Source organism: Paraburkholderia bengalensis, assembly GCF_037126505.1.
GTDB classification, from domain to species: domain Bacteria; phylum Pseudomonadota; class Gammaproteobacteria; order Burkholderiales; family Burkholderiaceae; genus Paraburkholderia; species Paraburkholderia bengalensis.
Genome location: NZ_JACFYJ010000040.1, coordinates 1 through 55,027, shown reverse-complemented (window position 1 = coordinate 55,027; position 55,027 = coordinate 1). Strand labels below are relative to the sequence as shown.

The 55,027-nt window shown below is 64.9% G+C and carries 54 protein-coding genes and 3 pseudogenes; 23 read left to right on the top strand and 34 right to left on the bottom strand.

The genetic code is table 11. From position 1 onward, the window contains the following. Positions 1–86: 86 nt before the first annotated feature. Together H3V53_RS22795 and H3V53_RS22790 are read right to left on the bottom strand one after the other, a co-directional pair. A complete protein-coding gene (locus H3V53_RS22795) occupies positions 87–482 on the bottom strand; it encodes a DUF2471 family protein (RefSeq protein WP_336599884.1) in 396 nt (131 codons plus the stop codon). A gap of 95 nt (positions 483–577) precedes the next feature. Continuing rightward, positions 578–1,192: a helix-turn-helix domain-containing protein gene (locus tag H3V53_RS22790; protein WP_054923815.1), complete on the bottom strand. Its 615-nt coding sequence runs from the start codon at positions 1,190–1,192 to the stop codon at positions 578–580. Positions 1,193–1,336: 144 nt separating this feature from the next. On the opposite strand from H3V53_RS22790, the gene H3V53_RS22785 reads away from it, so the two are divergent. Together H3V53_RS22785 and tdh are read left to right on the top strand one after the other, a co-directional pair. After that, positions 1,337–2,536: a glycine C-acetyltransferase gene (locus H3V53_RS22785; protein WP_336599883.1), complete on the top strand. Its 1,200-nt coding sequence runs from the start codon at positions 1,337–1,339 to the stop codon at positions 2,534–2,536. Positions 2,537–2,554: 18 nt separating this feature from the next. Continuing rightward, on the top strand, positions 2,555–3,583 hold the full coding sequence (gene tdh / locus H3V53_RS22780) for an L-threonine 3-dehydrogenase (protein ID WP_054923813.1): 1,029 nt from the start codon (positions 2,555–2,557) through the stop codon (positions 3,581–3,583). Positions 3,584–3,611: 28 nt separating this feature from the next. On the opposite strand, the gene H3V53_RS22775 is transcribed toward tdh, so the two are convergent. Next, entirely contained in the window at positions 3,612–4,247 is a 636-nt protein-coding gene (locus H3V53_RS22775) for a YceI family protein (protein WP_336599882.1), read from the bottom strand. Between the two features lie 115 nt (positions 4,248–4,362). Between H3V53_RS22775 and H3V53_RS22770 the strand changes: the two genes are divergently transcribed. The 4 genes from H3V53_RS22770 (at position 4,363) to H3V53_RS22755 (ending at position 7,491) form a co-directional block, all read left to right on the top strand. Continuing rightward, entirely contained in the window at positions 4,363–4,995 is a 633-nt protein-coding gene (locus H3V53_RS22770; protein WP_336599881.1) for a TetR/AcrR family transcriptional regulator, read from the top strand. Between the two features lie 21 nt (positions 4,996–5,016). After that, positions 5,017–5,493, top strand: coding sequence for a nuclear transport factor 2 family protein (locus H3V53_RS22765; protein WP_336599880.1), 477 nt, complete (start codon positions 5,017–5,019; stop codon positions 5,491–5,493). Positions 5,494–5,708: 215 nt separating this feature from the next. Continuing rightward, complete coding sequence (locus H3V53_RS22760) at positions 5,709–6,236, top strand: hypothetical protein (RefSeq protein WP_336599879.1); 528 nt, start codon at positions 5,709–5,711, stop codon at positions 6,234–6,236. 385 nt (positions 6,237–6,621) lie between these two features. Then, complete coding sequence (locus tag H3V53_RS22755; RefSeq protein WP_336599878.1) at positions 6,622–7,491, top strand: LysR family transcriptional regulator; 870 nt, start codon at positions 6,622–6,624, stop codon at positions 7,489–7,491. Between the two features lie 12 nt (positions 7,492–7,503). Here H3V53_RS22755 and H3V53_RS22750 read toward each other — a convergent pair whose 3' ends face one another. Both H3V53_RS22750 and H3V53_RS22745 read right to left on the bottom strand, forming a co-directional pair. Further along, positions 7,504–8,490, bottom strand: coding sequence for a zinc-dependent alcohol dehydrogenase family protein (locus H3V53_RS22750; protein ID WP_336599877.1), 987 nt, complete (start codon positions 8,488–8,490; stop codon positions 7,504–7,506). A gap of 395 nt (positions 8,491–8,885) precedes the next feature. After that, positions 8,886–10,655, bottom strand: a complete 1,770-nt coding sequence (locus H3V53_RS22745; RefSeq protein WP_336599876.1) for a hybrid sensor histidine kinase/response regulator — start codon at positions 10,653–10,655, stop codon at positions 8,886–8,888. Between the two features lie 169 nt (positions 10,656–10,824). Here H3V53_RS22745 and H3V53_RS22740 point away from each other — a divergent pair, with 169 nt between their 5' ends. Further along, positions 10,825–11,226 (top strand): GFA family protein, encoded by a 402-nt coding sequence (locus H3V53_RS22740; protein WP_336599875.1) that lies wholly within the window; start codon positions 10,825–10,827, stop codon positions 11,224–11,226. Positions 11,227–11,463: 237 nt separating this feature from the next. Here the strand turns inward: H3V53_RS22740 and H3V53_RS22735 are convergent, their stop codons facing one another. After that, the gene (locus tag H3V53_RS22735) at positions 11,464–11,616 is read right to left on the bottom strand and encodes a DUF6496 domain-containing protein (protein WP_336599874.1); all 153 of its coding nucleotides are present in this window, start codon (positions 11,614–11,616) and stop codon (positions 11,464–11,466) included. 227 nt (positions 11,617–11,843) lie between these two features. On the opposite strand from H3V53_RS22735, the gene H3V53_RS22730 reads away from it, so the two are divergent. The 3 genes from H3V53_RS22730 to H3V53_RS22720 all read left to right on the top strand — a co-directional run bounded on the left by H3V53_RS22730 (position 11,844) and on the right by H3V53_RS22720 (position 13,552). Continuing rightward, on the top strand, positions 11,844–12,164 hold the full coding sequence (locus H3V53_RS22730; protein ID WP_336599873.1) for a hypothetical protein: 321 nt from the start codon (positions 11,844–11,846) through the stop codon (positions 12,162–12,164). Positions 12,165–12,411: 247 nt separating this feature from the next. Then, positions 12,412–12,693 (top strand): DUF6723 family protein, encoded by a 282-nt coding sequence (locus tag H3V53_RS22725; protein ID WP_336599872.1) that lies wholly within the window; start codon positions 12,412–12,414, stop codon positions 12,691–12,693. A gap of 118 nt (positions 12,694–12,811) precedes the next feature. Beyond that, positions 12,812–13,552 carry an SDR family NAD(P)-dependent oxidoreductase gene (locus H3V53_RS22720; RefSeq protein ID WP_336599871.1) on the top strand — a complete coding sequence of 247 codons (741 nt, stop codon included), beginning with the start codon at positions 12,812–12,814 and terminating at the stop codon, positions 13,550–13,552. Positions 13,553–13,608: 56 nt separating this feature from the next. Here H3V53_RS22720 and hpnR read toward each other — a convergent pair whose 3' ends face one another. Further along, complete coding sequence (hpnR, locus tag H3V53_RS22715; RefSeq protein WP_336599870.1) at positions 13,609–15,150, bottom strand: hopanoid C-3 methylase HpnR; 1,542 nt, start codon at positions 15,148–15,150, stop codon at positions 13,609–13,611. Positions 15,151–15,469: 319 nt separating this feature from the next. Further along, positions 15,470–16,801: a sugar efflux transporter gene (locus H3V53_RS22710; protein ID WP_336599869.1), complete on the bottom strand. Its 1,332-nt coding sequence runs from the start codon at positions 16,799–16,801 to the stop codon at positions 15,470–15,472. Positions 16,802–17,031: 230 nt separating this feature from the next. On the opposite strand from H3V53_RS22710, the gene H3V53_RS22705 reads away from it, so the two are divergent. After that, complete coding sequence (locus H3V53_RS22705; RefSeq protein WP_336599868.1) at positions 17,032–17,565, top strand: hypothetical protein; 534 nt, start codon at positions 17,032–17,034, stop codon at positions 17,563–17,565. Here the strand turns inward: H3V53_RS22705 and H3V53_RS22700 are convergent. From H3V53_RS22700 to H3V53_RS22680, 5 genes are all read right to left on the bottom strand, one after another. After that, a complete protein-coding gene (locus H3V53_RS22700) occupies positions 17,562–18,428 on the bottom strand; it encodes a S66 peptidase family protein (RefSeq protein WP_336599867.1) in 867 nt (288 codons plus the stop codon). The genes H3V53_RS22705 and H3V53_RS22700 overlap by 4 nt on opposite strands. Continuing rightward, the gene (locus H3V53_RS22695; protein ID WP_336599866.1) at positions 18,425–18,952 is read right to left on the bottom strand and encodes an ankyrin repeat domain-containing protein; all 528 of its coding nucleotides are present in this window, start codon (positions 18,950–18,952) and stop codon (positions 18,425–18,427) included. The genes H3V53_RS22700 and H3V53_RS22695 overlap by 4 nt, the downstream gene beginning before the upstream one ends. A gap of 183 nt (positions 18,953–19,135) precedes the next feature. Then, entirely contained in the window at positions 19,136–19,600 is a 465-nt protein-coding gene (locus H3V53_RS22690; protein ID WP_336599865.1) for a hypothetical protein, read from the bottom strand. A gap of 134 nt (positions 19,601–19,734) precedes the next feature. Next, on the bottom strand, positions 19,735–20,262 hold the full coding sequence (locus H3V53_RS22685) for a GNAT family N-acetyltransferase (protein ID WP_336599864.1): 528 nt from the start codon (positions 20,260–20,262) through the stop codon (positions 19,735–19,737). Then, entirely contained in the window at positions 20,259–20,849 is a 591-nt protein-coding gene (locus H3V53_RS22680; RefSeq protein WP_336599863.1) for a helix-turn-helix domain-containing protein, read from the bottom strand. The genes H3V53_RS22685 and H3V53_RS22680 overlap by 4 nt, the downstream gene beginning before the upstream one ends. 128 nt (positions 20,850–20,977) lie before the next feature. On the opposite strand from H3V53_RS22680, the pseudogene H3V53_RS22675 reads away from it, so the two are divergent. Both H3V53_RS22675 and H3V53_RS22670 read left to right on the top strand, forming a co-directional pair. Next, positions 20,978–23,481 (top strand): annotated as a pseudogene (locus H3V53_RS22675) (penicillin acylase family protein). Between the two features lie 33 nt (positions 23,482–23,514). Continuing rightward, positions 23,515–23,883, top strand: coding sequence for a MazG-like family protein (locus H3V53_RS22670; RefSeq protein WP_054923741.1), 369 nt, complete (start codon positions 23,515–23,517; stop codon positions 23,881–23,883). A gap of 111 nt (positions 23,884–23,994) precedes the next feature. Here the strand turns inward: H3V53_RS22670 and H3V53_RS22665 are convergent, their stop codons facing one another. From H3V53_RS22665 to H3V53_RS22630, 8 genes are all read right to left on the bottom strand, one after another. Then, entirely contained in the window at positions 23,995–24,573 is a 579-nt protein-coding gene (locus H3V53_RS22665; protein WP_336599862.1) for a YceI family protein, read from the bottom strand. Between the two features lie 36 nt (positions 24,574–24,609). Next, a complete protein-coding gene (locus H3V53_RS22660; protein ID WP_336599861.1) occupies positions 24,610–25,173 on the bottom strand; it encodes a YceI family protein in 564 nt (187 codons plus the stop codon). 21 nt (positions 25,174–25,194) lie between these two features. Further along, entirely contained in the window at positions 25,195–25,764 is a 570-nt protein-coding gene (locus tag H3V53_RS22655; RefSeq protein WP_336599860.1) for a cytochrome b, read from the bottom strand. A 176-nt stretch (positions 25,765–25,940) separates the two neighbouring features. After that, entirely contained in the window at positions 25,941–26,483 is a 543-nt protein-coding gene (locus H3V53_RS22650; protein ID WP_336599859.1) for a nucleoside deaminase, read from the bottom strand. Between the two features lie 20 nt (positions 26,484–26,503). Beyond that, positions 26,504–27,589, bottom strand: a complete 1,086-nt coding sequence (locus tag H3V53_RS22645) for a BMP family ABC transporter substrate-binding protein (protein ID WP_419539548.1) — start codon at positions 27,587–27,589, stop codon at positions 26,504–26,506. A 120-nt stretch (positions 27,590–27,709) separates the two neighbouring features. Beyond that, entirely contained in the window at positions 27,710–28,156 is a 447-nt protein-coding gene (locus H3V53_RS22640) for a VOC family protein (RefSeq protein WP_336599857.1), read from the bottom strand. Positions 28,157–28,333: 177 nt separating this feature from the next. Next, positions 28,334–28,942, bottom strand: a complete 609-nt coding sequence (locus tag H3V53_RS22635) for a hypothetical protein (protein ID WP_336599856.1) — start codon at positions 28,940–28,942, stop codon at positions 28,334–28,336. 39 nt (positions 28,943–28,981) lie between these two features. Beyond that, complete coding sequence (locus H3V53_RS22630) at positions 28,982–30,376, bottom strand: selenium-binding family protein (RefSeq protein ID WP_336599855.1); 1,395 nt, start codon at positions 30,374–30,376, stop codon at positions 28,982–28,984. A 285-nt stretch (positions 30,377–30,661) separates the two neighbouring features. Here H3V53_RS22630 and H3V53_RS22625 point away from each other — a divergent pair, with 285 nt between their 5' ends. The 4 genes from H3V53_RS22625 (at position 30,662) to H3V53_RS22610 (ending at position 34,940) form a co-directional block, all read left to right on the top strand. After that, positions 30,662–31,480, top strand: coding sequence for a helix-turn-helix transcriptional regulator (locus H3V53_RS22625; RefSeq protein ID WP_336599854.1), 819 nt, complete (start codon positions 30,662–30,664; stop codon positions 31,478–31,480). Between the two features lie 185 nt (positions 31,481–31,665). Further along, positions 31,666–33,045 carry an MFS transporter gene (locus H3V53_RS22620; RefSeq protein WP_336599853.1) on the top strand — a complete coding sequence of 460 codons (1,380 nt, stop codon included), beginning with the start codon at positions 31,666–31,668 and terminating at the stop codon, positions 33,043–33,045. Continuing rightward, a complete protein-coding gene (locus H3V53_RS22615; RefSeq protein ID WP_336599852.1) occupies positions 33,042–34,736 on the top strand; it encodes an FAD-dependent oxidoreductase in 1,695 nt (564 codons plus the stop codon). Before H3V53_RS22620 ends, H3V53_RS22615 begins: the two co-directional genes overlap by 4 nt. Positions 34,737–34,763: 27 nt before the next feature. Next, entirely contained in the window at positions 34,764–34,940 is a 177-nt protein-coding gene (locus tag H3V53_RS22610) for a hypothetical protein (RefSeq protein WP_336599851.1), read from the top strand. A 16-nt stretch (positions 34,941–34,956) separates the two neighbouring features. Here the strand turns inward: H3V53_RS22610 and hpaR are convergent, their stop codons facing one another. Beyond that, positions 34,957–35,433 (bottom strand): homoprotocatechuate degradation operon regulator HpaR, encoded by a 477-nt coding sequence (gene hpaR, locus H3V53_RS22605; protein WP_336599850.1) that lies wholly within the window; start codon positions 35,431–35,433, stop codon positions 34,957–34,959. A gap of 277 nt (positions 35,434–35,710) precedes the next feature. On the opposite strand from hpaR, the gene H3V53_RS22600 reads away from it, so the two are divergent. Next, a complete protein-coding gene (locus H3V53_RS22600; protein WP_336599849.1) occupies positions 35,711–36,673 on the top strand; it encodes a helix-turn-helix domain-containing protein in 963 nt (320 codons plus the stop codon). A gap of 169 nt (positions 36,674–36,842) precedes the next feature. On the opposite strand, the gene H3V53_RS22595 is transcribed toward H3V53_RS22600, so the two are convergent. Both H3V53_RS22595 and H3V53_RS22590 read right to left on the bottom strand, forming a co-directional pair. Then, complete coding sequence (locus H3V53_RS22595; RefSeq protein WP_336599848.1) at positions 36,843–37,532, bottom strand: HD domain-containing protein; 690 nt, start codon at positions 37,530–37,532, stop codon at positions 36,843–36,845. 219 nt (positions 37,533–37,751) lie between these two features. Continuing rightward, positions 37,752–38,684 carry a LysR substrate-binding domain-containing protein gene (locus H3V53_RS22590; RefSeq protein ID WP_336599847.1) on the bottom strand — a complete coding sequence of 311 codons (933 nt, stop codon included), beginning with the start codon at positions 38,682–38,684 and terminating at the stop codon, positions 37,752–37,754. Positions 38,685–38,839: 155 nt separating this feature from the next. On the opposite strand from H3V53_RS22590, the gene H3V53_RS22585 reads away from it, so the two are divergent. Both H3V53_RS22585 and H3V53_RS22580 read left to right on the top strand, forming a co-directional pair. Next, entirely contained in the window at positions 38,840–39,616 is a 777-nt protein-coding gene (locus H3V53_RS22585) for a transporter substrate-binding domain-containing protein (RefSeq protein WP_336599846.1), read from the top strand. A gap of 44 nt (positions 39,617–39,660) precedes the next feature. Continuing rightward, entirely contained in the window at positions 39,661–40,776 is a 1,116-nt protein-coding gene (locus H3V53_RS22580) for a succinylglutamate desuccinylase/aspartoacylase family protein (protein WP_336599845.1), read from the top strand. A gap of 232 nt (positions 40,777–41,008) precedes the next feature. Here H3V53_RS22580 and H3V53_RS22575 read toward each other — a convergent pair whose 3' ends face one another. Continuing rightward, the gene (locus H3V53_RS22575; RefSeq protein ID WP_336599844.1) at positions 41,009–41,821 is read right to left on the bottom strand and encodes an SDR family NAD(P)-dependent oxidoreductase; all 813 of its coding nucleotides are present in this window, start codon (positions 41,819–41,821) and stop codon (positions 41,009–41,011) included. 127 nt (positions 41,822–41,948) lie between these two features. Between H3V53_RS22575 and H3V53_RS22570 the strand changes: the two genes are divergently transcribed. Continuing rightward, positions 41,949–42,887, top strand: a complete 939-nt coding sequence (locus H3V53_RS22570) for a helix-turn-helix domain-containing protein (RefSeq protein WP_054923724.1) — start codon at positions 41,949–41,951, stop codon at positions 42,885–42,887. 213 nt (positions 42,888–43,100) lie between these two features. On the opposite strand, the gene H3V53_RS22565 is transcribed toward H3V53_RS22570, so the two are convergent. The 7 genes and pseudogenes from H3V53_RS22565 to H3V53_RS22535 form a co-directional block, all read right to left on the bottom strand. Beyond that, positions 43,101–43,688 carry a BPSL1445 family SYLF domain-containing lipoprotein gene (locus H3V53_RS22565; protein WP_336599843.1) on the bottom strand — a complete coding sequence of 196 codons (588 nt, stop codon included), beginning with the start codon at positions 43,686–43,688 and terminating at the stop codon, positions 43,101–43,103. A gap of 430 nt (positions 43,689–44,118) precedes the next feature. Beyond that, entirely contained in the window at positions 44,119–45,027 is a 909-nt protein-coding gene (locus H3V53_RS22560) for a DUF2242 domain-containing protein (RefSeq protein ID WP_336599842.1), read from the bottom strand. 241 nt (positions 45,028–45,268) lie between these two features. Continuing rightward, positions 45,269–46,381 (bottom strand): hybrid sensor histidine kinase/response regulator, encoded by a 1,113-nt coding sequence (locus H3V53_RS22555; RefSeq protein ID WP_336599841.1) that lies wholly within the window; start codon positions 46,379–46,381, stop codon positions 45,269–45,271. Between the two features lie 9 nt (positions 46,382–46,390). After that, a pseudogene (locus tag H3V53_RS22550) lies at positions 46,391–47,008 on the bottom strand (chemotaxis protein CheB). Positions 47,009–47,058: 50 nt separating this feature from the next. Then, positions 47,059–47,907 carry a CheR family methyltransferase gene (locus H3V53_RS22545; RefSeq protein WP_336599840.1) on the bottom strand — a complete coding sequence of 283 codons (849 nt, stop codon included), beginning with the start codon at positions 47,905–47,907 and terminating at the stop codon, positions 47,059–47,061. 26 nt (positions 47,908–47,933) lie between these two features. Continuing rightward, entirely contained in the window at positions 47,934–51,479 is a 3,546-nt protein-coding gene (locus H3V53_RS22540) for a response regulator (protein WP_336599839.1), read from the bottom strand. A 281-nt stretch (positions 51,480–51,760) separates the two neighbouring features. Then, positions 51,761–52,057, bottom strand: a complete 297-nt coding sequence (locus tag H3V53_RS22535; RefSeq protein ID WP_054923718.1) for a DUF4148 domain-containing protein — start codon at positions 52,055–52,057, stop codon at positions 51,761–51,763. A gap of 317 nt (positions 52,058–52,374) precedes the next feature. Here H3V53_RS22535 and H3V53_RS22530 point away from each other — a divergent pair, with 317 nt between their 5' ends. Then, on the top strand, positions 52,375–53,439 hold the full coding sequence (locus H3V53_RS22530) for an asparaginase (protein WP_336599838.1): 1,065 nt from the start codon (positions 52,375–52,377) through the stop codon (positions 53,437–53,439). On the opposite strand, the gene H3V53_RS22525 is transcribed toward H3V53_RS22530, so the two are convergent. Beyond that, positions 53,436–53,693 (bottom strand): hypothetical protein, encoded by a 258-nt coding sequence (locus H3V53_RS22525; RefSeq protein ID WP_336599837.1) that lies wholly within the window; start codon positions 53,691–53,693, stop codon positions 53,436–53,438. The genes H3V53_RS22530 and H3V53_RS22525 overlap by 4 nt on opposite strands. A 295-nt stretch (positions 53,694–53,988) precedes the next feature. On the opposite strand from H3V53_RS22525, the gene H3V53_RS22520 reads away from it, so the two are divergent. Further along, complete coding sequence (locus H3V53_RS22520) at positions 53,989–54,711, top strand: FadR/GntR family transcriptional regulator (protein ID WP_336599836.1); 723 nt, start codon at positions 53,989–53,991, stop codon at positions 54,709–54,711. Between the two features lie 67 nt (positions 54,712–54,778). Here H3V53_RS22520 and H3V53_RS22515 read toward each other — a convergent pair. Continuing rightward, a pseudogene (locus tag H3V53_RS22515) lies at positions 54,779–55,027 on the bottom strand (dihydroxy-acid dehydratase domain-containing protein); the annotation flags it as partial.

The window sequence follows — 55,027 nt, the reverse complement described above, 5'->3', positions numbered from 1 at the left end:
GGTGCGGCCTCGGCCGCCGCGCCGAACTTTACGCGCATAAACTTCTGCCGCCGCGCCAGCGACCGTGCAGCGGACAACGATCTGCACTATCCGCCCCAGACCCGTGCTGCGCTACCACGGTCGGCAGTCCGCTGTTTCGTCGCGCCCTCGCTGGACTTCCGCGCTTCCTCATAAGCGGCGACGGCGAACGCAAACACCGCGGGCAATGCGTTCGACTGTCCAAAGTCGACAGCGTCGTCGGTCTCCGGGAATTGAAAGTCGTTGGGCCGTTGAAACAGCCCGAGCATGAAGGGATCGTGCCGGCTCGCAAAACCGAGATCCGCGAGCGCTTCTGCTTCGATCGCGTGGAGCAGGCGCCACGTCAGCGGCACGTGCTGAACGATGTATCGCGCCGCGATGTGCCGGACGATGTATTCGAGGTCGCGCGCCGCAGCCTTGAAGCGCAGCGCAGCCAGATCCTGTTCTTTATTCAGCTTGTTCATTCTTCGGCTCCGTCGAACTGCCTATACTGTACAAATATACAGTATGAGCCGCAACCGGGAATTGCGCCGAAGAACGGATCATCCGATAAAACGGACTAACCGTGGATCACCACCAAAAGCGCCTTCGCCTCGCCCTTGCCGGCATTCCGGATTGCATGCGGCTCATCGGCGACGTAACGGGCGGTGTCGGCAGTCTTCAAACGTTTGGTCGTCCCCGCCGCATCGATATCGATCACGCCGTGCAGCACCGTCAGATGCTCGCGTGTCCCCGGCTCGTGCGCGCTCGACACCAGCGCCCCGCCGGGCTGCAGCGTCAATTCATACCACTCGAATTTGCCCGCCAGCTCGATCGGCCCCCACACGCGGAGCTGATAGCGCGCGTCGTGGCCGCTGAGCGTCGGAATGTCGTGCGGGCCGGACACGGCGATCGGGTCGGGCGCCTTTTGCGGCGCGAACAGCGAATCGAGACTGACACCCAGGGCGTTCGTCAGCCGCCACGCGACGGCGATCGTCGGATTTGCCTTATCACGTTCGATTTCCGACAACATCGATTTCGATACGCCCGCTGCGCGCGACAGATCGTCGAGCGTCATCTTGCGCTCGCTGCGCAGTCGCTGTATCTGCTCGCCGACACGCGGCGGCGCCGCCACCATCTGCGCGGCCGTAGCCGCCGCCGTGGGCGCGGCTCTGCGGGTTCCCGAACTTGCCATTTCCTGACCTATCGTTTAGAGTTGTTCGACATATCGAACTTTAGTTCGGAAAAACGAAAATTTCCGATAAAACTGACAGCCGACTATAACAGGCCGCCGCGTCGCATGGTGCGGTGCAAAGCCGGCCAATCAAGGAGCCGTTTCATGGGTGACCCATTTATCGCGCATTTGCGCGGCACGCTCGACCAGATTCGCGCCGATGGTTTCCACAAGACCGAGCGCGTCATCGCGAGTCAGCAATCGTCGGATATCCGGCTGGAGAGCGGCGCCGACGTGCTCAATTTCTGCGCGAACAATTACCTGGGTCTTGCCAACGATGCGCGCCTGATTGCCGCGGCAAAGGACGGCCTCGACAAGGACGGCTTCGGCATGGCGTCGGTGCGTTTCATTTGCGGCACGCAGACCGTGCACAAAGAACTCGAACGCGCGCTGTCCGCATTCCTGAAAACGGACGACTGCATTCTCTATTCAAGCTGTTTCGACGCCAACGGCGGCCTGTTCGAAACGCTGCTCGATGACAACGACGCGATCATCAGTGACGAGCTGAATCACGCGAGCATCATCGACGGCGTGCGTCTGTCGAAGGCCAAGCGCTATCGCTACAAGAACAACGACCTCGCCGATCTCGAAGCGAAGCTGCGCGAGGCCGACGCGGCGGGCGCGCGCTTCAAGCTGATCGCGACGGACGGCGTGTTCTCGATGGACGGCATCATCGCCGACCTCGCCGGCATCTGCGACCTCGCTGACCGCTACAACGCGATCGTGATGGTCGACGATTCGCACGCAGTCGGCTTCATCGGCGAGCACGGACGCGGCACGCCCGAACATTGCGGCGTCCTGGACCGTGTCGACATCATCACGGGCACGCTCGGCAAGGCGCTCGGCGGCGCGTCGGGCGGCTATGTCGCGGCGCGGCAGGAAGTCGTCGATCTGTTGCGGCAACGCTCACGCCCGTATCTGTTTTCGAACACGCTCACGCCGAGCATCGCAGCGGCATCGCTGAAAGTGCTCGAACTGCTCGCGAGCGACGAAGGCAAACAGTTGCGTGAACGCGTGCGCGCGAACGGCGCGCATTTCCGTCAGGCCATGAGCGCACACGGCTTCACACTCGTGCCCGGCGAACATCCCATCATTCCCGTGATGCTCGGCGATGCACAACTCGCATCGAACATGGCAGACGCGCTGCTGAAAGAAGGCGTCTACGTGATCGGCTTTTCGTATCCCGTCGTGCCGAAGGGCCGCGCGCGCATCCGCACGCAGATGAGCGCCGCGCACACGCCGGAGCAGATCGATCGGGCCGTCGATGCGTTCGCGCGCGTCGGCCGTTCGCTTGGCGTCATCTGAACACGGGGCATCACAACAATGAAAGCACTGGCAAAACTCGAACGCGCACCGGGCCTCACGTTGACCCGCGTGAAGAAGCCCGAAGTGGGCCACAACGACGTGATGATCCGCATCACGCGCACGGCTATCTGCGGCACCGATATCCACATCTGGAAGTGGGACGACTGGGCACAAAAGACCATTCCCGTGCCGATGCACGTCGGTCATGAATACGTTGGCGAGATCGTCGAAATGGGCCAGGAAGTGCGCGGCTTTGCGATCGGCGATCGCGTGTCGGGCGAAGGGCACATCACATGCGGCTTTTGTCGCAACTGTCGCGCGGGACGTCGGCATCTGTGCCGCAATACAGTTGGCGTCGGCGTGAATCGCGAAGGCGCGTTCGCCGAATATCTCGTGATTCCCGCGTTCAACGCGTTCAAGATCCCGCCCGAAATCTCCGACGATCTCGCCGCGATCTTCGATCCGTTCGGCAACGCGACGCACACGGCGCTATCGTTCAACCTCGTCGGCGAAGACGTGCTGATCACGGGCGCGGGACCGATCGGCATCATGGCCGTGGCAATCGCGAAGCACGTCGGCGCGCGCAACGTCGTGATCACCGACGTCAACGATTACCGCCTCGAACTCGCGCGCAAGATGGGCGCGACGCGCGCGGTGAATGTGTCGCGCGAATCGCTGCGCGACGTGATGAGCGATCTGCACATGACGGAAGGCTTCGACGTCGGCCTCGAAATGTCGGGCGTTCCGAGCGCGTTCACGTCGATGCTCGAAGCGATGAATCACGGCGGCAAGGTCGCGTTGCTTGGCATTCCGCCCGCGCAAACCGCGATCGACTGGAATCAGGTGATCTTCAAAGGCCTTGAAATCAAGGGCATTTATGGCCGCGAGATGTTCGAGACCTGGTACAAGATGGTCGCGATGCTGCAAAGCGGCCTCGATCTGTCGCCGATCCTCACGCACCGCTTTGCCGTCGACGACTACGAAAAGGCTTTTGCCACGATGCTGTCGGGCGAGAGCGGCAAAGTGATTCTCGACTGGACCGCATAACCGGAGCGGCCACCGCGAATCGACACACTCAACCTGCAGGCGGCCGTGCCGCCTCTGTCTGAATGATGACGTGAATCTCGTCGCCCACGGCGGGATACCACGTCGTCAACCCGAATCTCGACCGGCTGAAGCGTCCCTCCGCTGAAAAGCCGAGCGTATCCGATTTCGTCAGCGGATCGAGCCCGTAGCCATTGAAGGTCACGTCCAGCGTAACGGGCTGCGTGACGCCGCGTATCGTCAGATCGCCAGTGAGCTTGCCGCGCGCGTCCCCCGTCCGCTCGAACTTCGTGCTGACAAAACGGATCTGCGGATTGCGCTCCACATCGAGCATGTCCGACCCTTTCACCATCTTGTCCAGCAGCGGCACGTTCGTGTCGATGCTCGCCGCCTCGATCGTCACCGCTGCCTGACTCTTGTCCATCCCGCCTTCCTTCCAGTCGATCTGGCCCGCCACGCGATCGAACCGCATCGTGAAGTGCGAGAACTTGAAATGGTCGACGTTGAAGGTGATGCTGGTGTGATGCGGGTCGAGCTTGTATTCGCCGGGTGGCACGCGCGATTCCGTTTGCGTGACGGTATGCGTGACGACCTGCAGCGGCGTGCAGGCGCCGAGCGCCGCAACAATCGCGATGGCGGAAACGGCATGGCGGAAAACGCGGATCATGACACTCATCCTGTCGAACAATCCCAACACAATAATGCATACGTCGCCGAAACGCCCGCGCATGCGAAGTGGGGACGCGCTTGACGAAGGAGAATGATCGTTCTACCCTTCGCGAATGACTATTCCCGAAGACACCACGGGCAGCGCGCGCGGGCGGCTGCTCGACGCCGCGGAAGCGCTGATTTACGCGGGCGGCATCCACGCAACGGGCGTCGATGCCATCGTGCGTCAGTCGGGCACGGCGCGCAAAAGCTTCTACACGCATTTCGAATCGAAGGATGCGCTGGTCGCGGCCGCGCTCGAGCGGCGCGACGCGCGCTGGATGACGTGGTTCAGCGAGGGCACGCTGCGCCGTGGCAAGCAGCCGCGCGCCCGCCTGCTTGCGATGTTCGACGTGTTGCGCGAATGGTTCATGTCGGAAGACTTCCACGGCTGCGCATTTCTCAACGCAGCGGGCGAAATCGCTTCGCCCGACGATCCCATTCGCGTCGTCGCGCGCGAGCACAAGGAGCGCCTGCTCGAATTCGTGCGCGCGCAATGCGACGAATACGTCGCGGCGACGGGCATCGATAGCCGGCGCGCCGCGCGGCTCGCGCGCCAGTGGCTGATCCTGATCGACGGCGCGATCGGCGTGGCGCTGGTCAGCGGCGACGCTGATGCCGCGCTCGACGCGCGCGCCGCAGCCGGGCATCTGCTCGACTCAATTCCTGCAACCACCCGCTCGCCGGCGAGGCGAGCTTCCACCTGACGCAGTCCAACGAGGAACATCATGGCCGAAATCGAAAGACGTCCGCCCGTCCCGCCCTTCACGCGCGAGACGGCCATCCAGAAAGTGCGTGCCGCCGAAGACGCATGGAATACGCGCGAACCCGAGCGCGTGTCGCTTGCGTACACGCCGCAAAGCAAATGGCGCAATCGCTCGGAATTCCTGACGGGGCGCGCGGAGATCGTCGCGTTCCTGCAGCGCAAGTGGGCGAAGGAACTCGACTACCGGCTCATCAAGGAACTGTGGGCGTTCACGGATAACCGCATTGCCGTGCGCTTCGCGTATGAATGGCACGACGATTCCGGCAACTGGTTTCGCTCGTATGGCAATGAGAACTGGGAGTTCGACGAGAACGGACTGATGGCGTTCCGCCACGCGAGCATCAACGACAAGCCGATCCGCGAAGAGGACCGTCTGTATCGCTGGCCGCTCGGCCGTCGCCCCGACGATCATCCGGGCATGTCGGACCTCGGTCTCTGACTCGCAAGCCGCATCGCGGGTGAACGCGCGCACGGCGCGTTCACCATGCTGCAATCGTTCGTTGGATATCGTTGCCGTCTGCAGACGCGTCGTCGTCGTCCGAGCGCACACTCCACTTGAACTGTAGGAATTGTGGGGTAGAGTGCGCGACTGGAGAGCAATTCGACACTAATCGCGAGATGAGACGCCGGCGCGCGACCGGTTGCGGAGAGCCCATGCCGTTTCGAAGGATCAAGAACAAGATACGTCGTGCATGCGTGGCGAGTGCTGTAGCGGGCGTCGGGTTGGCGGCGGCGTCGGGCGCGCATGCGGCCGACTGGTGCGGTGGCGGCGTGTGGGTCGATGCCATGCTCGGCTCGTATCACATCAATCCCGATCCCGACACGCACTTCGAGCAGTTCAATCCGGGTCTCGGCGTCGAGTGCTGGCTCAACGGTCAGTGGGCGCTGACAGCGGGTGGCTTTCGCAATTCGTTGCGCCGTCCATCGTTCTATGGCGGCGGCGTGTGGGCGCCCGAGTTCGTGCACTGGGGTTTCGTTCGCCTCGCCGTGATGGGCGGCGTCATCTCCGGCTACAACTATGGCGACTGGGGCCTCGGCCACAACCATACGATCGGACCGGTTGCCGCGCCTATCGTGATGACCGAGTACAAGCGTGTCGGCGTGAACTTCATTCTGATTCCGCCCATTCCGTCGGATAACCTGCCTTTCACGATCGGCTTTCAGTTGCGCATGAAGTTCTGAGCGAACCTGGCGCCGCATCGATCTGCGCAAAGGTGAGAAGTTTCGGGAGCGGTCTCCTCGTGTGTGCTCCATGAGTGAGATTTTTCGGGAGCCGCGCACGGGTGAACGCCAAGCGTATCGCCTGCTTCACCTGAAACACGAAAACCCCTTGAAAATAGCGGTAAAAAGCGCATGCGTCTGAGTGTCAGAGGACGTCTTGCTGAACCGCGATGCGTCTAAGGTGAGGTTTTGCGGGAGTTCGACGCAACTGCCAGTGTCTCCCGAAAGTCCTCACCATCGTGCCGTCGCCGTGTCGTGGCACGCCGCGAGCCAATCAAGCCGACTGCCGTGACGCGCTTCATAATCGCAGGCAAACCCAACCTGCCGCATGCCGCCAAAGACGCCTATGAACGATTCGAAACTCGACTGGAGCGACGTACGCATCTTCCTCGCGGTCGCGCGCTGTGGCACGCTGGGCGCGGCCGCGCGCCAACTCGGGCAGACCCAGCCGACCATGGGCCGGCGCTTGCGCGCGCTCGAGGAAGCCATCGGCCATACGCTGTTTCAACGCACGGCCGAAGGCTTCGTGCTCACGGACGAAGGCCACGCCGTGCTCGCGTACGCCGAGCGCATGGAAGAGGAAGCGCACGCGTTCCTGCGCGCGCTGACGGGCAACGAGCAGCAACTGTCGGGCGGGCTGCGCGTCTCGTCGTCGGACTGGTTCGGCGTCCACGTGCTGACGCCCGTGTTCGGCGAATTTCTCGCGCATCATCCGCAGATGTCGATCGAACTGGTCACGGATTCGCGCCGCTACAATCTCGCGCGCCGCGAAGCCGATCTGGTGTTTCGTATCACGCCGTTCGACGAACCCGACGTCATCCAGCGCAAGCTGATGCACATGGATTACGCGCTCTACGGACATATCGATCTTGTCGCGCCCACGCGCGGCGATGGCGCGGGCCAGTCGCTGATCACGATGGATAGCGCGTTCGGCGAGTTGCCCGACGTCAGCTGGATCAGAGAGATGCTGCCGAACGCGCACGTCGCATACGCGAGCAACAACCGCGGCGCGCAGGCGCGCATGTGCGCGCAGGGCGGCGGCTTCGCGGTGCTGCCGTGCCCGCTCGGCGATACGACGCCGGGCCTGCGCCGCATCGACATGGGCGTTGCGCCGCCAGGCCGCGACGTATGGCTGGGCTATCACCGCGACCTGAAGCGGCTTGCGCGTCTGCGTGCGTTGCTCGATCTCGTGATCGAACGGCTGGCGAACGTGTGACGCGCGCAACCGTTAGTCGATTTCAACCACGATCTTGCCGCGCGCGGTGCGTTCCGTGATGGCGTCGTATGCACGTTCGGCCGATGTGAGATCGAAGCGGCGCGGATCGAGATAGGGCGTGAGCTTGCCTTCTTCGACAAGACGCGCTGCCTGTTCGAGCATCTCGCCATGATGCGCGCGCGCCTTGCCCGTGAGCAGCGGATATAGCGTGAACACGCCTGAATATGTGGCTTCGCGAAACGACAGCGGCGCGAGCGCATGCGTGCCCCAGCCGAGCGCGCTCACCACATGGCCAAAGTGCCTGACGGCCGCAAACGATGCATCGAGCGTCGGGCCACCCACGGTATCGACGACCAGATCGAAGCCTTCGCCCGCCGTGTGCTCGCCGACGTACTGTTCGACGCTTTGCGTCGCGTAGTCGATCGGCGTTGCGCCAAAACGCGCGACGATCTCGTGGTCGCGCGCGCTCGCCGTCGCGTACACCTGCGCGCCGAGCGCGCGCGCCAGCTGCACGGACACATGCCCGACGCCGCCTGCGCCGCCTTGCACGAGCACCGTCTGACCCGCCTGCAGGCGCGCCCGGTCGACGATCCCCGCGTACGACGTGAGAAACGCGAGGGGCAGCGCGGCGGCTTCGCGCATCGACAGACGCGACGGCTTGTGCGCGAGCAGTTGCGCATCGACGGCCGCATATTGTGCAAGCGACCCCTGAATCCCGCCGACACCGCCCGTCATCCCGTATACCTCGTCGCCGATCTTGAACGCCGTGACATCCGCGCCGAGCGCGACGACCTCGCCCGCGAGATCGATGCCGAGCACGAGCGGCAGCGGGTGGCGCGCGTGCGCCGCGGCGCCTGCGCGAATCTTCGTGTCGAGGGGATTGAGGCCGCTCGCCTTGATTCGCACCAGCACCTCGCCGCGCGCGGGTTCGGGAATGGGCAGGGTGGTCGGTTCGAGCGGACCGTTGTAGTGGCTGAGAACGAGGGCTTGCATGGACATGTCGGGCTCCGGCTGAAGAGGGTTGCTGTCGGTGAACGACATCATCGGCGAAGGCGGAACCCTGGTAAATCAACGATTTAGCACGACGTCCAAACGCAAATGCATGGCCTCGTGCACGCGCGCGACGCGCGTTGGCCTGGCGCTCGCGTTACCTGGGGCTGCGAACAACAGGCGCATGCGCAAGGTTCGCGCGACACAAAGGTGAGGAGATTCGGGAGTGAGCTGCAAGCGTTCGGAGCATGCACCGATGACAGATGCAAGCCCATGACGGGAAAGGGTTTGCGGTTGAGGTCAAAGGTGCCGCGAGGTGCGTCCGGCGATCAATGGTGAGGCTTTTCGGGACTTGCGAAAAGTGACGCCAGCGCTAACGTGCCGACTCACCTTCACGGCTTACATCAGACGAGACCGTTGATGTTCCTGCCGTCGCGATGCGAGAGCACGTCGGCGAGCCGCTCCATCGACACAGGCTTCGTCAGGTGATAGTCGAAGCCGGCGGCGAGCGCGCGCGACTTGTCGGACTCGGACGAATAGCCGGTCAGCGCGATCAGGAACATCTGCGCGAGCGCGGCGTTCGAGCGGATCGCGCGCGCCACTTCGAAGCCGTCCATCTCCGGCATGCCGATGTCGAGGATGCCGACTTCCGGCAACTCCTTCGCCGCGACCTGCACCGCTTCGCGTCCGCTGCGCGCGACGATCACCTGATGGCCTTCGAGTTCGAGCAGCAGATGCAGTGCGTCGAGCGCGTCGGCGTTGTCGTCGACGAGCAGAATGCGGCTCGGGGCCGCCGGTGCGGCAACAGGCGCATCGTGTGCGACCTGCGGCTCGTGATCGAGAATCGGCAGACGCAGTGTGACGAGCGTGCCGCGCCCGATGCCCAGGCTGTCGAGCCCGATCGTCCCGCCATGCAGTTCGACGAGCCGCTTCACGACAGCAAGCCCGATGCCGAGTCCGCCTTCCGAGCGGCGCGTGCCCGACGCCGACTGCGCGAATAGCTCGAACACATGCGCGAGAGCTTCCGGGCTCATGCCGATGCCGTTGTCCTCGATGGCGATCGACACCATGCCATTCGCCGCTTCGGCACCATTTGCTTCGACCTGCACGCGCAGGTTCAGCGTGCCGCCCACGGGCGTGTACTTCGCCGCGTTCGACAGCAGGTTGCCCACGACCTGGCTGAGCCGCACATGATCGGCGCGCACATAAACGGGCTGGTCGAGCCCTTCGATCACGAGGTGATGCTTGCGCGCATCGATGTGATGCTTGAGCGCGGTGATCGCGTCGTAGACGATTTCGTTAAGCGACGTGCGGCTGTACTTGATCGCGAGCTTGCCGTGCCGCAGCCGCGCGGCGTCGAGCAGATCGTCGACGAGCGTGCGCAACTGGCGCATTTGCCGCTGCGCGATCGCGAGCACGTCCGTGGCCTGCGGCTCGCCCGCGCAGAGCAGCTTGAGCGCGGCGATGGAACTGTCGATGGGCGCCATCGGGTTGCGCAGTTCGTGGCCCAGCATCGCGATGAATTCGTCGCGCCGATGCGCCGCGTCTTCGAGCGCGCGCCGCGCCTGCTGCGCGGCGGCCGCCTCCCCTTCCGCCGCCTGTTGCGCGTCGAGCAGCGTCAGCGCCGCGCCCGCGAGCACGGCCAGATTGCCGAGCAGGCGTACATCCTCGCGATCGAAGCGATGCGCGTCGTGCGACGCGACCCAGATCGCGCCCAGCGGTTTCGACGCGGAACAGCGAATCGGAATCGGCGTGACGATGCCTTCCGTCATGATCGCGCCCGCGTCGCGCAGGCTCTTGAAGAACGTATGCGGCTCGACGAACAGTTGCGCCGCGCCGAGTTCGAGTGTCATGCCGCACGGGCATTCCGCCCATGCCGTGGTTCGGCCTTCGAATCCCGCGCAGGCGCCCGCTACCGCACGCCAGCGGAACACCGCTTGGCCTTCGTCCGTGGTTTCGAGCAGGCTGATGCCCGCGCTGCCCGCGCGGCACGCGGCGAGTGCGGCATCGGCGATGGCTTGCAACAGTATGTCCCGGCGGCCCGTTTGCGCGCTGGCGACCGTGACGAGCGAACGGACTTCGGCGGCATGATCGGGCGCGCGCGCCGGCCGGTCTTTCAGATCGTCGGTGCGCAGGACGCCCGCTCGGCGGGCATGTTCGATGCCGTCGCTCATGTTGCTCGATGATTAGAGGTGCGCCGCCGCGGGCCCGCTAGCAAACAGCGCACCGGACGTTAACGAAGAAAGTATAGGCGTTGCGTGCGGATCATCGCCGCTATTTCGCGGCTACGGTATGGGTATGTTCCCTGCAAGCCGGTAAGCGTCAATCGGCATGGAGAACACGATGAACGAGCAAACGACTTACGAGGGCGGTTGCGCGTGCGGCGCAGTGCGCTTTCGCGCAACCGGTGCGCCGATCCGCGTCGGCATGTGTCATTGCATGACATGTCGGCGGGTACACGGCTCCGCATTTGGCGCTTACGTGATCTTCGATCGCAACGCGGTCTCGTTTGCTGGCCGCACGCAGGCGTGGCGCAGCTCGCAGGCGGGGCGGCGCCATTTTTGTCCGGTTTGCGGATCGGTGGCGTTCATGACGTACGCGGATCGCGACGAAATCGATGTGCCGCTCGGCGCGTTCGACGAGACGGGACTTGTCGAGCCCGCTTACGAACTGTGGTGCAAGCACAAAGAGCCGTGGCTGCCGCGCGGCGCGCGCCCGGAGTATGACGAGGAACGCACGTGCTGAGCGCCATTCGTACGCGTTCGCAAAGGGCCGCCGGGAAGCAGCGATAGAGGACCGCCGGAAGGCAGCCGAAAAAGGTTGTCGGAACGCCGCTGAAAAGGCCACTAAAGGGATGCTAGTCGGCCGCTAAAAAAGGAGGCCGCTGAACAGACAGCCAGATGATCCGCGAAGAACGCCGCATTGGCCAGGCTCGCGCCCGGCCGACGCGGCACGCTCCCCAATTCACCTAAGCGCTACTGGCTACTTGTCGTGCTTCTTCGGAATCTTCGCGCCCGACTTGCGCGCCTGATTCAGCGCGATCGCGACCGATTGCTTCTGCGATTTGCCCGCCTTCTTCTCGGTCTTGATGTTGTGTCCGATGGTTTCCTTCGATGTGCCTCGCTTGAGTGGCATGACGCTCTCCTTTTCCATTGCAAAAGTGCGTGGCTTGCGCCGCGCTGGCGTCGCGAGCGACCCGCCGCGACATGTATGGCGACGAGCATTCCCTGTTCCCGCCGCGCATCCGGCGCGCCGGGATGCGCGTGCGCGAGGACCGCGTCCCTGCGCGCGTGAAGCGCTGGCGGAAAAGCGGTACGTCGCTTGCTGAAACGTGGATGGAACGTCGAGCGAAGGAGCCACTCGTGAGCACGGTTTCGATTGGAGGCGCGGCGGCAGCGGCAATTTTTGCCGCCGCGGCCGCAATCGTCTTCGTCGAGGCTCACGCGCAAGCGGGCTGGCATCCGGCGACGCAAGGCAGTGAATCCGTGCAGATGCCGGGCGCAGCAGCGGGCGAACTGAAGACGCCGCGGCCGGGGCAATCGTCGACGTCGGGCATGACGGGCGCGGCCGCGTCAGATACGGGCGTCGCGCGTCCGGGCAGCACGCACGGCACGAGGCGCCTACCCGACGTCAGCAAGCGGAAACGGCCCGCCGTGAAGCCAGATCCGGGCGATGCGCAGTGAAGCGGCAGCGCCTGAGGCTGACTTCAGGCTGACCTCAGGCAGACCTCAGGCAGACCTCAGGCAGACCAAACAGAAGCTCAGGCAGCGAGGACGGAGGGCAGAGCGACCGACGAAGCCGACCAGCAAGAACCGCCCGCATTCGCGCGCGCCAGTGATCCGGGTATTCGTCACGCGAGCGTGATGCGCATTTTCAACCGACGTGCCGGCAAAAGACACCAGTCCGGCACTCAAGGAATGGAGCCGCAACATGACCAGGCCACGGATGATTTTCCCGAAAGCACGCAATGCTGTGGCCTCGAAACCTGGGTCGACGGACGATTACCAGATCTACGCGACGTATCGCCGGACGACGGAGGGTTCATACATGGGACAGCTGAAGGTGGTGCGCAAGACGGACGGCCGGCTGCTGTTCCCGTTCACGGGCGCGCCGGACATCGGTCCGTTTCCCGACGGCGACCAGGCGCGCGCGGCCGCGCATCGTCACGGCGAATCCGTCGTGCAGTCCGATCTCGACAATCCCGAGCCATGAGCGGACTTGATCGACCGAACGACTGACGTGGGCACTCCGCCGGCAGCCGTGCGCACACGGTGCCTATAATCACGCGACATTCCGCGCGGTCCGCGCGGCCGGACAACGGAGGAACGCGATGAAGCGTGATAGCGCAATAGTGATCGGCGTGGGCGCCGAACTCGGTCTGGGCGCGGCCTTGTGCCGAAAGATCGCGGCGAACGGCTATCACGTGTACGTCGCGGGCCGCACGCAGGCAAAGCTCGATGCCGTGACGAAGCGCATCGCGTCCCTCGGCGGGTCCAGCGAAACATTCGCGATGGACGGCGCGTCGGAAGCCGACATCATGCGTCTGTTCGACACGGCGATGTCGCCGCCCGGCGATATCGACGTGCCTTCGCTGATCGTCTACAACGTCGGCAACAACCTGCACGTGCCGTTTGTCGATCTGACGCAAGCGCAGATGCAGGACTTTCTGCGCTCCGGGCCCATCGGCGGATTTCTCGTCGGGCGCGAGGCAGCGCGGCGGCTTGCGCCGCTCGGACGCGGCACGGTCATCTTCACGGGCGCATCGGCGAGCCTGCGCGGCAAGCCTGGTTTCGCGCATTTCGCCGCATCGAAAGCCGGGTTGCGCATGGTCGCGCAAAGCATGGCACGCGAGTTCGGTCCGCGCGGGCTGCATGTCGCGCATGTGGTGATCGACGGCGGCATCGACGGCGAACGCCTGCATAGCCGGCGTCCGCAAGCGGCCGCCGAGCGCGGCGAAAACGGCCTGCTGAATGTCGACGCGATCGCCGAAGCGTACTGGCAGATTCATTTACAACATCCGTCCGCGTGGACGCACGAAATCGATCTGCGGCCGTTCAAGGAACCGTTCTAAGCCGTTCCGGGCGCGTATAAGGCAGCCTGCAGCGAGCGGCCCGGACGAAGCCCGCCTCAACCCGTTCCCATTCGGCTCTGATCGACGAACTTCTCGGTCGCATCGTCGATCTTGCGGCCCTTGCGTCCCGTCGGGCCATGCACGTACAGCACCTTGACGTTGCTCTGTTCCGGCCGCTGCGCGGGCGGCGGCGTCATTTCATAGCGCACTTCGCGCGCGTGGTCGCTCAGTTGCAGATTGGGATTGAACACGGAGTTGAAGCGCCACAGCATGCGCACGAAATTCGTCTGTCCGCGCATCAGCAGCGAAGCCGCTTCGCCTGCCGCGCGATACAGCGCGCCCCAGCCGAGATGCTTGCGGTTGAGCACCTGCTGGGTGCGCACGAGTTCGCCATAGAACTCGGGTAGCGGGAGTTTGGTCGGCAAAACGGCGTGCTGGATATCGTAGAGCCGGTAATCGAGGCTGGTCAGATTGCGCTGTTCGCGCAGCCAGATTTCCGTGCCCGGATACGGCGTGTTCACGCTGATGTTGACGATCTCCGGAATCTCCAGACACCACTGCCGGATCGTCTCGAAGCGCTCGTGGTCCCAGTCGGGATCGGCGATCAGATTGACCGCAACCGTGATGCCGAGCGAGCGCGCGAACGCGAGTGCCTCGAAATTCTTGTCGACGTCGATGCGCTTGCGAAACGCCTTGAGACCTTCGGCATCGACGGCTTCGAGGCCGATGAACATGTATTGCAGACCGAGCTTGCGCCAGTACTCGAACACTTCCTTGTTGCGCAGAAGCACGTCGCCGCGCGTCTCCAGATAGTACTTCTTGCGGATGCCGCGCCGCTCCACCTCGCGCGCGATCGCCATGCCGTGATCGGCGTGCACGAACGCGACGTCGTCGACGATGAATACGCCCGGCTCGCGGATCGACGCGAGTTCTTCGGCGACCACTTCGGGGCTGCGCGAACGATAGCTGCGTCCATAGAAGGTCCATGCGCTGCAGAACGTGCAGTCCCACGGGCAGCCGCGGGCGAACTCGATCGACGCGCACGGATCGAGCACGCCGATGAAGTATTTGCGCCGATGCCGCAGCAGATCGCGCGCCGGACGAATCTGGTCGAGGCTTTCGACAAAACCGGGCGCTGGCCCTTCGCCTTCGCGCGTGACGACGCCGGGAATGCGCAGCAGGTCGTCCTTGCGCGCGATGGCCTTGAGCAGCTCGACCACCTTCGCTTCGCCTTCGCCCTTGAGCACGCAATCGATCGCGCCGTCCGCGTGGCGGAGCATGTCGCTGGCCGTGAACGACGCGCTATGTCCGCCGACGAACACGAAGCAACCCGGTAACATCGACTTGACCGCTTTCGACAGATCGATGATTTCGGGAATGTTGGCGAGATAGTTGCCGGAGAAACAGACCACATCGGGCCGCCAGTTGCGAACCAGCTTGTGCAACGCGCGGTGGGATTCGACCTGCAGGTCGATCAGACGGATGTCGTAGCCGGCTTCGCGTATCACGGCGGCAACCGTTTCGAGTCCGAGCGGCTCGAGGCGCAGATAGACGCGGGTGTACATCAGGCCACTGGGGTGAACAGCGAGCACCTTCATGAGATCTCCCTTGCGTCGAAAAGTGCGTGCGCGCGTATTGACGTGCGCGCTGGGCTTTCGTGCTGGTGTCCCTTGGTACGGGTCGACTGCTGAGCCTGTGCGTCCTGCCGGACCTCACCGCAGTGGGCTCCATACGATTCTACTGTTCATCGGCGGGGCTTGCTCGGCAGAGGGACGTTGCGATTCGACGGTGAGGATTTTCGGGAGCGGGCGCCGGATGTCCTGAAGCGCGCACTGCCGGGTGGTTTGGGGCGCGCGTCGACGCATTGCAGCATGACGCGCTGCCGCGGCGTGACGGCGAACTGAGGGCGAAGACGGATCAATAGCCCGGATGCCGCCATTCATCCCAGGCATCGCGCGCCCGCCGCGCCATCCGCTTCCACGGCGGATCGGCGAACAGGATCAGCGCACCGAGCGCGAGCGCGCCGCAGACGAGAAAGGTGCCGCGATAGCCGAGCCCCGCCACGAGGGCGCCCGACAACACGCCCGACAAGATCGAGCCCACACGCGATGCGTTGAAGAAGAGCGCCGTCGCCGCGCCGGGCGAGCGCGGCATCAGATCCTGCATGTACGTCATGCCGAGACACGAGGTCACGGCGACGACGAACGCATTGAACGCCTGCATGGGAATCAGCACGTGGACGGTACCCGCCGCCGCCACGGCGACGAAGTACACGACATGCACGCCCGCGCACGCGGCGAGCCAGTTCAGCTTGTTGAGCGTCGAGCCGCGCGCGCCGAGCGCGAGCATCATCGGGATTTCGAGGAAGGCGCCGAGGCCGAGCATGATCGACACGTCGAGCCGCGTGCCCTTCAGCCCGTGCACGACATAAAGCGGCAGCACGATCATCGTGGCGTTCGCGGCGAGGCCGATCAACGTCAGCGCGACGACGGAACGCCAGATCTGGCGCTGCGTGCCGGGCGCGTGAGACGGCGCACGCGCGGGACTGGGTGACGGCGCTTGAGCGGCATGTTCAGGTTCGGCGGGTTCGGTGACGGTCGTCACTTCGAGCGACGACGCGGGGTCGCCCGCGTAGTGCGTGGGCGCGCTGTGCGGATCACCCGCAGGCGACTCGCGCATGCGCCAGACGATCGCGCCGCAGGCGGCAAAGCATCCCGCGGCGAACAGGAAGAGCCCGTAAAAGCCGGCTGCCGCGAGCACGAGCGCGCCGACGGACGGCCCGAACACCCACGCCATCGACAGCACCGTGCGCAGCGTCGCCAGTGCGAACGAACGCTCGGCCTCGTCCTTGATGGGCAACGCCGCGCGTCCGAACGAAAACACCAGCGACATCGCCGAGCCGCCCGCGCCGAGAAACGCCACGCCGATTGCGAGTAGCGCGAGATAGTTGCGCACGAAACAAAGCAGCAGAAAGCCGAGCGACGCGGCGATCAATGCCGCGAGCAGCAGCCCGCGATGATGGCCGTGCCTGTCCGACCATTTGCCCGCCCAAGCACTCGCGATCACGCCGCTCGCCGCGATCAGCGTCATGAAGAGGCCGAGCCTGAGGGGCGTCAAGCCCGCCTGCTCGACGCCGAACAGCGACAGATACGGCGCGGTGAACGACATCGCGATGCCCAGCATCAGTGTCGCGCCAGCGAGCGGCATGAAGAAATGAATGCGCGTGAGACGGGCGAAGCGAGAGTTCATCGATGGCGCGGGTCCGGACGGTGGGATGCGCGCGGGCGGGGACGCGGCACGAAAGAGGCATTGTCGGACGCAACGCGCGTCGCGCGCAATGACGCGTTCGTCATGTTGTGCAAAGAATGCCTGCCGCATTGGCGGACCAGACGAGAAGTCGGCATGACAACAAGGGCAAGCGCAACGCGCATCGCGAAGCGCTTAGACTGGCTGGCTTGCTACTTTCGGATGGGCAGCTGATGACGACACTGAAAAGTGCAATCGAATCCTATATATCGGCGAAAGACGGTAATCGTCCTCATCTCCTGATGGACGCATTTGCGCCCGATGCTTCGCTGGGCATGACCGTCAAGACAGCTGCCATTGCGTTTCCGCAAGAAACGCACGGACGCGATGCGATTGCCGCCGTGCTCGTGAGCGATTTCGCGCTGAAGTACGAGAACGTGTACACGTTCTGCGTCGGCGCGATGCCTGCGAATGGGCAGCGTGAATTCTCATGCGACTGGCTTGTCTGCATGACGGAAAAAACGACGCGTGCTGCGCGCATCGGTTATGGCCGGTACGACTGGACAGGCGACGCACAACTGTCGCAGATCGTTCGATTGCACATCACGATCGAGGAAATGGCGGTGCTGCCGGCGCAATCCGCCGACAGCATGTTGCGCTGGGCGAGCTGCCTGCCCTATCCCTGGTGCGCGCGCGAAGCGCTTGCGCCTCACGCCCCGAATGGCGAATTCGTCCAACGCATGATCGCGCAACTGTCGCACGACTAACGCACCAACCGATCCCCTTCCAGCACCGCCCGCGCACCATACGTCCATGCATGATTGCGCGTGCCGTGGCCGATCGGGAAACCGGCGTAGATCGGCACGCCGTGCGGCTTCAACAGATCGACGAGCATATCGTGCAGCGTGAAGTCCGCGTTCTCGGGCAGCGGACAGCGGATGAATTCGCCGAGCACGAACGCACGCGCGCCGTCGAACACTCCTGCCTCGCGCAACTGCATGACGCTGCGGTCGATCCGATAGGCAAGCTCGGTCACGTCTTCGAGCAGCACGATCGCGCCGTCGCAACGCGCTTGCCACGGCGTCCCCGCGAGACTTGCGAGCACGGTAATGTTGCCGCCCGCCAGATGTCCTTCGACGCGCGCCGCGCCCGCATCGTGCAGACGCTGCAACGGCACAGGCGCGGGGCGCTCGCCGCGCAGTTCAGCCAGCACGCTGTCGCGCGAGGCGTCGTCGTGTCTGGTCGCGAGGCCGTTGAGCGTCGGACCGTGAATCACGCGCACGTTCGGCATGCCGTGCAGCGCGCCGAACAGCGCCGTCGCATCGGAAAAACCGACCAGCGTCTTCGCGCACGGCACGGCCTCGGGCACGGCGCGCAGACAATAGACGCTGCCGTAGCCGCCGCGCGCCACCCACACGATGTCGACGCGAGGATCGGTCAGCGCACGATGCAGATCGGCGGCGCGGTCTTCATGCTTGCCCGCGTGATAGCGGTAACGATCGCGCACATGCGCGCCGACCTGCACGCGCAAACCCCAGCTTTCGAGCAGGGCGATGCTTGCTTCGACGTGCTCCATGTCGGGCACGCCCGCCGGCGCGACGACGGCGACTGTCTGGCCGTCGACCGTCATGCGCCCGCCTTCTTTGCGAGCAGCGCGGCTGTCTCGGGCGCGCCCATGCGGGCGGCGGCGTCGGCGGCCGACACGCGTTCGCGTCCGCGCGCGTCGGGATTGGCGCCATGCGCGAGCAGCAACTCGACCATTTCCGTGCGATTGAACATCGCGGCAATCATCAGCGCCGTACGTCCGTCGGGCGATGCGCCTTCGACATCGGCGCCATGCGCGAGCAACGTCTGCACGACATCCTTGAAACCCTTGAAGGCCGCGCCCGCAAGCGGCGTCTGTCCGTTGTCGTTGCGCAGGTCGGGATCGGCGCCGCGCTCGAGCAGCACGCGCACGGCATCAGCATGGCCGTGATACGCCGCCAGCATCACCAGGCTGTCGCCTTTCTCGTTGCGAAGATTGGGCGGCGCGCCTTTCTCGATGACGGCGGCCAGCATGTTCGCTTCGCCGCGCCGGGCCGCATCGAAGATTTCGCGCGCCACTTCGAGCAAGTCGGGATCGATGTCGCCGGGGCTGCGCTGGTCGTCTGTCATGAAGCCTCTCCGTTCCCATGCGTTGCCCTGCGGTCGGGCAAGCGGTTGCTGTGATGGCCGCCCGGGGGGGGCGGCGCGTCGGTCACAGCAGAGGATACAGGCAATGCAGCTTCGCTGCCGTGCGGCCCGGAGGTGAGGATTTTCGGGAGCCGATCGATCCGTCCCGCCGGCTCCGCGGAGGCATCAGGCCTGCCTGCGCATCGCCGGCTCGCCGCCGCCGTTCGCAATGATGCGGTCGAGCCGGGCGCTCGCGTCTGTCAGCGCGCTGAGCGGCGCGCGCTGCAGCTGCGCGTCGTAGGTGCTGACGATGTGCGCTAACAATTCGACGTGTTCATCGCCGAGACGCCAGTCGTCGCTCGTGCGGCCGCGCTCGAACGCCACGGACAGCGCCTGATCCGCGATGCGCAGCTGCTCGTAGGTCATCTCGCCGTAGCCGAGATCGCACAGGAAGCCGGTCAGCAGCATCGTCTGCGTCAGCGTCTGCGCGGCGCTCCTGCTGCCCGCGCCGCGCCGCATCGCGTCGAGTGCGATATGCACGGGCAGGATCAGCTCGACAGCCATGCTGCGCGGGATCGGCAGCAGCAATGCCTTCGCCTGCCGCGCGCGCGCTGCCTGGTTGCCGCCGGGAAAAGGAATGGTCTTGGCCATGTCGCCTGGAAAAAAGTGAGAATGCTCTAGCGATAACGGCGCAAGGCGGAAAAGATTGAGGGCTGATTTCCGTAAACCGCAAACGTTTGTCGAAGCTCGCCTTTTGCGGAGATTGATCCGAGGCGCGGGCCGCGCTATAGATGCTTGTAATAGAAGGTCGTGCCGCACAATGATCCGTCCGGCATCAACGCATAGTCCGGCACGTCGCCGACACGCTGCCATCCCGCGCGTGCGTACAGCCGCTCGGCGTCGCCGCCCGTGACGGTGTCCAGCACGAGCACGGTCTTGCCTTCTTCGCGGGCCACGGCGTCGGCGGCCGCCATCAGCTGCTGCGCGACGCCGCGGCGCCGCGCCCGCCGGTGCACGAGCATCTTCGCGACATCGGCGCGATGCGGCTGGTTGTCGGGCTGCGCCAGCACCAGTTGAACCGTGCCGTCGATGCGCCCCGCGCTGTCTTCGGCGATGAGAAGCGCCCGCTCGCCGCGCTCGACGCCGTCCGCGACCGCGCGCCAGAACGCGACGGCCCTCTCGCGCGGGAGCGGCCACATGAAGCTCACCGACGCGCCGCCTGCCACGCAGTCGATCAGCACGTCGGCGAGTTCCTCGATGCAGCGCGCGGCCTCGTGAGCCGCGACGCGCCGCACGCGTCGCGCGTCGGTCATGGGTTTCTCCTTGCGGGTGAAAACGGCGGCGTCGACAGCGCTACCAGATAGCGTGCCGGCTCGCGCGCGGGATTGTGGAAGACGGTCGGGCAATCGAGGCGCATCGCCACGCAATCGCCCGCTTCGAGCCGCCAATGCGCGTCGCCTGCGCTGATCTCCATGGCGCCCTCGATGAGCCAGATCTGCTGATGAATCTCGGCCTCGCGCGCACCCGTTTCGTAGGCCACGCGCTGTCCGGCAGGAAAGTGAACCTCCACTAACTGAAGCGGCGAAGGCAGCGCCGGCGACAGATTGCGCCTTACGTAGCCCGACGCCGGATCGGTCCAGACGGCTTGATCGGCGGCGCGCGCGAGCGGCGAGGGCGGCTCGGCGGACGGCCCGGGCGCCTCGAACAGCGACGCGAGCGAGACGCCCAGCGCGGTGGCGAGCTTGTCGAGCACGGCCGCCGTCGGGCTGCTCTGCCCGCGCTCGATCAGCGAAATGTTGGAGCGGCTTACGCCGCTGCGTTCGGCGAGCGCTTCGAGCGACAAGCCGTGGCCGTCGCGCAGTTCGCGCACCCGGCGGGCGATCAGGGAATGGATGTCCATGGCGTCCAGCATAATGGAACAAAATTCCATCATGTTGGATTTCGCGCTTTCACCATATCGGAATGGAAGCGGGCAAACGGCTTCGGGCACAATGCCCGGACCTCTGGATAAACCGTGAAATCCGCACGATGAGCCGTCGCCAAGTCGTTCCGCGCCAGTCGTCAAGCAGGTCGGTCGTCAGACGCGTGGGCATCGGCGCGCTGATGCTGGCGGGCGTCGCCGTCGCGTTGCTCGGCGCGGCGCTGGTCGGCGGCTGGCTGCTGCTGCGCGGCAGTCTGCCGCAACTCGACGGCGTGCAGCACGCGCCGTTGCTGTCGTCGGCGGTGACGATCGAGCGCGACGCGCTCGGCGTGCCCGCCATCCACGGCGCGACCCGCGACGACGTCGCCTACGCGACAGGCTTTCTGCACGCGCAGGACCGCTTTCTGCAAATGGACCTGCTGCGGCGCGTCGCGGCGGGCGAACTGTCCGCGCTGGTCGGGTCGAACGCACTCGAACTCGACCGGCGCAACCGGCTGCATCGCTTCCGCGCCCGCGCGCACGCGATCGTCGAAGCGCTGCCCGCCGACCAGCGGCAGTTGATCGAGCGTTATGTGGCGGGCGTGAATGCCGGGCTCGCCGCGCTGTCGTCGCGGCCGTTCGAATACTGGATGCTGCGCACGCAGCCCGAGCCCTGGCGCGCCGAAGACTCGCTGCTGGTCGTGTACGCGATGTACTTCGATCTGCAATCGGCCGAAACGCGGCGCATTCTGGCGCGCGCCGTGTTGCGCGACCGCGTGCCCGCCGACCTGTACGCATTCCTGCTGCCCGCCGCGAGCCACTGGGACGCGCCCTTGGACAGCGCATCGACGCCGCCCGTGGCGCCCGCCCGGCTTCCCGCGACGCGTCCCGACTGGCTGGCGGCGCCGAAACCCGTCAGCGTCGCGGGCCCGGCGTCCCTCGAACCGGGCGTGGAAGCAGGCGCGACGGATTCGGCCGTCGGCAGCAACGGCTGGGTCGTCGACGGCGCGCACACCGCGCATGGCGGCGCGATTCTCGCGAACGACATGCATCTCGGGCTGTCGCTGCCGAACATCTGGTATCGCGTGTCGCTGATGTGGTCCGCGTCCGACGGGGGCACGCTGCACACGGTCACAGGCGTCAGCCTGCCCGGCGCGCGCTCGTGATCGCGGGGAGCAACGGCAAGATCGCGTGGGGCTTCACGAACAGCTACGGCCGCTATGTCGACCTGATCGAGCTGCGCCGCAATCCTTCCGACCCGCTGCAGTACCGCACGCCCGAGGGCGGATGGGCGCGCGCTGCCGTCTATCACGAGCGCATCGACGTGAAGGGCGCGGCGAGCGTCGATCTGCCCGTGATGCAGACGCGCTGGGGCCCGGAGCTGAACGTCGGCGCCCGCGCTTACGCGCTGCGCTGGGTCGCGCACGATCGCGAGGCCGTGAACCTGAACCTGCAGAAGCTCGAAGATGCGAAGACGGTCGACGAAGCGCTGCGCGTCGCGCAAACGAGCGGCCTGCCGACGCAGAACATCATGGTCGCGGACTCGCGCGGCAAGATCGGCTGGACGTTGGCGGGTCCGCTGCCGCAGCGTGATGCCGCCGACGCGCAAAGCGGCCCCGACAGCGACACGCCGTACGATTCGGCGACGTACGTGGGCTGGCAGCGCTATCTGCCGCCCGCGTCGTATCCGAAGCGCGTCGATCCGCCGCTTGGCCGCTTGTGGACGGCGAACAATCGCGTGCTGATGTCGCGCGAAGCGGCGCTGATCGGCGACGCGGGGGCGGACCTCGGCGCGCGTGCTTCGCAGATTCGCGACGATCTGCTCGCCGCGCCCAGCCCCGACGAACGCGCGATGCTGTCCATCCAGACCGACGAGCGTGCGCAATGGATCGACGTCTGGCGGCGCGTCGCGCTCGAGGCGCTCGACGGCGCCGCGCTCGACGGTCACCCGCAGCGCGCGGCGTTCCGGCAGCAGCTGCTGGCGTGGAGCGGACGCGCGGACGCCGACGCCGTCGGCTATCGGCTGACGCGCGGCTTCTTTTTCTCGCTGTACGACGCCTGGTTCGGCAGGCTCGACGCCGATCTCGCGGGCGCGATGCCGGGCGGCAGCAGCAATGCGCCGCTGGGATTGCGCGTCGCGAACTCGCGCTACGAGGCGGTGATGGAGACGCTCGCCGAGCATCATGCGTGGCTGCCCGACGGCTTCAGAAGCTGGCGCGAGTTCGTGCTCGAGCGCATCGACCGCACCATCGCGCAACTGCCCGCCGACACCTCCGTCGACGAAGCGCGCTGGGGCGAGCGCAACCGCGCGGCCATCGAGCATCCGTTCGCGCGCCTCGTGCCCGCGTGGCTGCCGTGGGTGCGCGGCTGGCTCGGCGCGCCGCATGATCCGCTGCCTGGCGACATCAACATGCCGCGCGTGCAGACGCCGAATTTCGGCGCGTCGGAACGGATGATCGTGTCGCCGGGACGCGAGCAGAGCGGCATCTTCGAGATGCCGGGCGGACAGTCGGGGCATCCGCTGTCGCCGTATTTTCTGGCGGGTCACGAAGCGTGGGTGCGCGGCGAGAAGACCGCGTTCCTGCCAGGCGCGCCCGCGCATCGGCTGACGCTCGGCCGCGCGCAGCCGTGATCGCCGTAATGAACGTTTTGATGGAGTGAACGCATGAAGCAGGAACGGAGCAGCGACCTGATTGCAGTGCGCGATCTGCTGCGGGAGTTCGTCAGCGAGCGCGACTGGTCGCGTTTTCATTCGCCGAAGAATCTCGCGACGGCGCTGAGCGTCGAAGCGAGCGAACTGCTGGAGCCGTTTCAATGGCTGGCGTCGGGCGAAAAGAGCGAACTCGCCGATGACCGGCTCGTCGCGATCCGTCACGAAATGGCCGACGTGCTCGCGTATCTCGTGATGCTCGCCGACCGGCTCGATGTCGATCTGTATGCGGCCGTGCTGGAGAAGATCGAACTGAATCGCGCGAAGTATCCGGCGCACAAGGTGCGCGGCGACTCGCGCAAGTATTCGGAGTACGACGAGTGAGGCGGGGACGGACGATTCGTCGACAGGTGAGCGTTCTCGGGAGCAGGCGCAACGCAAAAAAGCCGCCCGCAGGCGGCTTTCGCAAAGCACGTCGGACTGCCCGCGCAGCGCTTACTGCTTGATGCCTTCCGTCTGGATATGCAGCACGGTCTTCGTGCTGAAGCCGTACGACTTGCCCCAGTCCATGCCGAAGTCCGCGCGGTCGAACGTTGCCGTCGATTCCGCGCCGCACACTTCGCGCTTGAGCATCGGGTTCACGAAGCACTTGAACGATTCGATCTTCAGGTTCACCGGCTTCGTCACGCCGTGCAGCGTCAGCGTGCCGATCACTTCGACGGGCGTGTCGCCGTCGAAGCGGATCTGCATGCCCTTGTAGGTTGCCGTCGGGAACTTGGCCGCGTCGAAGAATTCCGGCTTTTGCAGATGCTGGTCGAGCTTGTCATTGCCGGTATCGATCGAAGCCGTGTCGATCGTCACGTCGACCGTGCCCGTCTTCGCCGCGCGATCGAGCGTCACCGTGCCGCTCGACTTCTTGAACTTGCCGCGCCACACCGAGATGCCGCCGAAGTGATCGGCTTCGAAGCTCGGGTACGTGTGGTTCGGATCGAGCTGATACGTATCGGCTGCCATGGCATTGAACGACATGCCCGCGATCAGCGCGCCCGCCGCGATCAACAGTTGTTTCTTCACGTTATTCTCCTGGGTTGATGAGTGTGCCCCGCGCGCTCAATGCTTTGCGGCGACGATGTGAAACCTGATGACGACATCGTCGGCGACAACCGACGTGTCCTTCCATTCGCCCGTGCCGACGTCGTACTGCGTGCGCTTGATGGGCAGCGCGCCGTCGAAGGTTTGCATCGGGCCCTGCTGCGTGATCGCGACGGGCACGGTGACGACCTGCGATTTGCCCTTGATGGTCAGCTTGCCCGTCACCTTGTACTGATTGCCGCCAGCGGGCGCGATGGCCGTCGACACGAACGTCGCTTTCGGGAACGTCGCGCTGTCGAACCACTCCTTGCCGCGCACCTGCTTGTTGTATTCGGCGTCGCCGAGGTCGTAGCTATCGGTATCGATCGACAGATTGGCGCTGCCTGCCGTCGGCTTCGCGGGGTCGAACGTCAGTTGCGCGGTGAACTTCCTGAACGCGCCGTCGACGGGCACGTTCATCTGTTTCGACCTCGCGACGACGCTGCTCTTGCCTGCGTCGACCTGCGCGAATGCGGGCAACGCGGCGGCGAGCAACAGCGCGGCCGTGCCCGCCAGAATGTGGCGATAAGTGGCGTTCTTCATGACGATCCTGAGATTCAGCGCTTATTTGAGGAAGGGAATCATGCGTGCGAGCAGTCCGTCGCGTTCGACGAACTGATGCTTGAGCGCGGCCAGCACGTGCAGCGCCAACAGCACGAGCAGCGTGTAATTGAGCGCGATATGCGCGCTGCGCAACACGGCCTTTAGCGCGTGATCGGGACCGATGAGGGTGGGCAGCGGCAGCACGCCGAGGTAGACCACCTGCACGCCCGCCGCCGAGCTGAAGAAGTAGCCGGTCAGCGGAATCGCGAGCATCAGCACGTAGAGCAGACCGTGCGTCGCGTGCGCGGCGGCCTTTTGCCATGCGGGCATCGCGGCGGGCGTGGGCGGCGCGTCATGCGTGGCGCGCCAGATGACGCGCAGCACCGCGAGCGCGAACACGGTCACGCCGATCCACTTGTGCCACGACACGTACTTGAGCTTCGTCGGCGTGAAGCCCGGGATATCGGTCATGATCCAGCCGAGATAGAAGCCGCAGATCATCAGCAGTGCGATCAGCCAATGCAGCGCGATGACCGTGCGGCCGTAGCGCGCAATCTTGCCGGTGCTTGGGGACGAAGCGTGGAACGTCATGGGCAATCGGGAACCTTCGCGTGATGGCGCCGACGCGGCGCCTCGGATTGAACGCGAATGGTAGAGGGCGAGTTTGCCGATGAATAGCCGCGCCAGGGAGAACAGATCGTTGCGGCAGTGCGCGCAATCCACGCGAAAAGCGCGGATTGAACTGGCGATTGATTGCGTTGCGCGCGTCAGTCCGAACGCGAGGCCCAGAACGCACGCTGCACCTGCATGATTTCTTCTTCGACTTCGGCGATGGGACCTATCAGGTCGACGTGCTTCTGGCAATGATCGAACACGTACCGTGACGACACGCTCATCGTCGGGTTTTCGGCATGGTTGCCCGTCGCCTGCAGCAGACGTTCTTCCGTCATGCCGAACACCACGCGGCCGATGTTCGCCCAATACGCCGTGCCCGCGCACATGCAGCACGGCTCGACGGTTGTATAGAGCGTGCAGCTCCACAGATACTGCGGCGTGAAGTTGAGCGCGGCGATCCGCGCGAGCACGCTCTCCGCGTGGTTGACGGTATCGACGTTGCCTTGCTCGATCAACACCGTCTCCTGATCCGGGCCGACGAGAATCGCGCCGAACGGATGATGGCCCATCAGCGTCGCGCGTTCGGCGACGGCGCTCGCGTGACGCAGATGGCGCACGATCTGATCGCGCGTCGGCACGAGTCCTTGCTCAGGAACGTCCGACGCGTTCTGTTTCGATGAAGTGGTCAGCGCCAAATGCGTCTCCTTCGTTCATGTCACTTCGGCAGCGAGCCGTCGACGCCTTGCACGAACCAGTTCAGCCGCAGCAGATCGGCATCCGACAGCGATTTGCCCGCCGCCACCTTGATCGCGCCGCTCTGATCCTTGATCGGCCCGGCGAACGGATCGAATTTGCCCGCGATGATGTCGTCGCGTTTTTGCGCGAGCGCTTTCTGCGCGGTCGGCGATACGGCGTCCGTGTTGATGCTCGCGAGGTCGATCGCCTTTTCCTTGAGGCCCCACCACGTCGGCGAGTTGGTCCACGTACCCGCCTGAACCTGCTCGATCAGATGCGTATAGTAGACGCCCCAGTAGCTCACGCACGCGCCCAGTTGCGCGTTCGGGCCGAACTTCTTCATGTCCGAGTCCCAGCCGAACGCGTGCACCTTCTTCTGTTCGGCCGTCTGCATCGTGGCCGTCGAATCGGTGTTCTGGATCAGCACGTCGGCGCCTTGGCCGATCAGCGTCTCGGCGGCCTGCTTTTCCTTGCCCGGATCGAACCACGTGTTGATCCACACCACTTTGACCTTCGCGTTCGGATTCACCGAGCGCGCGCCCATCGTGAACGCGTTGATGTTGCGCACCACTTCCGGCACGGGCACCGACGCGACGAAGCCGAGCGTGTTCGACTTCGTCGTGTAGCCGCCGACGAGCCCTGCGAGATACGCGCTCTGATACGTGCGCACGTCGTAGGTGGCGAAGTTCGCGGCCTTCTTGTAGCCGGTCGCGTGCTCGAACACGGTGTCGGGATAATCCTTCGCCGTCTTCAGCTCGAAGTCCTGGAAGCCGAAGCTCGATCCGACGATGATCTTGTTGCCCTTGCTCGCGAGATCGCGGAACACGCGCTCCGAATCCGCCGATTCCGGCACGTTCTCGATGCGCGTGACCTTGATCTTGTCGCCGAACTTCGCTTCGATCGCCTTCACGCCTTGCTCGTGCGCGTAGGTCCAGCCGGCGTCGCCGGGATTGCCGAGATAGACGAACGCGACGCCCATCGGCTGCGCGGCCGTGGCCGCCGCGCTGAACGCGACCGTCGCGCCGAGCGCGGCAAGAAGAACAGCGGGAAGCCGCAGCGAGCGCATGACGGCGCGGGCCAAGGTTGTTTTTTTCATGAAGTCTCCGCAGACAGTGAAGGAAGACACGGCGATGCTGCGCCGCGTCACATCAGCGGAGATGGTGGTGAGTCAATATCAAGGTCGAAATTAAGATTCGTTATGCGCTGTATAACGGCATTGATATGAGCGTTCAGATCGGCTCACCCCAGGTTCAGTTGCCACGACACGCCGAAGCGGTCGCTGACCCACGCGAAGCGGCGGCTGAAGCCGTAGTTGTCGGGCGGCATCGATGCGCGCCGCCTGCGGACAGTGCGGCGACCAGCTTGTCGAACTGCGCGTCCGACTCGCATTCGACGAACAGCGATAGCGCGGGCGTGAACGTGAAGGCGTGTTTGCGATGCTGTCGGTGCACAGCAGCGTCTGTCCGGCGACGAAGAACGTGCCTTTCATCACCGAGCCCTCGCGGCCCGGCGTGCCCGATGCGTAATGGATCACCTCGACGATCTTGCCGTCGTCGAACGGCGACACGTGCAAGCGCATCGCTTCTTCGGCGTTGTTATCCTGGAAGAGCAGAAACGGGCGGGCCGTGGTCATCGCGAGTCTCCTTCGGTGAGCGCATGGCTCGCAAATTGTTCACGGTTGCGCTTGAGGTGAGGCTATTCGGGAGCACCGCAACGGTGAGTCGCCCGGCAACCCGCACGGCACTGTAGCCAAAGGTGAGGATATTCGGGAGCCGCGGCGACCGCTTCTGTAAAGCCCATTTCCGCCAGGCTAGGTGACGATCAGCAGCAGCCCCGTGACGCTCAGCGCGCCGCACCACAACCAGTCGAAATTGATCCAGGCGCGGCGCAGCAGGCCAAGGCCGAGATACTGATAGGCCGCAAGCGCGATCGCGCCGGCCGTGGCGAGCGTGACGACGGTATGCACGGCCGTCACCGTGCCGGCCGATTCGAGCGAACTGCCGACGGACAGCCCGGCGCCGCACATCGGCAGCAGCGCGGGCAGCAGCATCAGGCCCGCGCCGTGCATCGCCGCCATGCCGGCCGACCACAGCGCGAGCCCGGCGAAGCTCGCCGTCATGCCGACGCGCACGCGCTGCTTGTGGCCGTAAAAGTGGTGGTAGGCGGCCCACGCGATCAGCAGCGCGCCCATCACGGTGCGCAGGTGGTCGACGCGCGTGAAGAGCCCGAGCGCGACGGCCGAGGTGGTCACCAGCATCACGGCGACGGCATGCCCGAGCGCGAGCGGCGGCAGCGCCATCAGCACCGCCTTGCGGCTGCCATGCTGAAGCCCGAGCGCGGCGGCGAACAGCCAGCCCATCGCGGGGTTCACGCCGTGAAAGATGCCGCTGCCGATCACCGTCGCCCACATGCCGTTCATCCCTTGCGCCTTTGCGATCCCTTTGCAATCCCTCCGCAATCACGGATAGCAATACGAATCCGATGATGCGTCGCCGCCTTCGAGCCGAATCTGATGCGGCCGATGCGATGCCGGCCAATCGACGAAAAAGTCGTTGGCGATGTCGAGGCCGCCGTTGCTGTCCGCATCGAGCTTGACCATCCAGCCGTCGAGCCCGTCGGGATAGAACTGCTCGTCGATTGCGCCGTACAGTGAATTCGTGAAGTACACGCGGCTGCCGTCGCGGCTCACTTCGACCATCTGCGGGCCGCCGTTCAGCGCACGGCCGTTCGCGGCCGGATGCGACGCGCGCGCCACGATGCCGCCCACGCGCACGGTGCCCGTCAGCACGGGTTTCATCGGGTCCGAGACGTCGTATTGCCGCAGATCGCCCGTGCCCCAGCACGACACGTACAGGAAGCGGTCGTCGAGCGACAGTGCGATGTCGGTGACGAGCGGCGGCACTGCGCCGAAGCCTTTGAGCATGGGCGGAAGCAGTGAAGCGTCGGCGGGCTCCGCGGGAATCTCGATCACTTTGCGCGCGGCCCAGCCGTCGCCTTCGCGATACCACGTCCAGATCGACGCCGACAGGTCTTTCAGGCTGATCACCGAGTTGACGAAGCCGTACGCCCGGGTCGGATCATGGGCCGGGCGCAATTCGAACACGAGCTGGTTCTCCGCGCCGAAATCGACGACCTGCTTGTGCTTGCGCGTATTCATGTCCCAGAAGTGCAGCCGGTGCCCGTATTGCCCGCCGAGCAGCACGTCAGGCACGAGGCCGTTTTCGAACGTCGCGGGCAAGCCCCACTCGCTCGTCACGACGGTGTCGTAGCCGAGATGCCACCAGCCGTCGTAGGCAAGCTCCTGCGGGCCGCGATCGATTTCCCACTGGCCTCGGATATCGAACGTTTCGTGATCCATCAGAAAGATGCCGCCGGGCGCCTCGCCCTGCGCGTTCGCGAGCGACACCACATAGATGCCCGCCGGTCCACAGTGCACGGTGTGCGGTCGCGTATAGCCCGCCTTTTCGGCGACTTCGGCGGGTTCGAGCACGCGCACGATCTGCGGCTTGCGCTTGTCGGGCTTCGTATCGAGGATATGAATGCGCGACGAGCGCAGCCCCGGCACGACGAGATAGCGGCGCTCCGTATGCGGATGCGGCGCGTTCGGGCACAGACACGAACTGCATGCGTTCCAGCCGAAGTGATGCAGTTCGTCGCCCGTGTTGGGCATCGGCACGCGGCTGATGATCGCGCCATAGTCCGCCGAACCGGGTTCGACACCGACGACGGCGAGTTCATCGGGCGTTTCGCGCGACGGGTCGAAGCTCGCGACATACGCGACGGTTTCTTTCGGCGCGCTGCTGGCCATGCGCGCGGACGGGTAGAAGGTCGGGTCGGGTGTCCATGTCGCCATGTCTCGGTCTCCGGGGGAATGCCGCACTGCGGCACGCGTTCTATGTCGATGCGCACCCTGTGCGAACACAGCGCGCGTATGAGCTTTTCACTGTAGGCAATTTCGCCGCGGGCTGCGCGACTGTTCACGCGGACGTGCCTCTTTTTTATGCGCGCGGGAGCGCGGCGCGTGCCATCGCAGCGATATTGTTGCTGCAACGCCGATCCGGCATCCACATTCGCGGCGCATATAGAATGATGCGATTCCACCGCGTTATTTCCACCGCTTCGAAGCCGCACTCCCATCATGCGTTCATGGCGCCTCGACCGTCCCGTTTCGCAAGGGCAGCTGGATCTCAGCCGCGCGACGGGGCTCGTGTCGTCGATCGGCAGCGATGATTCGAACGCGCTCGCCGCCGAAGTGCTGAAGCTGCTCGGCGACATCGCGGCGATCTCGCAATGCACGATCTTCGCGTACGAGTTCGGCAACCGGCCGCGCACGGTGTCGGTGGCGGATCATCGCGGCGGGCGCTTCCTGCGCGACGTCGCCGACACGTACGCGCGTCACTTCTATGCGCTCGACGGCAACCAGAAGATCGTCTCGTCGGCGCGCAACGACAAACCCGGCTCGACGCTCGTGCTGCATCAGCAGACCAGCGACGACATCCTCAACGAGGCCTATCGCGCCGCGTGCTACCAGCAGCCGAACGTGTCGGACCGCGTGTCGCTGCTCGTGCAGCCGACGGCGGATATCTGGCTCTCCGTGAATCTGTATCGCGACCGCCGCTTCGGCAATTACCATCCGCGCGAGATCGCGCTGATCGAAGCGATGGCGCCCCTCATCGCGCAGGCGGCGAAGCATCACTATGCAATCTGCGGGCAGCGCGACATGGCGATCTCGCATCTGATGCTCGCGCGCGTGCGCGGCCTGTGCCCCGAGCTGTCGAAGCGCGAACTCGACGTGCTGACGGGCGTGCTCGAAGGACGCACCGCGCAGGAAATCGGCGACACGATGGGCATCAAACCGACGAGCGTCGTCACGTACCAGAAGCGTGCGTTCCGGCGGCTCGGCATTTCGAGCCAGCGGCAATTGTTCGCGCTGTGCATCGGCGCGGGTCGCGTCTGACGTATCCGCGTATTCCCCAGGTCTCCGCAGCCCCCGGCTTGTACCCGATTTGAGGACAGGCGCGCTCGCGCCGCATTCCATACTGCGACGCATCGCCAGGCGCCGCGCGACATCCAGGCGCGGCCCGTCGAAGCGATTGCATCGGACCTCGCGTCCGGCATAGCGTCAACATCGGAGACAACGGTATGGAATCCTCCCCGCGCGCCGGCGCGCTGCACGCGACGCCCGCCACCCTCGCGCCTGATACGCCGAACGTGCCGAACGTGCATCCACAGCCCGTGATCGCGAAGGTATCGCGGCATCTGCTGTGGTTCCTGTTCGTGCTGTTCTTCTTCTCGTTCCTCGATCGCATCAACATCGGCTTCGCCGGCCTGACGATGACGAAGGATCTCGGTCTCAGCAGCACGCAGTTCGGCCTCGCGACCACGCTCTTCTACGTCGCGTACATCGCGTTCGGCATTCCGGGCAATGTGGTGCTGGCGCGCATCGGCGCGCGCAAATGGATCGGCACGATCATGATCGCGTGGGGACTCGCGTCCACCGCGACGATGTTCGCGACCAGCCCCGGCACGCTGTACGTGCTGCGCGTGCTGGTCGGCGTGACGGAAGCGGGCTTTCTGCCCGGCATCCTGCTGTATCTGACGTACTGGTTTCCCGCCGCGTACCGGGCGCGCGCGAACGCGCTCTTCATGATCGCGATGCCCGTGACGGCGGCCGTCGGCTCGGCGCTGTCGGGATTTATTCTCGGACTCGACGGCACGCTTGGACTGAAGGGCTGGCAGTGGCTGTTTCTGCTCGAAGGCCTGCCGTCTGCGCTGCTCGGCTTCGTCGTGTATGCGTATCTCGATGACGGCCCGCAGCATGCGCGTTGGCTCGACGACGACGACAAGCGCGCGCTCGCCGCGACGCTTGCTGTCGAGCATAAGCAGGACGTGCAGACGGGCGCTGCAAAAGGCATCGTCGGCGAACTGCTGTCGCCCGTCGTGGTGAAGTTCGCCATCGCGTACTTCTGTCTCGTGAACACGCTGGCGATGGTCGCCGTGTGGACGCCGCTGATCGTGAAGAGCTTCAGCGCCGACGCGAGCAACCGCACGGTCGGCCTGCTCGCCGCGATTCCGCAGGTTTGCACCATCGTCGCGATGATCGCGTGGGGCCGCCGCTCGGACCGCAGGCAGGAACGCAAGTGGCATCTGATGATCCCGATGCTGTGTTCCGCCGCCGGCTGGCTGTGCACCGCCTATTCGGCGAATCCGGCGATGCGCATGCTCGGCGTGTGCCTCGCGTCGGCGGGCTCGTACACGGCGATGTCGATCTTCTGGACCACGCCCGATCACGCCTTGAGCTTCCGGGCGCGGGCCATCGGCATTGCCGTCATCAACGCGATGGGCAACATCAGTTCGGCGCTCAATCCGCTGATCGTCGGCTGGCTGAAGGACGCGACGCACAGCTTTTCTGCGGGACTGTTGTATTCGGCGGTGCTGCTCGTGGCCGGCGTGGTTGTCGTGACGCTGCTGCCCATCGATAAACGTGAAGCACCGCGCGAAGATCTGAGGAGCATTGGATGAACAAGCAATTCAAACCGTATCCGTTCGCCGCGAAGCAGTACGCCGCGCGCGTGCCGCAATTGCAGCGGGGCGCCGATGCGCAGCGCCATGCGGTGACCATCGTCGGCGGCGGGCCGGTGGGGCTCGCCGTCGCGCTGGGTCTCGCGAATCACGGCGTGCGCAGCGTGCTGATCGAAGCGGACGACTCGGTCTGCTATGGCAGCCGCGCGATCTGCATCTCGCGGCGCAGTCTGGAGATCATCGAACGGCTCGGCGCCGTCGAAGGTTTTCTGAAAACGGGCCTGCCGTGGACGGGCGGCCGCAGCTTCTATCGCGACACGGAAGTGCTGCATTTCACGATGCCGCAGGACGAAAACCAGAAGCTGCCGCCGATGGTCAATCTCGCGCAGTATCACATCGAGCAGTTTCTGCTCGATGCCGCGGAGAAGCGCGCCGATCTGATCGACATTCGCTGGCAGACGCGCGTGAAGTCGATCGATTCGCGCGACGACGGCGCGACGCTGCAGCTGTCGACGCCCATCGGCGACTATGCACTCGACACCGATTGGGTGCTCGCGTGCGACGGCGGGCGCAGCACGATACGCGAAGCGCTCGGCTTGCAGTTGCAGGGCACGAGCTACGAAGGGCGCTACGTGATCGTCGATATCGAACTGCAAAGCGAGCGTCCGACGGAGCGGCTCGCGTACTTCGATCCATCGTCGAATCCCGGCTCGACCGTGCTCGTGCACAAGCAGCCCGACAACGTCTGGCGCATCGACTATCAGCTGCGCGACGGTGAAGACGCCGAGCAGGCCGTGCAGCCCGACAACGTGATGCCGCGCGTGCAAAGCCTGCTCGACATGATGGGCGAGAAGGGCGCGTGGTCGCCGATCTGGATCACGATCTACAAGGCCAACGCGCTGACGCTCGAACGCTACCGCCACAACCGCGTGATGTTCGCGGGCGACGCCGCGCACCTCGTGCCCATCTTCGGCGTGCGCGGCGCGAATTCGGGTATCGACGACGCGGACAACATCGCGTGGAAGCTCGCGTTCGTCGTGAAGGGGCTGGCGTCGCCTGCGCTGCTCGACAGTTATTCGGACGAACGCGTCGCCGCGACGCATGAGAACCTCAGCTACGGCACGAAGAGCACGGAGTTCATGGCGCCGCCTTCGTTCGCATTCGAGCTGATGCGCAAGGCCGTGTTGGGCCTCGCCGTGAAGCATCCGCACGTGCGCTCGCTGATCAATCCGCGCCAGACGTCGGCGATCACGTACGCGAACTCGCCGCTGAACGTCGCCGATCGCGATGGGTTTGCAACGGGCCCCGTGCCCGGCGCGGTGCTGGCCGAGTATCCCGTGACAATCGCCGAAAACGGGCGCGCACGCGAAGCGCATCTGACCGACCTCGTCACGCCGTGCTTCACGGCGCTGTGCTTCAGCGATGAAGGCGACGTGAGTCACGGGTTCGCGTCGCTGAGTGACTCGCTTCGGGAACGCGGCGTGCCGTTCAGGGTCGTGCCCGTCAGCGCGCGCCTGCATGCGCAAGCGACAGGCGTGCATGCGTGGGACCACACAGGACGCGTGTTCGAGCGTTATGACGCGAAGCCCGGCACCGTATATCTCGTGCGGCCGGATGGCCATGTGCTCGGGCGCTGGCGCAACGCGAGCGCCGCCGATATCGACGCCGCAATCGTACGCGCGCTGGCTTGATCAATCGCTCAACGAATGGAGAACGCGATGACCGATGCAGAACTCGATGCCGTCTACACGCGGCTTTGCAAGACCATGACGCAACTGGGCGAGACGAATGCGCCGCTCTTTCTCGCGCGATTCGCGTTGCTGGCGATCGGGAAGATGGATCCCGAGGCATCGCTGGCGTTGATCGATGCGGCCAGCGACGGGGTCGGAGACTAGCCGCGCGCCGCCCGTCTCACTCTTCCTCGCGCGCCTCGGCCGTCGCCAGCTCCTTGATCAACGCATCGACAGCCACATAAAGATCGTCGATCACCTTCATCCCGACCTGCTGCTCAAGCGCGCGGTATTGCGCCTCGAGCAGGGGCGCCATGCTTTCGACGATCGCCGCGCTTTGCGCCGTCAACGACACGCGCACGCGCCGCTGATCCTCCTCGAAGCGCTCCTTCGTCACGTGGCCGAGGTCTTCCATGCGCGCGAGCACGCCCGCGAGGCTCGGGCTCGAAATCGTGCACAGCGTGCACAACTGACGCGGTTCCAGCGGGCCGTCCTCGTGCAGCGCGCGAATGATGCGCCATTGCTGCTCCGTGAGTCCGTGCGCCGTCAGCAACGGACGAAAGCGCGACATCATGAGTTCGCGCGCGCGCAGCAGCAGCATCGGCAGATTGCGGTGCATCGCGAGCGGCGCGGGGGTATCGGAGCGGGCCATAACCATCGACTGTCGGAGAAACACATAATTTTACTAGGATATAAGTAAATCGACGTCTATCTTTAGTTCGCCCGGTATTTCGGACGGCTTCGGCGGATTTTTGACGCTGGCTAGAATGCGTCTGTGCGGCTTGGCAGGGCGCGCGAGTGAGTGCACGCTTACTTACCTGACTGTCGCACGCTGCCGACGGTGGCGCCCAGGACAAACCCTCGAAGTATTTTCCCGACCGCTTGGTCGGTTTATCCTACGCAACCTGGCGGATTTTTTTGATATTGGGGACATCGTGTACGTCCATCATCAGTTCTTCGACGATGCCGATGCGCACGCGGCGGCGCTGCGGGGCTGGGACCAGCGTTACGACCAGATCGGCTCCGGCGCGTTTCGCAGCGCAGTGAAGCAGATCGAGCTGGACGGCGTGCAGGTGTTCCACGAATCGGCCAATCTGCGCGTCGTGCAGCGCGGCCAGTTGCCGCCTGGTCACATGACGTTCGGGATTCCGCTCGCGGGTGCCGGCGCATTCGCGTTCGGCGGCGCGCGCATCGATCGCGGTGGCTTCGTGATGGCGGCGGGCGGCACGCCGTTCGAATTCCACTCGCCCGACGATATGGCGCTGATCGGCGTTGTGATCGACGCGAACCTGCTGCAGGGCATCGCCGATTGCGCGGGCGTCGATCTCGACGACGCTCTCTTTCGTCGCAGCGTGCTCGACATTCCGAACGCCGCCTGCGCGCGCGCCGGGCTGCAACTCGCGACGCTGATTGAGCGCGTGCTCGCGCAGCCCGATGCATTCGACGACGTTCACGCGCAGCGCGCGCTGCGCAGCCAGGTGAACGAAACGCTCGTCGATCTGCTGGCGTATCACGTGCCTGCATCGACGAACCGGCTCACGTATGCGTGCCAGGCCGATATCGTGCGCCGCATTCACGACTTCGTGATTCACCATCCCGAAGAGCCCATTGACATCGAAAGCCTCTGCAAGCAATTGCGCGTGAGCCGGCGCACGGTGCAGAACAGCTTTCAGGCCGTCGTGCAAACCAATCCGCTCGCTTACGTGCGTTCGCTGCGGCTCGCGCAGGTGCGGCGTCTGTTGCTCGACACGCGGCAGTCCGACCTGTCAGTCAGCGACGCCGCCGCGCAGTGGGGCTTCGTCCACCTCGGGCACTTTGCGAACGCGTACAAGGCGCAGTTCGGCGAGTTGCCTTCGCACACGGCGCGCAGGTCGGCGCGGACGCCCGGCGTGCGCTAGTCGCTCGCGCGGCTCGCGCGTGGCGATTGCCGCATAGCCATCGATGAAAAAAAAAGAATCCGCGCTCGCGAGAACGCGGATTCAAAGGCACGCTTGAGCGGAGACTACAAGCGGCTTGATCGTCAACAGACCTTGACGAGGAGAGAGCGTTTGTCGCGCGCGAGCGCGCTCAGGCGTGGTTGTGCGCCGGATTGCGGCACACACCCGCCTGCACGTTCGAGTCGTTCCACGCCGAACCGAGGATGATGCTGCAGAAGTTCAGGCGCTTGTATTCCGGGTCTTTCAATGCGAGCACGTCGGCCTTCACGTTGCCGAATGTGGTGAGCGGCTTGTGCTTCGTGCCGTTCGCGAACGCATCGATGATGTTCTCCTTGAAGTTCTCGCCGCGCGGATGCGCCGCGACAACCAGCTTGCGATCGTCCTGCGAGAACTCGTCGTAGGCGAGGCCCAGCACGTCCATCTCGACGCCCGCTGTCACCAGCGCGACGACGGGCTTCTTGTACTGCGGAATGCCTGGCGTCGTGTGCAGCGCGATCGCGTCCCATACCATGTCGATGTCGTGTTCGCCAATGCCATAGCCTTGCAGGAAATTGCGCGCGGCATTCGCGCCGTCCACTTCGAAGCGATCGTGCGCACTGCTGTACTTTTCCATCAGGCCCATGTCATGAAACATCGCGCCGATGTACAGCAGCTCGGGGTCGTACTTCAGCTGCTTGCGCTCGCCCGTCAGCGCGCCGAACAGGAACACGCGGCGCGAGTGGTGGTAGAGCAGATCGGTTTCGGTGTCGCGCACGAGTTGCGTCGCTTCGCGCGCCATCTTGCTGTCGGGGATCTTGATGCCTGCGATGATTTCGCTCATTTGGGGTTCTCCAGAACGTGATCGGCTGAGTCCGTTCGCTGCTTCGTGAGTAGCGATCGGCGGGTGATCAAAGTGTAGGGAGCGCCCTTTCGCGCGGCAAAAGCATTGATACCCGCGATGCTGCCAACCGCGCGCGCTTTTCTGCCAGGCGCGGCGACAAGCGCGTCAGGTGAGGGTTTTCGGGAGCGCGCGCTCAGGCGTGCGGTGCAGGTATCGCTTTCACGCTTGATGGTTTCGCGCGTGCACGGTGCGCGTGTATGACGCGAGCATCGTTGCAAGTTCCTGCGCGGCGGGCGTGAGCGGCGAGACGGCGCGTTGCAGCACACAGACGTCCTGCGCACCCGCACGCTCGCGCACGTCGATCGTGGTCAGCACGCGCGCGAACGGTCCGCGCTTAGTGACCATGGCGGCTTCCAGCGAAAGACAATCCGTCTCGCTCACCAGATGGAGCGACTCGAACAGGCCTTCGACGGTTGCAACGATCGTCGGCGGCTTCAGGCGCTGGCTCTTGAACAGATCGTTGAGACGGTGCGACAGCGGGTCGTCGGTGAGATTCGGCGAGCGCGTCGCGATCCATGAGCAATCCGCGAGTTCGGCCAGCGACTTCGCGTGCGCCTTCGGATGCCCGCGCCGGCACACGACGACGGGATCGGACGGGTACAGTTTCGTGACGAGCAGGTCGGTCGTATCCGTGTGCTTCGACACGAGCGCGACGGCGAAGTCGAGCGTGCCTTCGCGCAGCCACGCGATCATCATGCGCGACGTGCCCGTGCGCATATGCACGTCGACGCGAGGAAAGCGCGCGCGAAATTCGGTCAGCACTGGGGCGCCCGCATCGATGAGCGGCTCGGTCGTCATGCCGAACGTCACCTGGCCCGCGTACTCACCGCGCAGTTGCTGCGCTTCGTGCTCGGCGCGCGCGCATTCGCCGAGAATCGTCGCCGCGCGCTGCAGCATCCGCTGGCCGAGCGCCGTCAGTGCGATGCCGCGATTGGTGCGCGTGAAGAGCGTCGCGCCGAGCATGGCTTCGAGATGCTGCAACTGCTGCGTGATGCCGCTTTGCGCGATGCCGAGCGCGCGCGACGCGGCGCGGATGCTGCCGTGCTCGGCCACGGCCGTAAAGATTCGCAGCTGTGAAATGGTCAGGGCCATGGTCGGAAAGGCGGGAAAGGTGATGGCCGCGGGCCGGATAGCGCGGCAGCCGTGCGTTCAGTCAAAGTGATCATGATAGACAGATTTGCCCTTTTTTTGATCGCCAGCGTGTCATACGATCGGCTCGAACCGAATCGGTCACTACCCCATCTCCCATGAAGACTCCGCTGATCCTTCTCCTCGCCGCCGCACTGGGTGTTGCAAGCCACGGCGCATCCGCCCGCGACAACGACACGGTTCGCCTCGGCATCGATCCGACTTATCCGCCGATGGACGCGAAAGCGCCCGACGGCAGTCTTAAGGGCTTCGACGTCGATCTCGGCAACGAAATCTGCAAGCGCATTCACGCGCATTGCGAGTGGGTCGAGTTGGAGTTTTCCGGCATGATTCCGGCGCTTCAGGCACGCAAGATCGACGCGATCATGTCGTCGATGGCGATTACCGCGAAGCGCGAGCAGCAGATTCTTTTCACGTCGAAGCTGTTCCAGTTCAAGTCGCGGCTCGTCGCCAAGCCAGGCTCGGGCCTAAATGGCAGCGTGCCCGCGACGCTCGCCGGCAAGCAGATCGGCGTACAGACGGGCACGCAGTTCGAGTCGTACGCGCAGACGCACTGGGCGCCCGGCGGCGTGCGCGTGGTCGCCTACAAAGGCCAGGACGAAGTATTCAGCGATCTCGTCAACGGACGGCTCGACGGCGCGCTGCTCGGCACCGTCGAGGCCGATTACGGTTTCTTGCGCACGCCGCAGGGCAAGGGCTTCGCGTTCGTCGGCGAGCCGCTCGCGATGGGTGATCGCGGCGTCGGCATCGGCTTGCGCAAGGACGAGACCGCGTTGCAGGCGTCGATGAACTCGGCCATCGCGTCGATGTTGAAAGACGGCACTTACGCGCAGATCGCGCACAAGTATTTCGATTTCGATCCGTACGGCAACTGACCGGCCGCCCGATCGGGATTTCGAGCGACATTTGAAAGAGTCACATGAAAAGGCAATCGATTCCGCTTCTCTCGCCGGCTGTCGGCACCTCACGCGAAGTCGTCGCGTTTCGTTTCGGTCCGCAAAACAGCGGGCAAAAAATCTATATCCAGTCGTCGCTGCACGCCGACGAAACGCCCGCGATGCTGACGACGGTGCTGCTCAAGCGGCGTCTCGTCGAACTCGAAGCGCAGGGCTTGCTGAAGGCCGAGATCGTGCTCGTACCCGTCGCGAACCCCGTGGGCCTGAGTCAGCAGGTGCTTGGCCAGTTCATCGGCCGGTTCGAGACGGGCAGCGGCAAGAACTTCAACCGGCACTTCATGCAGTTCGCGGCGGTGCTCGACCGCGCGAAGGACCGGCTCGGACTCGACGCGCAACGGAACCGCGATCTGATCCGCGAACTGGTGCGCGAGCAGTTGGAGGCGCAAAGGCCGCTGACGGAATATGAATCGCTGCAACTCGCCTTGCTGAAGCTCTCTTACGACGCGGATGTCGTGATCGATCTGCATTGCTCGCTCGAAGCTGTCATGCACGTTTATACGAGCGAGGCAGGCTGGCCGGAGATCGAGCCGCTGGCGCGCTATTTGCGCTCGGAAGCGTCGCTGCTGGCGACGAATTCGGGCGGCCAGGCGTTCGACGAGGCGCACAGCCTGTTGTGGTGGAACCTGCAGCAGGAGATGCCGGCAGGCAAACCGATATCGACGGGCACCGTCGCGGTGACGGTCGAATGCCGCGGACAGCGCGACGTTTCGTACGACTTCGCGCAACAGGACGCGGATGCGCTCGTCGACTATCTGACGTATCGGAAGGCAATCGAAGGCAGCGTGAAGCCGCTGCCCGAACTCCCGATGCACGCGACACCGCTTGCGGGCAGTGAGCAGCTTTACGCGCCCGTTAGCGGCATCCTCGTGCATCGCGCGAAGATCGGCGACAGGATTCGTGTCGGCGACGCGCTATTCGACATCGTCGATCCATTGACGGACGAAACCACGACGATCACCAGCAATACGGAAGGCGTGCTTTATATGCGGCGCGCGATCCGCTTCGTGACGGCGGGCGCGCCGCTGGGCCGTGTGACGGGTACGCGGCCCATCCGTACGGGCGTGCTGCTCGGCGCGTGAGCCAACGGGGACTTTAGGCGCATAAAGTTCGCGCGCCAGCGTTCAGCCGCTGTTGCAGGGGACGCGCGGCGCAGCGCGGCTTTGTGCGCATAAAGCCGCGTCGAGCACACCGACGCGGGCGCGACGCACAGCGCTAGCCATCCCGCGAGCCAGTCGGCCAGCCGTTTCGCAAGCCGTTCGGCGAACTATTCGGCAAGCCATTCGTCTCGCCGCGCGGCATCGCTTCGACACATCAGGCCACCTTGAACCGCTCGGCCGGTGCATTGCGCGACAGATTCGGCCCGAGCGCCGCGCGCGTGGACTCGAACGCCTGCCAGTCCGCGTAGTTCGGCAGCGACGGAATCGTCGCCAGTTCGCCCTGGTCGAAGCCGACCAGCGACGCATCCACCATCTTTTCCGCCGACATCACGATGCCTTGGTCGAGATGCTCGACGGGCACGCCAGCGACGTCCCAGAACTCGGTGCGCGTCGCGCCGGGCATGACTGCCTGCACCTTGATGCCCTTGCTGGCCAGTTCGTGATGCAGCGACTGCGTGAAAGCCAGCACGAACGCTTTCGTGCCGCCGTAGACGCCGTTCAGAATCTCCGGCGCGATGGCCACGATCGAAGCGATGTTGATGATGCTGCCGCCGCCGCGCGCGACGAAGCCGGGCGTGACCGCATACGTGAGCCGCGTCAGCGCGACGACGTTCAGCTTGATCATCGCTTCCATTGCATCGACGTTCGCGTCCAGCAGCGGCGCAGCCGCACCGACACCGGCGTTGTTCACCAGCATCGAGATGCTGGCGTCCGTGCGCAGCACGTTCTCGATGCGGCGAATATCGGCGTCCTGATTCAGATCGGCCGTGACGATTTCGACCGAGCGGCCCGTTTCGTTGGAGATCCGCGTTGCCAGTTGTTCGAGGCGCGCGCGGTTGCGGGCGACGAGAATCAGGTCGTAGCCGCGACGCGCGAGGCGGTCCGCATAGATCGCGCCGATGCCGGTCGAGGCGCCCGTGACGACAGCCGTGCCGAGGTTCGCTGCAGCGTTGGAAGAATTCGACATATCAATGCTCCTGAGTAAGTGGATGCGGGCGACGTCGCGTCGTCTGCATGGACCCAAGATTAGGTGCATACTCGCATGGCCTCAATGTCATAGATGCCACTTTTTCAGACATCGCTGGAGTGAAAGCATGTTGCGCGTCGGAATCGTTCTTTTCCCCGGTTTCCAGGTGATGAATCTCGGCATGACCAGCGTGCTGGAGTTCACGAACCGCGAGCTGGCCGAGCCGTTATACGAATTCGTGCTGCTGTCCGAGCACGGCGGGCCGGTGCCGTGCTCGTCGGGCTTTGCCGTCTCCACCCAGCCCTTCGACGACAGCCGCTACGACACGATCCTCGTCGTCGGCGACAACGACCTGGCGCCGTCGCCGCCGTCGCTGATCGACTTCCTGAAACGCTCGGCGCCGTCCGCGCGGCGCGTCGCGGCAGCCTGCACGGGCGCGTTTCATCTCGCCGAAGCGGGTCTGCTCGACGGGCGGCGGTCCACGACGCACTGGTACTACGCGGACGAAATGCGCAAGCGCTATCCCGCCGTGAAAGTCGAGGAAGACCGCATTTTCATCATCGACAACGACATGTGGACGTCGGCGGGCATGACGGCGTGCATCGACCTCGCGTTGGCGTTCGTCGAAAAGGATGCGGGCGTCGAACTCGCGCGACACGTCGCGCGCAAGCTGGTCGTGTACCACCGTCGCGCGGGCGGGCAGTCGCAATTTTCCGCGCTGCTCGAACTCGAGCCGAAGTCGGACCGCATTCAGACGGCGCTGTCTTACGCGCGACGCAACCTGAACACGCCACTTTCCGTCGAGCAGCTCGCCGACGCCGCGCATCTGAGTCCGCGCCAGTTCACGCGCGCGTTCCGCGCGGAAACGGGGCAGACGCCTGCAAAGGCTGTCGAGCGGCTGCGCGTCGAGGCGGCGCGCCTGATGCTCGAGACAGGGCGGCATGGCGTCGACGTGGTCGCGCGCGACACGGGCTTCGGCGATCGCGAGCGCATGCGCAGGGCGTTCTTGCGCGCATACGGCCAGCCGCCACAAGCGATCCAGCGCATGACGCGCGGCATCGAATGATCCCGCGTTCGTCCGACCATCGGCATCGGCTTGCACCACACGCCGAGCGCTCGGATGGGCTGCTCCGCATTGCTCTGCACGACAAGGCCGGCAAGCGGCGCTGGTAGCCCATTCATTACCGCGCGTTTTTGCCTGCTGAAAAAGGAACGGCTCGCCATCGTCGATGGCGAGCCGTTTGAATCGGGCGTCGGGTTGTGTCGCGTCGCGACGCGTTCAGATGTTCAGCTTCGAGACCTTGGTGCCCGACAGCGAGACGTCGCCCATCAGACCGGAATTCGTCAGGACGATGGCCTCGACAGGCGCGGTGGCCGTCGACGTGTCGATTGCGCCATTCGCGCCGACCTTGATGAGCGCCACGGACGCATCGGCGCCGGCGGACCAGCCCTTCGCATTGCGGAACTGGTCGAGTGCCTCCTGCGTCATGAAGAGGAAGATGACTGCCTTCGACTGCGCGCCCGCCTGCAGGCCGAACGAGCCGGACACCGTGCTGTAGTAGCCCGCCGTAGCGCCGCCGACGCGCAGCGCGCCTTCGCCATACTGCCCGCCGACGATGAAGCCCACCTGCAGCACGGAAGGAAATACGAGCACGCCGCGCGCCTTGCCGACCAGTTCGCGCGAGCCCTGAACGCTCGTGTAGAGCTTCGCCAGCGCGCCGTCGACGCTGGCGTCGATCGATTGACGCTTGGACATGTCGGTGGCGGCGGATTCGCCGCTGCTTTTCGTCGTGGTACAGCCCGACATCAGCAGACCACCCCAGGCGAGTGCAGCAACACTTGCTGTCACGAAGTGTCGTCTTTGCATTGTCGTTCTCCGTCTATCAAGTATTGAAGGAAGGCGCGTTGATACGCGTGATCTCGCGCATGCGCAGCAGTTGCGCTTCTCTCACCAATATCAGAAAACGTGTTGCAGTTGTGCGTACGCCATCCACATCATTCGAACTTGCGCATGCGCCATGCGAACGATGTGGGACCACATCGAAGAATGCGTGTATCGGGGAGCGCAACGGAGCGCGTGATCGTTGACGAAAAGAAGCCGCATGAAGCATGCGTCTGCAGACACACGGACACCTCCATACGCGCTGCGCGAGCCCGGCGCGCCCGCGCACCTGCAGCATCTCGTCTTCGCCCATGCCGCCCGCCGCCAGCGCACGCCGCGCCGCGACGCGAAAAAATCGCCGCAATGTGCGGCGATTGTCGGGGCTTTATCGACCGGTTCGCGCGCTGCGCGCCCCTCATTGTGGCGACGCTGCCGTGCCCGACGCGGGCGATGCGGCGATCGCGGGCGCGTTGTCGGCGGCGATGGCGGGCGCGGCGGATAGTTCTTTCGCGGGCGCCGTTTGCTGCGGCGCGGCGGCGATTTCGTGCGCGGGTGTCGCCGCGGCGACGGGCGTCGATGGCTGCGAGACGACCGCCTGCGCAGGCGACGCAGCCGCCGACCGAGACCCAGCCGCCGGCACGATCACAGGCGCCGCGTTGCTGCCGGGCGCGGCGGGCAGCGTCGTGACGACCAGCGCGGGAGCAGGCGCGGGTGGCGGCAGCGGTGTTGCGTCGACGGTGTTACCAGGCACGGGCGCGCTGCGCACAACGTTCGCCAGATAGTGGCCGACGAGATCGAAGAAGCGGTCGTAGAACTTGCCCGCCTGGATCGTCTCGCTGGAAATCTTCACCATCGCGTCGCTATTCGAGCGGATGGGCAGCGACAGCGAGCCGAGCACGCTCAGTCCGACGCTCGCCGACGTATCGCTCTTCTTCAGCGCATAGCCGTTCTGCACCGCGTTCGCGTAGATGATGCTGCTGTTGGTCGCATCGTCGCCCGCCGTGCAGACGATGTGAAACTCGACGGTGAAGTGCGAGTCGCTGGCGGGCTGGAAATTCTTCGTGGCGTCGACGGTATCGGGACGCACGAGCGTCGTCATGTAGCCCTGGCTCAGCAGCGCGCGGCGCGCGCCTTCGCAGGCTTCGGCGCTCGTGACGTCGAATGTGCGCGTGTAGGGGCTTGCACCGCTGCTGGAGAAGTCTTCCTGCAGCTTCGCCTTCGGCGGCGACGTGCAGGCGCCGAGCGCAACGAGCGCGGGCAGGATCAACGCGAGAGCAAGTCGGGGCGGGCGGCTGAACATGATGGAGAAACGAACGACGAGCATCGGACGGCAAGCATTGTAGTGCGGTTTGCAGCGAGCCGTTATGACAGCCGCTGGCAACGCCGCGCGGCGTGCAGGCGCGCGGCGCCGTCGGCAAAACGGGGCGCGGACGCTCGCCCGCGCCGCGCAAGGCGGGCGCACGGCAGGCCCAAGGCACGCACGTTCGCTTACGGATTATTTCGAACGCGGGGCGCGATGCTTTCGCGCGACAACATTCGCACGCACGCACCACCCACGTGCGCGCTCAGCTCACCCAGCTTTGCGCCGTGCGCGGCAATTCGACGGTAAAGACGGTACCGATCACACCATCGGACTGGCCCATGACCTTGCCGCCATGCATGTGCACGATCTTGTCGACGATGTGCAGTCCGAGCCCGAGCCCTTCCCGCGGCTTTTGGCCCAGCTTGTTCGAACCGAACGGCTCGAACAGATGCGGAAGGACGTTGGCGGGAATGGCGCCGCGATTGCTGACCGTCAATCTGATCCGGTTCGCTTCGTCGGCGTCGATATCGACGGCGATCGGGCTGTCCTGCGCGCCATGCTGCAGCGCATTGCTGATCAGATTCGAAATGGCTTGCCACAGCAGATCGGTGTCCCACGTGCCCGTCGCGTTGCCGCGCGCCGTCAGCTTGATGTGGCTCGCGCGCTCGTGCGCGGCGAACTCTTCGATCACGGCGCGGCAGAGCGCTGAGAGGTCGCTCGCGCGCGGCTGCAACTGCATGCGGCCGCCTTGCAGGCGCGCGAGATTGAGCAGCTGATGCACCATCCGCGACATGCGCAGCGAGCTGTTGCGGATGCGGCCCGCGACCGTCGCCGACTGTTCGTCGGCGGCGTTGCGCATCAGAAATTCCGCCGACGCGAGCACCGTGCCGAGCGGCGTGCGCAGATCGTGGCCGAGCACGGCCATCAGCATTTCGTTGGCTTCGAGCAGCTGGCGCGTGGCGAGCAGTTGATCGGCGAGTTGCCGCTTGTGCTGTTCCAGTTGCACGAACACGTCGACCTTCGATTGCAGGATGCGCGGATCGAACGGTTTGTGAAGGAAATCGACGGCGCCCGCTTCGTAGCCGCGAAACGTGCGCGACGTGTCTTCCGTCGTCGCCGTCAAAAAGATGATGGGCACATGCGACGTGCGCGGGCTGCCGCGCATCAGCGACGCCAGCTCGAAGCCGCTCATGCCGGGCATGTTGACGTCGAGAATCGCGAGCGCGGCTTCGTGCTTGAGCAGCAGATCGAGCGCAGCCGTCCCCGAGTTCGCGACCAGCAGTTCGACGCCCGGACGCGCCAGCAAGGCTTCGAGTGCCGTGATGTTATGGGCGATGTCGTCGACGATCAGAATATTGACGGGCGAGTTCGTCATCTCATGGTTCTAGTGTGTGGCTTGCAAACCGGCAAGCCGGCGGGCCATCTGGGTTGGAGAAAGCACTTCGTCGGCGGCGCCGCGCTGGATCGCCGCGCGCGCATCGTCGCGCAGATCGCCGTGAGCGGGTCCTGCACCCACGCGAGGCCGCCCATCGCGCGGATCACTTCGAGGCCGTGCGCGCCGTCGTCGTTGGCGCCCGACAGCAGGATGCCGAGCAGCCGGTCGCCGTACGCGTGCGCCGCCGATTCGAACAGCACGTCGATGGACGGGCGCGAATAGCGCACCGTCGAATCGATCGACGCGCTCGTGCTCGTCGTCGACGAGCATGTGGTACGCGGGCGGCGCGACATGCACGCGGCCGGGCAAGGCGGGCTCGCCCGCGTCCGGCTCGACGACGGGCAGCGCGCAGCGATACGCGAGCATCTCGGCGAGGCAGCTCGGCGAGTCGGGCGGCACGTGCGTGACGATCAGCACGGCGACGCGAAACGACGCGGGCAGCGCGGGCAGCAGCACGTTCAGCACTTCGATGCCGCCCGCCGACGCACCGATCGCGACGGCCTCGAACGCGCGCGCGTCCATCGGCGCGGCGCTGCCTTGGGGCGAAGGTCGGTGAGGGGTGCTCATGCGTCGTCGCTCATGCGTCGTCGATATCGGTCGAAGTGATGTGTCAAAGGCTAGCGCTTCTGATAGATGCGCTCGCGTTCGCGGAATTCGTCGAATGCATCGTGCTGGTCCGAAAAACGCAGACTCTCCTTGCTGCCGAGGCCGAGAAAACCGCGCCGCACGAGCGTGTCCTTGAACAGCCCGATGGCGCGGTTCTGCAGCGCGCGGTCGAAATAGATCAGAACATTGCGGCACGACACGAGATGCGCTTCGAGAAACACTTCATCCGTCGACAGGCTGTGGTCGGCGAACACCACGCGCTCCTTCAGCGAGCCCGCGAAGCGCGCGCCGCCGTAGGCCGCATGATAGTAGTCGGACAGCGAGCGCTTGCCGCCCGCCGCCAGATAGTTGCGCGTGAAGCCCGCGACGCGCTCCAGCGCGTAAATGCCCGCTTCGGCGCGCGCGAGCGCCTCGGGATTGATGTCGGTCGCGTAGAAGAGCGTGCGCTCCATCAGGCCCGCTTCGTCGAACAGGATTGTCAGCGACCACAACTCCTCGCCCGTGCTGCATCCCGCCACCCACACCTTGATCGACGGATAGGTTTGCAGCACGGGCAGCACGTGGTCGCGCAGCGCGCGGAAATAGGCGGGGTCGCGGAACATGTCGCTGACCTGCACCGTCAGGTAGTGAAAGAGCCGCACGAAGTCCGCTTCGCTGCGCATGATGCGATCCTGCAACTGCGACAGCGTGGTGACGCCGAACTCCTGGAGTGCCTGCACGAGCCGACGCCGCAGCGACGACATCGAATAGTGACGGAAGTCGTGCTGGTACTTCAGGTAAATCGCATCCAGCAGCAGCTTCAACTCGATGTCGAAGTCGTGCATCCGTTGCGGCGAATCGTCGTAGGAGATGCGGCTCATGTCTCGCTCTTGCCGTTACAGTGCCGTCAGCGCTGCCGCAGCCACACGCGGCACAGCGAGATCAGCTTGTCGACGTCGATCGGCTTCGAGATGTAGTCGTCGGCGCCTGCTTCGAGACAGCGCAAGCGGTCCTGCGCCATCGCCTTCGCCGTCAGCGCGATGATGGGCAGATGCGCAAAGCGCGCGTCGTTGCGGATGTGCGAGATCGCCGTCAGGCCGTCCATCTCCGGCATCATGATGTCCATCAGCACCAGGTCCACTTCGCGCCCGCTGTTCAGCGCTTCGAGTGCTTCCCGTCCGTTGCGTGCGATGTCGAGCTTCGCGCCGAGCGGCTCGATCACGTGCGACAGCGCGAAGATATTGCGCACGTCGTCTTCGGCGAGCAGGATCGTGCGGCCTTCGAAGTGGTTGTCGCGCTGGCGCACGGTGCGCAGCATGCGCTGCTGTTCCGGCGCGAGCGACGATTCCACGCTATGCAGGAACAGCGTCACTTCGTCGAGCAGACGCTCCGGCGACTTCGCTCCCTTGATGATGATCGATTTCGAATAGCGGCGCAGGCGGTGTTCTTCGTCGCCCGACAGCATGCGGCCCGTGTAGACGATCACGGGCATCGCCTGATGCGCGACGTCGGCGGCGAGCTGTTCGAGCAGATCGTAGCCCGTGCCGTCGGGCAGCGCGAGGTCGGTCACGACGCAGTCGAAAAGCGTCGCGGACAGCTGTTCGAGCGCGCCCGCGAGCGTCGCGACGGCGACGATCTCCGTCGTCTCGCTTTGCAGCAGCGCGCGAATGCTTTCGCGCATCGCGGCGTCGTCCTCGATCACCAGCACGCGTTTCATACGCTGCTGCAAGCGGCTTTCCAGACGGCGGATCGCCGCTTCGAGCGTGGTGCGCGCGGTCGGCTTCAGCGTGTAGCCGACGGCGCCCAGATGCAGCGCCTTTTCCGCGTGATCGGTCGCGGACACGATGTGAATCGGGATGTGGCGCGTCGCGGGATCATTCTTCAGCCATTCGAGCACCGTCAGGCCCGAGCGGTCGGGCAAGCCCACGTCGAGCAGCACGGCCGTCGGCTGCATGTCGCGCACGAGCGTCAGGCCCGTCGTTGCGTCGACGGCATGGACGAAGTCGAAGTCGAGTTCGTGCGTGAGATCGCGCAGGATTTCGGCGAAGGCCAGATCGTCCTCGATCGCGAGAATCAGGCGGCTTTCGTGGCGGCGCGCATGGCGGTCGTCAGCGAGCGAGGCAGGCGCGTCAGCGAGCGAGGCAGGCGCGTCAGCGGGCGAGGCAGGGGCGTCGGCGGGCGCGGTTTCGGCGACGGACTGCGAGGCGGGCGAAGCTGCGGGGCGTGCGGACGAAGCAGGATGCAAAGCAGGATGCATCAGCGGCGCGGCGGCCCGTGTTGGATGCGCCGCTTCGGCCACTTCGGCTTCCCCGGGCCGCAGCGGCAGCCACAGCGTGAACACGCTGCCCTTGCCGGGCTCGCTCGCGACGCTGACGCGCCCGCCCAGTAGCCGCGCGAACTCGCGCGAGATCGACAGGCCGAGGCCGCTGCCGCCGTAGTGGCGGCTCGTCGAGCCGTCCGCCTGCTGGAACGCTTCGAAAATCAGTTCGAGCTTGTCGGCGGCGATGCCGATGCCCGTGTCGCGCACGTCGAAGCGCAGCGCGTCCATGTCGCTGGCGGCGACCGTCAACGCGACTTCGCCGCGCTCGGTGAACTTCAGCGCATTCGACAGCAGATTGCGCAGAATCTGCGTGACGCGCTGGCCGTCGGTGACGATGGTGTCGGGCGCGCCCGGCGCGCGCGACACCGAAAGCGCGAGCGACTTCGTTGCCGCCATCGGCTCGAACATTTCGCGCAACGATTGCAGCATCGAATCGACGGCCACCGGTTCGTTGTCAATCACGATCTGGCCCGCCTCGACTTTCGACAGATCGAGAATGTCGTTGATGAGCACGAGCAGGTCGCTGTTCGACGCGTGGATCGTTTCCGCGTAGCGCACCTGTTCTTCCGTGAGATTGCCCGTGCGGTTCTCCTGCAAAAGGCGCGCGAGAATCAGCGAGCTGTTCAGCGGCGTGCGCAGTTCGTGCGACATGTTCGCGAGAAACTCGGACTTGTAGCGGCTCGACTGTTCAAGGCGCGCGGCATTCGCGGCAAGCTCGTCCTGCGCTTCGAGCAGGTCGGCTTTCTGGCGCTCCAGACGCTTCGCGTAATCCTCGAGCTGCACGTTGGTCTGCTCGAGTTCCGCCTGCTGCGTTTCGAGGCGCGATTGCGATTCGACCAGTGCACGGCCGCGTTCCTCGAGCCCTTCGTTCGACACGCGCAGTTCTTCCTGCTGCACCTGCAACTCTTCGTTCAACTGCTGCGTTTCGGCGAGCGCGTCCTGCAGGCGCTCGCGATACAGCGCGGCTTCGATGAAATCGCCCATGCTGTTGGCGATCAGTTGCAGAAATTCGTGATCGCGTGGCCCGATGCTGCGCATGAAGCCGAGCTCGACCACGCCATTGACGACGCCGTCGTTCTCGACGGGCAGCACGACGAGATTGCGCGGCTTGCTCATGCCCGTGCCCGAGACCACTTTCACGTAGTCGTCGGGGACGTCGTTCAACACGAGCGTGCGCCGCGACGCGGCCGCCTGGCCGACGAGGCTTTCGGCGTCGCGGAACGAGCGCGTCGCGATCTCGCTTTCGTGGCTGAAGCCGTAGGTCGCGATGCGTTTCAGGCTGCCCGAGGCGCGGTCGCGCGCGTACAGCGCCGCGACGGCAACGTCGAGGTATTGCGAAAGAAAGTCGAGGATGGCGCGGCCGACGAGGGGCGGCGTCGACTGGCCCACCACCTTCTCCGCGAGCAGGCGCTGCCCCGAGCGCAGCCACACCTGCTGCTGCAAGACTTCCGTGTGCTCGGCCTGGCGCGCGAGCACGCCGTTATACGCTTCGGACAGATTGACGAGGTCGCGCCGTCCGCGCCACGCAATCACGCCGCTGATCGACAGGCTCACGAAAAGAAACACGCCGACCAGCAGCGCCGTGACGCTGCGCGCATTGCTGGAACGCTGCGCGCGCAGCGCGTCTTCGACACCGAGGAACTGCCCGAATAGCCGCCGCGTTTCGTCGAACTCGATCTTGCCGCGACCGCTTTTCACTTGCGCCGTGTAATCCATGTTGCGGCGGCGCAGATCGATCATTTCCTGCGCGAACTGGTCCCAGTGCTGCTGTACGCCATGAATGCGCCGCAGTTGTTCGACTTGCGACGGGTTATCGGACACGAGTTGCATCAGCGAGTCGATCTCGGTTTCAAACCGCGGCTGACCGAGCTGATACGGCGCGAGAAAAGTCTCGTCGCCCGTAATCAGAAAGCCGCGCAATGCGGACTCGCGATCGACGGCAAGCCGCAGCATTTCATTTGCGTCGCCGATCACGCGCTCGGAGTGTTCGACCCAGCTGATCGTACTGACGAGGTACGCTATCAGCGCGACGAACAGCGTCATCATGACCACGCCGAGCATGAGCGGCAGCCCGATATTGCGGCGAATGATGCGACGAAAACTGATCTGGTCGACGGCGGCAGGCGCGGTCATTTTTGCCGCGCCGTCGGCTGTCTCATGTGTTGGATTCGGCATTTCTGACTGAATAAAACGAGAGCGTCTTGAGTTATCGCCGGGATGGTCGACTGCATGGCGATACCTGGCTGTCGTCATGCATATCGTTGTGTCGTCAAGCATTGGAAGTATCACATGGCGACGGGCGGTCGTGGCGCGTCCGGCGCCGCGCAACACATATCACGCCGATAAAAACGACAAGGCCGCGCGCAAAAACGACTGCGCGCGGCCAGTGCAATCAGATGAAGTTGCAGCGAGGCTTACTGACTCGCGCCTTGTCCGATACCCGCTTTCTTCTCCGCGTTCTGAATGTCCTGCGGATAATTCGGGTCGTTGGCCGTGGGCTTGTAGCCCGCGTCTTCGAGCTTCTTCAATTCGGCATTCTTCTTCGCGCGCGCTTCCTTGCGGGCCTGCTTGCGCTGCTCCTTGGTCGGCTTCGCTGCTGATGCGGCGGCGCCCGTCGCGCCCGTGTCGGTTTGCGCGAATGCAGGCGCGATCGCGCCGACACCGAGCGCGGCCGAAGCGAAGAGAACGATCAGTTTTCTGGTGATAGGCATTTTCCTTCTCCTTGAGGATGACGCGTTGAATGCGCCCGGCGATCGATTCCGCACGCGCGGCCTGGCACGGGACCCATTCGCCCCACAAAATGGGCGTCGGGTGAATCCAATGTAGCCGACACGCACGGATCGCGCCTGGCAAGGCTGGACCGGTAGAATCCGCGAACATGTCACGCTGTTTCTGCAGACAGAAGCGCAATCGCCATTCCGCTCGCAAGCGAGCGAACTGCAACCGCCATTCCGATTTCGAGCAGATAACCGAATGGCAGCCCGATTGCAACTGAATCGCAACTGAATCGCATTCGAAGGAGACCCGCATGTCCGTTGCTGCCATCGTCTATCGCGGCGATATCGTCGAGAACACGCATGTCGCGCACGTCGCCGTTGTCGATACGGACGGCGCGTTGTTATATGCGTACGGTGACCCCGCGCGCTTCACGCTGGCGAGATCGGCGGCCAAGCCTGCGCAGGCGCTCGCCGTGGTCGAAACGGGCGCGCTCGAACGCTGCCGGTTGGACGACGCGGATCTGGCGCTGATGTGCGGCTCGCACAGCAGCGAAGACCGGCATATCGAACGCGCGCGCAGCATGCTCGCGAAGGCGCAGGCGAGCGAGGCCGATCTGCGTTGCGGCGGCCATCCGCCTATTTCGGATGCCGTCTGGCGCGAGTGGATCAAGCGCGATTTCGTGCCGGGCGCCGTGTGCAGCAACTGTTCGGGCAAGCACGCGGGCATGCTGGCGGGCGCGCGGGCGATCGGCGCGGCGCTCGCGGACTATCACCTGCCCGAGCACCCGTTGCAGGCGCTCGTGAAGCGCACGGTCGCACAGGCCTGCGATCTGCCCGACGAAGGCGTGCAATGGGCCGTCGACGGCTGCAATCTGCCGACGCCCGCGTTCCCGCTCGATCGGCTCGCGCGGCTCTACATGAAGCTCGCGCGCGCCGCCGACGGTCACGCCTCGGCGCAGCCGGAACGCAACGCCGCGCTCGCGCGCATTTATCGCGCGATGACGTCGCATCCGGACATGGTCGCGGGCGAGGGCCGTTTCTGCACGGTGTTGATGAGCGCGCATCGCGGCGCGCTGGTCGGCAAGGTGGGCGCGGACGCGAGCTATGCGATCGGCGTGCGTGCGTCGGCGCAGACGGCGAAGCTCGGCGCCAAGGGCGCGCTCGGCATCGCGGTCAAAGTGGAGGACGGCAACCAGGCGGTGCTCTACGCGATCGTCGCGGCGCTGCTCGACAAGCTCGGCATCGGCGACGACGACACGCAGCGCGCGCTCGATCCGTTCCGCCTGCAAACGATGCGCAACACCGTCGGCCTCGCAACCGGCCGCGTCGACGTGACATTGACGCTCACCAGCGCCCGCGAGACGACAGGCGCCTAGCTCGACGACTGGCTGTCGCTGTCGTTGCCTTTATCGTTGCCGGGAGGATCGAACATCGCCTGGCACTTCGGCGACAGCTTGTCGTAGTGCTCTTTCATGCAGGCTTCGATCTTCGCCTTGTTGGGAATATGGGTCGCGCAGAACTTGATCGCGTCGTGTTTGCAGGCTTTGGTCTGCTCGTCGCGCGTGGCGGCCGCTGCGGCGCTCGCAGCCGTCACGCATAGAGCAAGCAGGAGTAGCGATGGGAGCTTCATTGCCAGGTCCATGTCGAAGTGAATGCGCAAGTTGAGCAAAGTTGAGCAAGTTGAGTAAAGCAGCCCAGGCATCGACGATCAAGCAAAAAACGAACCCAACGCGGCACGCCGCACGCATGATGCCCGCCCGCGATCCGTGCCCATTGGGGAAGGCGCCGCGCGTTCCCCATGCTATGCTTGCAGAGCCCGCACGGGCACTTCATCGGCAACGCCCTGGCGCCTCGTCCGCTCGAAGCCTCTTCCGCGGCGGGAACGGTACAGCTATCCGCATACGCACGCCCACAACAAATACATCATGGACTACCGGCATCTTCAGAAACGCAAAAGCCTGCATGCGCGGATCGTGCAGGAACTCGGCATCGAAATCGTGAGCGGCCGTCTCGTGCCCGGCGAGCGTTTGCCCGCCGAAGCAACGCTGTGCGAGAAATATGGCGTGAGCCGCCCCGTGCTGCGCGAAGCAACGCGCGTGCTGGTGGCAAAAGGGCTGGTGATTTCAAAGCCGCGCGTGGGCAGCGTCGTGCGCAAGCGCGAAGAGTGGCACATGCTCGACCCCGATGTGCTGTACTGGACGCTCAACAGCATTCCCGAAGGCGAGTTCTTTCTGTCGCTGATGACAGTGCGCCGCATCATCGAGCCGGCTGCGGCGGCGCTCGCCGCGACGGCGGCCACGGATGAAGACCTCGCGCGCATCGGCTCCGCGTACGACCGCATGGAGCACGCGCAAAGCGCTGGCGATCTGCTGGAGCCGGACCTCGAATTTCACCGCGCGATCATGGCCGCGACGCACAACGACATGCTCGCCTACATCGGCAACATGATGTCGCTCGCGCTGACGGAATCGATCAAGCTGACGAGCCGCCATCCCGACACGCACGCGCTGTCGCTGCCGCGTCACAAGGCGATCCTTACCGCGATCCTGAATCGCGATGCGCTTGGCGCGCGTCAGGCGAGCCTTGTGCAGCTAGAAAACGCACGCGCCGACGCCGATACGATCCTCGGCATCGGCACGCAGGCGTGATCTGACCTGAACGGCGCGCTGGCGCGCGGCGTTCAGTGTTCGGCTTCAGCTTGCGGCGTTCAGCGCCTTAGTGCGAATGCGCGGGCACTTCCGCGCCGCGGCAACCCACCAGGAAATCGAAATCGCAGCCCTGATCGGCCTGCAATACGTGGTCGATGTAGAGATTGCGATAGCCGCTTGCATCGGCGGGATTGCGTTGCTGCGTTTCTTTCCAGTCGGCGAGTCGCGCCGTCATTTCCTTCTCGTCGATATCGACGTGCAGACGCCCCGCGTCGCAATCCAGTTCGATCCAGTCGCCGTCGCGCACCACGGCAAG

What these genes read in the sequence shown, in the direction of transcription:
- H3V53_RS22795 (WP_336599884.1), bottom strand. Translation starts at nt 482, where the DNA reads ATGAACAAGCTGAATAAAGAACAGGATCTGGCTGCGCTGCGCTTCAAG.
- H3V53_RS22790 (WP_054923815.1), bottom strand. Translation starts at nt 1,192, where the DNA reads ATGGCAAGTTCGGGAACCCGCAGAGCCGCGCCCACGGCGGCGGCTACG.
- H3V53_RS22785 (WP_336599883.1), top strand. Translation starts at nt 1,337, where the DNA reads ATGGGTGACCCATTTATCGCGCATTTGCGCGGCACGCTCGACCAGATT.
- tdh (WP_054923813.1), top strand. Translation starts at nt 2,555, where the DNA reads ATGAAAGCACTGGCAAAACTCGAACGCGCACCGGGCCTCACGTTGACC.
- H3V53_RS22775 (WP_336599882.1), bottom strand. Translation starts at nt 4,247, where the DNA reads ATGATCCGCGTTTTCCGCCATGCCGTTTCCGCCATCGCGATTGTTGCG.
- H3V53_RS22770 (WP_336599881.1), top strand. Translation starts at nt 4,363, where the DNA reads ATGACTATTCCCGAAGACACCACGGGCAGCGCGCGCGGGCGGCTGCTC.
- H3V53_RS22765 (WP_336599880.1), top strand. Translation starts at nt 5,017, where the DNA reads ATGGCCGAAATCGAAAGACGTCCGCCCGTCCCGCCCTTCACGCGCGAG.
- H3V53_RS22760 (WP_336599879.1), top strand. Translation starts at nt 5,709, where the DNA reads ATGCCGTTTCGAAGGATCAAGAACAAGATACGTCGTGCATGCGTGGCG.
- H3V53_RS22755 (WP_336599878.1), top strand. Translation starts at nt 6,622, where the DNA reads ATGAACGATTCGAAACTCGACTGGAGCGACGTACGCATCTTCCTCGCG.
- H3V53_RS22750 (WP_336599877.1), bottom strand. Translation starts at nt 8,490, where the DNA reads ATGTCCATGCAAGCCCTCGTTCTCAGCCACTACAACGGTCCGCTCGAA.
- H3V53_RS22745 (WP_336599876.1), bottom strand. Translation starts at nt 10,655, where the DNA reads ATGAGCGACGGCATCGAACATGCCCGCCGAGCGGGCGTCCTGCGCACC.
- H3V53_RS22740 (WP_336599875.1), top strand. Translation starts at nt 10,825, where the DNA reads ATGAACGAGCAAACGACTTACGAGGGCGGTTGCGCGTGCGGCGCAGTG.
- H3V53_RS22735 (WP_336599874.1), bottom strand. Translation starts at nt 11,616, where the DNA reads ATGCCACTCAAGCGAGGCACATCGAAGGAAACCATCGGACACAACATC.
- H3V53_RS22725 (WP_336599872.1), top strand. Translation starts at nt 12,412, where the DNA reads ATGACCAGGCCACGGATGATTTTCCCGAAAGCACGCAATGCTGTGGCC.
- H3V53_RS22720 (WP_336599871.1), top strand. Translation starts at nt 12,812, where the DNA reads ATGAAGCGTGATAGCGCAATAGTGATCGGCGTGGGCGCCGAACTCGGT.
- hpnR (WP_336599870.1), bottom strand. Translation starts at nt 15,150, where the DNA reads ATGAAGGTGCTCGCTGTTCACCCCAGTGGCCTGATGTACACCCGCGTC.
- H3V53_RS22710 (WP_336599869.1), bottom strand. Translation starts at nt 16,801, where the DNA reads ATGAACTCTCGCTTCGCCCGTCTCACGCGCATTCATTTCTTCATGCCG.
- H3V53_RS22705 (WP_336599868.1), top strand. Translation starts at nt 17,032, where the DNA reads ATGACGACACTGAAAAGTGCAATCGAATCCTATATATCGGCGAAAGAC.
- H3V53_RS22700 (WP_336599867.1), bottom strand. Translation starts at nt 18,428, where the DNA reads ATGACGGTCGACGGCCAGACAGTCGCCGTCGTCGCGCCGGCGGGCGTG.
- H3V53_RS22695 (WP_336599866.1), bottom strand. Translation starts at nt 18,952, where the DNA reads ATGACAGACGACCAGCGCAGCCCCGGCGACATCGATCCCGACTTGCTC.
- H3V53_RS22690 (WP_336599865.1), bottom strand. Translation starts at nt 19,600, where the DNA reads ATGGCCAAGACCATTCCTTTTCCCGGCGGCAACCAGGCAGCGCGCGCG.
- H3V53_RS22685 (WP_336599864.1), bottom strand. Translation starts at nt 20,262, where the DNA reads ATGACCGACGCGCGACGCGTGCGGCGCGTCGCGGCTCACGAGGCCGCG.
- H3V53_RS22680 (WP_336599863.1), bottom strand. Translation starts at nt 20,849, where the DNA reads ATGGACATCCATTCCCTGATCGCCCGCCGGGTGCGCGAACTGCGCGAC.
- H3V53_RS22670 (WP_054923741.1), top strand. Translation starts at nt 23,515, where the DNA reads ATGAAGCAGGAACGGAGCAGCGACCTGATTGCAGTGCGCGATCTGCTG.
- H3V53_RS22660 (WP_336599861.1), bottom strand. Translation starts at nt 25,173, where the DNA reads ATGAAGAACGCCACTTATCGCCACATTCTGGCGGGCACGGCCGCGCTG.
- H3V53_RS22655 (WP_336599860.1), bottom strand. Translation starts at nt 25,764, where the DNA reads ATGACGTTCCACGCTTCGTCCCCAAGCACCGGCAAGATTGCGCGCTAC.
- H3V53_RS22645 (WP_419539548.1), bottom strand. Translation starts at nt 27,589, where the DNA reads ATGCGCTCGCTGCGGCTTCCCGCTGTTCTTCTTGCCGCGCTCGGCGCG.
- H3V53_RS22640 (WP_336599857.1), bottom strand. Translation starts at nt 28,156, where the DNA reads ATGACCACGGCCCGCCCGTTTCTGCTCTTCCAGGATAACAACGCCGAA.
- H3V53_RS22635 (WP_336599856.1), bottom strand. Translation starts at nt 28,942, where the DNA reads ATGAACGGCATGTGGGCGACGGTGATCGGCAGCGGCATCTTTCACGGC.
- H3V53_RS22630 (WP_336599855.1), bottom strand. Translation starts at nt 30,376, where the DNA reads ATGGCGACATGGACACCCGACCCGACCTTCTACCCGTCCGCGCGCATG.
- H3V53_RS22625 (WP_336599854.1), top strand. Translation starts at nt 30,662, where the DNA reads ATGCGTTCATGGCGCCTCGACCGTCCCGTTTCGCAAGGGCAGCTGGAT.
- H3V53_RS22620 (WP_336599853.1), top strand. Translation starts at nt 31,666, where the DNA reads ATGGAATCCTCCCCGCGCGCCGGCGCGCTGCACGCGACGCCCGCCACC.
- H3V53_RS22615 (WP_336599852.1), top strand. Translation starts at nt 33,042, where the DNA reads ATGAACAAGCAATTCAAACCGTATCCGTTCGCCGCGAAGCAGTACGCC.
- H3V53_RS22610 (WP_336599851.1), top strand. Translation starts at nt 34,764, where the DNA reads ATGACCGATGCAGAACTCGATGCCGTCTACACGCGGCTTTGCAAGACC.
- hpaR (WP_336599850.1), bottom strand. Translation starts at nt 35,433, where the DNA reads ATGGTTATGGCCCGCTCCGATACCCCCGCGCCGCTCGCGATGCACCGC.
- H3V53_RS22595 (WP_336599848.1), bottom strand. Translation starts at nt 37,532, where the DNA reads ATGAGCGAAATCATCGCAGGCATCAAGATCCCCGACAGCAAGATGGCG.
- H3V53_RS22590 (WP_336599847.1), bottom strand. Translation starts at nt 38,684, where the DNA reads ATGGCCCTGACCATTTCACAGCTGCGAATCTTTACGGCCGTGGCCGAG.
- H3V53_RS22585 (WP_336599846.1), top strand. Translation starts at nt 38,840, where the DNA reads ATGAAGACTCCGCTGATCCTTCTCCTCGCCGCCGCACTGGGTGTTGCA.
- H3V53_RS22580 (WP_336599845.1), top strand. Translation starts at nt 39,661, where the DNA reads ATGAAAAGGCAATCGATTCCGCTTCTCTCGCCGGCTGTCGGCACCTCA.
- H3V53_RS22575 (WP_336599844.1), bottom strand. Translation starts at nt 41,821, where the DNA reads ATGTCGAATTCTTCCAACGCTGCAGCGAACCTCGGCACGGCTGTCGTC.
- H3V53_RS22570 (WP_054923724.1), top strand. Translation starts at nt 41,949, where the DNA reads ATGTTGCGCGTCGGAATCGTTCTTTTCCCCGGTTTCCAGGTGATGAAT.
- H3V53_RS22565 (WP_336599843.1), bottom strand. Translation starts at nt 43,688, where the DNA reads ATGCAAAGACGACACTTCGTGACAGCAAGTGTTGCTGCACTCGCCTGG.
- H3V53_RS22560 (WP_336599842.1), bottom strand. Translation starts at nt 45,027, where the DNA reads ATGCTCGTCGTTCGTTTCTCCATCATGTTCAGCCGCCCGCCCCGACTT.
- H3V53_RS22555 (WP_336599841.1), bottom strand. Translation starts at nt 46,381, where the DNA reads ATGACGAACTCGCCCGTCAATATTCTGATCGTCGACGACATCGCCCAT.
- H3V53_RS22545 (WP_336599840.1), bottom strand. Translation starts at nt 47,907, where the DNA reads ATGAGCCGCATCTCCTACGACGATTCGCCGCAACGGATGCACGACTTC.
- H3V53_RS22540 (WP_336599839.1), bottom strand. Translation starts at nt 51,479, where the DNA reads ATGACCGCGCCTGCCGCCGTCGACCAGATCAGTTTTCGTCGCATCATT.
- H3V53_RS22535 (WP_054923718.1), bottom strand. Translation starts at nt 52,057, where the DNA reads ATGCCTATCACCAGAAAACTGATCGTTCTCTTCGCTTCGGCCGCGCTC.
- H3V53_RS22530 (WP_336599838.1), top strand. Translation starts at nt 52,375, where the DNA reads ATGTCCGTTGCTGCCATCGTCTATCGCGGCGATATCGTCGAGAACACG.
- H3V53_RS22525 (WP_336599837.1), bottom strand. Translation starts at nt 53,693, where the DNA reads ATGAAGCTCCCATCGCTACTCCTGCTTGCTCTATGCGTGACGGCTGCG.
- H3V53_RS22520 (WP_336599836.1), top strand. Translation starts at nt 53,989, where the DNA reads ATGGACTACCGGCATCTTCAGAAACGCAAAAGCCTGCATGCGCGGATC.